General features: G+C 62.5%; 58 protein-coding genes (2 of these 58 running past the window's edge). 21 read left to right on the forward strand and 37 right to left on the reverse strand.

The genetic code is table 11. The features are described 5' to 3' along the window. Window positions 1-136, reverse strand: partial view of a DUF3885 domain-containing protein gene (locus tag MHM97_RS22970; protein ID WP_441316269.1) — the beginning only. Its footprint begins 506 nt before the window's first position; the window shows 136 of its 642 coding nt (coding positions 1-136); its start codon is at window positions 134-136; its stop codon lies off the left edge, out of view. A 114-nt stretch (window positions 137-250) separates the two neighbouring features. Further along, complete coding sequence (locus MHM97_RS03075; RefSeq protein WP_239319337.1) at window positions 251-1,882, reverse strand: AMP-binding protein; 1,632 nt, start codon at window positions 1,880-1,882, stop codon at window positions 251-253. Window positions 1,883-2,041: 159 nt separating this feature from the next. Here MHM97_RS03075 and MHM97_RS03080 point away from each other — a divergent pair, with 159 nt between their 5' ends. Next, on the forward strand, window positions 2,042-2,707 hold the full coding sequence (locus tag MHM97_RS03080) for a sulfotransferase family 2 domain-containing protein (protein ID WP_239319340.1): 666 nt from the start codon (window positions 2,042-2,044) through the stop codon (window positions 2,705-2,707). Window positions 2,708-2,834: 127 nt separating this feature from the next. After that, window positions 2,835-3,527: a Hint domain-containing protein gene (locus MHM97_RS03085; protein ID WP_239319343.1), complete on the forward strand. Its 693-nt coding sequence runs from the start codon at window positions 2,835-2,837 to the stop codon at window positions 3,525-3,527. 222 nt (window positions 3,528-3,749) lie between these two features. Here MHM97_RS03085 and MHM97_RS03090 read toward each other — a convergent pair whose 3' ends face one another. From MHM97_RS03090 to MHM97_RS03130, 9 genes are all read right to left on the reverse strand, one after another. After that, a complete protein-coding gene (locus MHM97_RS03090) occupies window positions 3,750-5,951 on the reverse strand; it encodes a 3-hydroxyacyl-CoA dehydrogenase NAD-binding domain-containing protein (RefSeq protein ID WP_239319346.1) in 2,202 nt (733 codons plus the stop codon). Continuing rightward, entirely contained in the window at window positions 5,948-6,433 is a 486-nt protein-coding gene (locus tag MHM97_RS03095; RefSeq protein ID WP_239319349.1) for a cupin domain-containing protein, read from the reverse strand. The genes MHM97_RS03090 and MHM97_RS03095 overlap by 4 nt, the downstream gene beginning before the upstream one ends. Then, window positions 6,433-7,644 carry an acetyl-CoA C-acetyltransferase gene (locus MHM97_RS03100; protein ID WP_239319351.1) on the reverse strand — a complete coding sequence of 404 codons (1,212 nt, stop codon included), beginning with the start codon at window positions 7,642-7,644 and terminating at the stop codon, window positions 6,433-6,435. The genes MHM97_RS03095 and MHM97_RS03100 overlap by 1 nt, the downstream gene beginning before the upstream one ends. 10 nt (window positions 7,645-7,654) lie before the next feature. Beyond that, on the reverse strand, window positions 7,655-8,287 hold the full coding sequence (locus tag MHM97_RS03105; RefSeq protein ID WP_239319353.1) for a glutathione S-transferase family protein: 633 nt from the start codon (window positions 8,285-8,287) through the stop codon (window positions 7,655-7,657). A 285-nt stretch (window positions 8,288-8,572) separates the two neighbouring features. Further along, entirely contained in the window at window positions 8,573-9,736 is a 1,164-nt protein-coding gene (locus MHM97_RS03110; RefSeq protein WP_239319355.1) for an acyl-CoA dehydrogenase family protein, read from the reverse strand. A 37-nt stretch (window positions 9,737-9,773) separates the two neighbouring features. Next, window positions 9,774-9,986 (reverse strand): hypothetical protein, encoded by a 213-nt coding sequence (locus tag MHM97_RS03115; protein WP_005629582.1) that lies wholly within the window; start codon window positions 9,984-9,986, stop codon window positions 9,774-9,776. A gap of 91 nt (window positions 9,987-10,077) precedes the next feature. Beyond that, window positions 10,078-11,859, reverse strand: coding sequence for an acyl-CoA dehydrogenase C-terminal domain-containing protein (locus tag MHM97_RS03120; RefSeq protein ID WP_239319357.1), 1,782 nt, complete (start codon window positions 11,857-11,859; stop codon window positions 10,078-10,080). A gap of 65 nt (window positions 11,860-11,924) precedes the next feature. Next, complete coding sequence (locus MHM97_RS03125; RefSeq protein WP_005629585.1) at window positions 11,925-12,326, reverse strand: MerR family transcriptional regulator; 402 nt, start codon at window positions 12,324-12,326, stop codon at window positions 11,925-11,927. Window positions 12,327-12,861: 535 nt separating this feature from the next. Then, window positions 12,862-13,230: a MerR family transcriptional regulator gene (locus MHM97_RS03130; protein WP_239319359.1), complete on the reverse strand. Its 369-nt coding sequence runs from the start codon at window positions 13,228-13,230 to the stop codon at window positions 12,862-12,864. A gap of 125 nt (window positions 13,231-13,355) precedes the next feature. Between MHM97_RS03130 and MHM97_RS03135 the strand changes: the two genes are divergently transcribed. Genes MHM97_RS03135 through MHM97_RS03145 form a run of 3 tightly spaced genes read left to right on the forward strand, consistent with a single transcriptional unit; the run spans window position 13,356 to window position 15,634 of the window. Beyond that, window positions 13,356-13,778 carry a PaaI family thioesterase gene (locus tag MHM97_RS03135; RefSeq protein ID WP_239319361.1) on the forward strand — a complete coding sequence of 141 codons (423 nt, stop codon included), beginning with the start codon at window positions 13,356-13,358 and terminating at the stop codon, window positions 13,776-13,778. Next, the gene (locus MHM97_RS03140; protein WP_239319362.1) at window positions 13,775-14,293 is read left to right on the forward strand and encodes a PaaI family thioesterase; all 519 of its coding nucleotides are present in this window, start codon (window positions 13,775-13,777) and stop codon (window positions 14,291-14,293) included. Before MHM97_RS03135 ends, MHM97_RS03140 begins: the two co-directional genes overlap by 4 nt. 18 nt (window positions 14,294-14,311) lie before the next feature. Beyond that, window positions 14,312-15,634: an MATE family efflux transporter gene (locus MHM97_RS03145; protein ID WP_239319363.1), complete on the forward strand. Its 1,323-nt coding sequence runs from the start codon at window positions 14,312-14,314 to the stop codon at window positions 15,632-15,634. 304 nt (window positions 15,635-15,938) lie between these two features. Here MHM97_RS03145 and MHM97_RS03150 read toward each other — a convergent pair whose 3' ends face one another. After that, window positions 15,939-17,519: a bifunctional metallophosphatase/5'-nucleotidase gene (locus tag MHM97_RS03150; protein ID WP_239319364.1), complete on the reverse strand. Its 1,581-nt coding sequence runs from the start codon at window positions 17,517-17,519 to the stop codon at window positions 15,939-15,941. Between the two features lie 189 nt (window positions 17,520-17,708). Between MHM97_RS03150 and MHM97_RS03155 the strand changes: the two genes are divergently transcribed. From MHM97_RS03155 to MHM97_RS03165, 3 genes are read left to right on the forward strand one after another with little or no spacing between them, the layout of a single operon-like run. Then, a complete protein-coding gene (locus tag MHM97_RS03155) occupies window positions 17,709-18,047 on the forward strand; it encodes a DUF952 domain-containing protein (RefSeq protein ID WP_239319366.1) in 339 nt (112 codons plus the stop codon). Between the two features lie 36 nt (window positions 18,048-18,083). Next, on the forward strand, window positions 18,084-19,142 hold the full coding sequence (locus MHM97_RS03160; RefSeq protein WP_239319367.1) for a quinone-dependent dihydroorotate dehydrogenase: 1,059 nt from the start codon (window positions 18,084-18,086) through the stop codon (window positions 19,140-19,142). Between the two features lie 6 nt (window positions 19,143-19,148). Then, window positions 19,149-19,451: a J-domain-containing protein gene (locus MHM97_RS03165; RefSeq protein ID WP_239319373.1), complete on the forward strand. Its 303-nt coding sequence runs from the start codon at window positions 19,149-19,151 to the stop codon at window positions 19,449-19,451. 84 nt (window positions 19,452-19,535) lie between these two features. On the opposite strand, the gene MHM97_RS03170 is transcribed toward MHM97_RS03165, so the two are convergent. After that, a complete protein-coding gene (locus MHM97_RS03170; protein WP_239319375.1) occupies window positions 19,536-20,015 on the reverse strand; it encodes a MarR family winged helix-turn-helix transcriptional regulator in 480 nt (159 codons plus the stop codon). 177 nt (window positions 20,016-20,192) lie between these two features. Here MHM97_RS03170 and mnmH point away from each other — a divergent pair, with 177 nt between their 5' ends. Beyond that, on the forward strand, window positions 20,193-21,245 hold the full coding sequence (gene mnmH / locus MHM97_RS03175) for a tRNA 2-selenouridine(34) synthase MnmH (RefSeq protein ID WP_239319376.1): 1,053 nt from the start codon (window positions 20,193-20,195) through the stop codon (window positions 21,243-21,245). 6 nt (window positions 21,246-21,251) lie between these two features. On the opposite strand, the gene selD is transcribed toward mnmH, so the two are convergent. From selD to MHM97_RS03210, 7 genes are read right to left on the reverse strand one after another with little or no spacing between them, the layout of a single operon-like run. Next, a complete protein-coding gene (selD, locus tag MHM97_RS03180; protein ID WP_239319379.1) occupies window positions 21,252-23,414 on the reverse strand; it encodes a selenide, water dikinase SelD in 2,163 nt (720 codons plus the stop codon). Window positions 23,415-23,446: 32 nt separating this feature from the next. Further along, window positions 23,447-23,824, reverse strand: a complete 378-nt coding sequence (locus MHM97_RS03185; RefSeq protein WP_239319382.1) for a Na+/H+ antiporter subunit G — start codon at window positions 23,822-23,824, stop codon at window positions 23,447-23,449. 10 nt (window positions 23,825-23,834) lie between these two features. After that, entirely contained in the window at window positions 23,835-24,104 is a 270-nt protein-coding gene (locus MHM97_RS03190) for a K+/H+ antiporter subunit F (protein WP_239319384.1), read from the reverse strand. After that, window positions 24,101-24,598: a Na+/H+ antiporter subunit E gene (locus tag MHM97_RS03195; protein ID WP_239319386.1), complete on the reverse strand. Its 498-nt coding sequence runs from the start codon at window positions 24,596-24,598 to the stop codon at window positions 24,101-24,103. The genes MHM97_RS03190 and MHM97_RS03195 overlap by 4 nt, the downstream gene beginning before the upstream one ends. Continuing rightward, window positions 24,598-26,241, reverse strand: coding sequence for a monovalent cation/H+ antiporter subunit D (locus MHM97_RS03200; protein WP_239319388.1), 1,644 nt, complete (start codon window positions 26,239-26,241; stop codon window positions 24,598-24,600). The genes MHM97_RS03195 and MHM97_RS03200 overlap by 1 nt, the downstream gene beginning before the upstream one ends. After that, on the reverse strand, window positions 26,238-26,591 hold the full coding sequence (locus tag MHM97_RS03205) for a Na+/H+ antiporter subunit C (RefSeq protein ID WP_239319389.1): 354 nt from the start codon (window positions 26,589-26,591) through the stop codon (window positions 26,238-26,240). Before MHM97_RS03205 ends, MHM97_RS03200 begins: the two co-directional genes overlap by 4 nt. 2 nt (window positions 26,592-26,593) lie before the next feature. Then, the gene (locus MHM97_RS03210; RefSeq protein WP_239319390.1) at window positions 26,594-29,455 is read right to left on the reverse strand and encodes a monovalent cation/H+ antiporter subunit A; all 2,862 of its coding nucleotides are present in this window, start codon (window positions 29,453-29,455) and stop codon (window positions 26,594-26,596) included. 305 nt (window positions 29,456-29,760) lie between these two features. Between MHM97_RS03210 and MHM97_RS03215 the strand changes: the two genes are divergently transcribed. Both MHM97_RS03215 and MHM97_RS03220 read left to right on the forward strand, forming a co-directional pair. Then, window positions 29,761-30,237, forward strand: coding sequence for a rhodanese-like domain-containing protein (locus MHM97_RS03215; protein WP_239319391.1), 477 nt, complete (start codon window positions 29,761-29,763; stop codon window positions 30,235-30,237). After that, window positions 30,225-31,082 carry an alpha/beta hydrolase family esterase gene (locus MHM97_RS03220; RefSeq protein ID WP_239319393.1) on the forward strand — a complete coding sequence of 286 codons (858 nt, stop codon included), beginning with the start codon at window positions 30,225-30,227 and terminating at the stop codon, window positions 31,080-31,082. The genes MHM97_RS03215 and MHM97_RS03220 overlap by 13 nt, the downstream gene beginning before the upstream one ends. A gap of 94 nt (window positions 31,083-31,176) precedes the next feature. Here the strand turns inward: MHM97_RS03220 and mdoH are convergent, their stop codons facing one another. The 8 genes from mdoH to MHM97_RS03260 all read right to left on the reverse strand — a co-directional run bounded on the left by mdoH (window position 31,177) and on the right by MHM97_RS03260 (window position 41,988). Further along, a complete protein-coding gene (mdoH, locus tag MHM97_RS03225) occupies window positions 31,177-33,069 on the reverse strand; it encodes a glucans biosynthesis glucosyltransferase MdoH (RefSeq protein ID WP_239319403.1) in 1,893 nt (630 codons plus the stop codon). Continuing rightward, a complete protein-coding gene (locus MHM97_RS03230; protein ID WP_239319406.1) occupies window positions 33,070-34,596 on the reverse strand; it encodes a glucan biosynthesis protein in 1,527 nt (508 codons plus the stop codon). Further along, on the reverse strand, window positions 34,593-35,870 hold the full coding sequence (locus MHM97_RS03235; RefSeq protein WP_239319409.1) for an OpgC family protein: 1,278 nt from the start codon (window positions 35,868-35,870) through the stop codon (window positions 34,593-34,595). Before MHM97_RS03235 ends, MHM97_RS03230 begins: the two co-directional genes overlap by 4 nt. Before the next feature lie 22 nt (window positions 35,871-35,892). Then, entirely contained in the window at window positions 35,893-37,257 is a 1,365-nt protein-coding gene (locus MHM97_RS03240; RefSeq protein ID WP_239319412.1) for a tetratricopeptide repeat protein, read from the reverse strand. Window positions 37,258-37,521: 264 nt separating this feature from the next. Beyond that, window positions 37,522-38,721, reverse strand: coding sequence for a CaiB/BaiF CoA transferase family protein (locus tag MHM97_RS03245; RefSeq protein WP_239319413.1), 1,200 nt, complete (start codon window positions 38,719-38,721; stop codon window positions 37,522-37,524). After that, complete coding sequence (locus tag MHM97_RS03250) at window positions 38,708-40,321, reverse strand: thiamine pyrophosphate-binding protein (protein WP_239319416.1); 1,614 nt, start codon at window positions 40,319-40,321, stop codon at window positions 38,708-38,710. The genes MHM97_RS03245 and MHM97_RS03250 overlap by 14 nt, the downstream gene beginning before the upstream one ends. 43 nt (window positions 40,322-40,364) lie before the next feature. Then, window positions 40,365-40,859 carry a DUF302 domain-containing protein gene (locus MHM97_RS03255; RefSeq protein WP_239319418.1) on the reverse strand — a complete coding sequence of 165 codons (495 nt, stop codon included), beginning with the start codon at window positions 40,857-40,859 and terminating at the stop codon, window positions 40,365-40,367. 121 nt (window positions 40,860-40,980) lie between these two features. Next, window positions 40,981-41,988 (reverse strand): GlxA family transcriptional regulator, encoded by a 1,008-nt coding sequence (locus MHM97_RS03260; RefSeq protein ID WP_239319421.1) that lies wholly within the window; start codon window positions 41,986-41,988, stop codon window positions 40,981-40,983. A 431-nt stretch (window positions 41,989-42,419) separates the two neighbouring features. On the opposite strand from MHM97_RS03260, the gene MHM97_RS03265 reads away from it, so the two are divergent. The 9 genes from MHM97_RS03265 (at window position 42,420) to MHM97_RS03305 (ending at window position 48,161) form a co-directional block, all read left to right on the forward strand. After that, complete coding sequence (locus MHM97_RS03265; RefSeq protein ID WP_239319424.1) at window positions 42,420-43,052, forward strand: ATP-dependent Clp protease proteolytic subunit; 633 nt, start codon at window positions 42,420-42,422, stop codon at window positions 43,050-43,052. A 154-nt stretch (window positions 43,053-43,206) separates the two neighbouring features. Further along, the gene (gene clpX / locus MHM97_RS03270) at window positions 43,207-44,472 is read left to right on the forward strand and encodes an ATP-dependent Clp protease ATP-binding subunit ClpX (protein WP_239319426.1); all 1,266 of its coding nucleotides are present in this window, start codon (window positions 43,207-43,209) and stop codon (window positions 44,470-44,472) included. Window positions 44,473-44,487: 15 nt separating this feature from the next. Then, window positions 44,488-45,012: a hypothetical protein gene (locus MHM97_RS03275; RefSeq protein WP_239319428.1), complete on the forward strand. Its 525-nt coding sequence runs from the start codon at window positions 44,488-44,490 to the stop codon at window positions 45,010-45,012. 63 nt (window positions 45,013-45,075) lie between these two features. Then, entirely contained in the window at window positions 45,076-45,783 is a 708-nt protein-coding gene (locus MHM97_RS03280) for a dienelactone hydrolase family protein (protein WP_239319430.1), read from the forward strand. A 104-nt stretch (window positions 45,784-45,887) separates the two neighbouring features. Next, entirely contained in the window at window positions 45,888-46,253 is a 366-nt protein-coding gene (locus tag MHM97_RS03285) for a RidA family protein (protein WP_239319431.1), read from the forward strand. A 9-nt stretch (window positions 46,254-46,262) separates the two neighbouring features. Beyond that, window positions 46,263-46,664: a glyoxalase superfamily protein gene (locus MHM97_RS03290; RefSeq protein ID WP_239319432.1), complete on the forward strand. Its 402-nt coding sequence runs from the start codon at window positions 46,263-46,265 to the stop codon at window positions 46,662-46,664. A 121-nt stretch (window positions 46,665-46,785) separates the two neighbouring features. Beyond that, entirely contained in the window at window positions 46,786-47,172 is a 387-nt protein-coding gene (locus MHM97_RS03295; RefSeq protein WP_239319433.1) for an NADH:ubiquinone oxidoreductase subunit NDUFA12, read from the forward strand. A 93-nt stretch (window positions 47,173-47,265) separates the two neighbouring features. Continuing rightward, window positions 47,266-47,724: an outer membrane lipid asymmetry maintenance protein MlaD gene (gene mlaD / locus MHM97_RS03300; RefSeq protein ID WP_239319434.1), complete on the forward strand. Its 459-nt coding sequence runs from the start codon at window positions 47,266-47,268 to the stop codon at window positions 47,722-47,724. Continuing rightward, complete coding sequence (locus tag MHM97_RS03305; RefSeq protein ID WP_239319437.1) at window positions 47,724-48,161, forward strand: DUF2155 domain-containing protein; 438 nt, start codon at window positions 47,724-47,726, stop codon at window positions 48,159-48,161. The genes mlaD and MHM97_RS03305 overlap by 1 nt, the downstream gene beginning before the upstream one ends. Here the strand turns inward: MHM97_RS03305 and aat are convergent. From aat to MHM97_RS03345, 8 genes are all read right to left on the reverse strand, one after another. After that, window positions 48,125-48,757 carry a leucyl/phenylalanyl-tRNA--protein transferase gene (gene aat, locus MHM97_RS03310; RefSeq protein WP_239319439.1) on the reverse strand — a complete coding sequence of 211 codons (633 nt, stop codon included), beginning with the start codon at window positions 48,755-48,757 and terminating at the stop codon, window positions 48,125-48,127. The two genes, MHM97_RS03305 and aat, sit on opposite strands and share 37 nt — an antisense overlap. A 68-nt stretch (window positions 48,758-48,825) precedes the next feature. After that, a complete protein-coding gene (gene accC / locus MHM97_RS03315; RefSeq protein ID WP_239319440.1) occupies window positions 48,826-50,169 on the reverse strand; it encodes an acetyl-CoA carboxylase biotin carboxylase subunit in 1,344 nt (447 codons plus the stop codon). Window positions 50,170-50,178: 9 nt separating this feature from the next. Beyond that, entirely contained in the window at window positions 50,179-50,676 is a 498-nt protein-coding gene (accB, locus tag MHM97_RS03320) for an acetyl-CoA carboxylase biotin carboxyl carrier protein (protein WP_239319443.1), read from the reverse strand. A gap of 173 nt (window positions 50,677-50,849) precedes the next feature. Next, complete coding sequence (locus tag MHM97_RS03325; protein WP_239319446.1) at window positions 50,850-51,389, reverse strand: PAS and helix-turn-helix domain-containing protein; 540 nt, start codon at window positions 51,387-51,389, stop codon at window positions 50,850-50,852. A 178-nt stretch (window positions 51,390-51,567) separates the two neighbouring features. Continuing rightward, window positions 51,568-52,323 carry an ABC transporter ATP-binding protein gene (locus MHM97_RS03330; protein ID WP_239319449.1) on the reverse strand — a complete coding sequence of 252 codons (756 nt, stop codon included), beginning with the start codon at window positions 52,321-52,323 and terminating at the stop codon, window positions 51,568-51,570. A gap of 15 nt (window positions 52,324-52,338) precedes the next feature. Next, a complete protein-coding gene (locus MHM97_RS03335) occupies window positions 52,339-53,094 on the reverse strand; it encodes an ABC transporter ATP-binding protein (protein ID WP_239319452.1) in 756 nt (251 codons plus the stop codon). 10 nt (window positions 53,095-53,104) lie between these two features. Beyond that, a complete protein-coding gene (locus MHM97_RS03340; protein ID WP_239319455.1) occupies window positions 53,105-54,304 on the reverse strand; it encodes a branched-chain amino acid ABC transporter permease in 1,200 nt (399 codons plus the stop codon). Window positions 54,305-54,308: 4 nt separating this feature from the next. Further along, window positions 54,309-55,331 carry a branched-chain amino acid ABC transporter permease gene (locus tag MHM97_RS03345; RefSeq protein ID WP_239319457.1) on the reverse strand — a complete coding sequence of 341 codons (1,023 nt, stop codon included), beginning with the start codon at window positions 55,329-55,331 and terminating at the stop codon, window positions 54,309-54,311. Here MHM97_RS03345 and MHM97_RS03350 point away from each other — a divergent pair. Continuing rightward, entirely contained in the window at window positions 55,330-55,476 is a 147-nt protein-coding gene (locus MHM97_RS03350; RefSeq protein ID WP_239319460.1) for a hypothetical protein, read from the forward strand. The genes MHM97_RS03345 and MHM97_RS03350 overlap by 2 nt on opposite strands. A 13-nt stretch (window positions 55,477-55,489) precedes the next feature. Here MHM97_RS03350 and MHM97_RS03355 read toward each other — a convergent pair whose 3' ends face one another. Then, window positions 55,490-55,586, reverse strand: partial view of a substrate-binding protein gene (locus MHM97_RS03355; protein WP_239319463.1) — the final stretch only. The gene runs 1,250 nt beyond the window's last position; the window shows 97 of its 1,347 coding nt (coding positions 1,251-1,347); the start codon falls outside the window, past its right edge; its stop codon occupies window positions 55,490-55,492.

Raw genomic sequence — 55,586 nt, forward strand, 5'->3', positions numbered from 1 at the left:
CGAGCGGCGGAGTCTCACTGAATAATCGCCGCCAAACTTGCGAGAATTCGGCTGGAGGGGGCGGTGTAGTAGAATTCGGCATGTCAGCTTGGTAGCCCATAGGTACCAACTGCAGCAATGTCCGCGTATCTTTCATCTATGAATGCCGTGGTGAATGCCAGCAATCGCAGCTTCACGCCCGGTCTGACAGATCTTCGCCATCCAGTCTCATTTCACAAAAGTGGCCCCAATTCGCGGCTGGAAGTTGCCCTCAACTCCCCCCGGCGAAGCGTTTCCTCAGTTCAAACTTCTGGATCTTTCCGGTCGAGGTCTTGGGCAATTCCCCAAAAACCACCGCTTTCGGGGTCTTGAAACCGGCAAGCGTCTGGCGGGCGAAGGCGATCAGGGCGGCTTCGTCGACCGCTGCGCCCTCTTTCAGCTCCACAAAGGCACAGGGCACTTCGCCCCATTTTTCGTCGGGTTTTGCCACCACCGCAGCAAGGTTCACATCCGGGTGGCCCATCAGCACACCTTCGACCTCTACGGAGGAGATATTCTCTCCGCCTGAAATGATGATGTCCTTGGCCCGGTCGGCGATCTGGATATAGCCATCGGGATGCTGCACCGCGATGTCGCCGGAGTGGAAATAGCCGCCGGCAAAGGCCTCAGCGGTGGCCTCCGGGTTCTTCAGATAGCCTTTCATGACCGAATTGCCGCGCATCACGATCTGTCCCTGCGTCTGACCGTCCTTGGCGACTTGCGTCAGGGTCTCGTCCAGAACGGTGACATCTTCCATCATCGGAAAGGCCACGCCCTGACGCGCCTTGATCGCGGCACGCCCGGCGGTGTCGAGCGTGTTCCAGCTGTCGCCTTTCCAGAGGCATTCGGTGACATGGCCGTAGGTTTCCGTCAGACCGTAAACCTGTGTGACGTGAAACCCCAGACGCTCGATCTTCTCCAGCGTCGCCGGGGCAGGGGGCGCGCCTGCGGTAAAGACCTCGACCGTGTGGTCAAAGGCGCGCCGCTCCGTGTCCTTGGCGTTGACGATCATATTGAGCACGATGGGCGCGCCACCAAAATGGGTCACGCCCTCATCGGCGATGGCATCATAGATCGCCTCGGCGGTTGTGTTGCGGCAGCAGACCACGGTGCCGCCCAGCACCGGCATCATCCACGTGTGATTCCAGCCGTTGCAGTGAAACAGCGGCACGATGGTCAGATAGACCGGGCGCATTTGCAGCCGCCACGAGATCACCGTTCCCATGGTCATCAGATAGGCGCCGCGATGGTGATAGACCACGCCCTTGGGCCGCCCGGTGGTGCCGGAGGTGTAGTTGAGCGCAAGGCTTTCCCATTCGTCCTCGGGCATGATCCAGTCGAAATCATGAGGGGCCGCAGCGAGGAGTTCATCATAGGTGGCATGGCGTCCGCTTGCGGGCACACTCGCCTCGGGATCGGGCACCTCGATGAGGATCGGGCCCTCGCCCTGCATCCGCGCCTTGGCGGCCTCGGCCAGTTCCAGAAACTCACTGTCAACCAGCGCCACCTTGGCCTCTCCGTGGTCAAAGATATAGGCGACGGTATCCACATCCAGCCGGATGTTGATTGTGTTGAGCACCGCACCACAGGCCGGCACGCCAAAATGCGCCTCGGCCTGTGCCGGGATATTCGGCAGCAAGGTTGCAACCACATCGCCGGGTGTCACCCCCATGCCGGCCAGCGCTGCCGCCAGCCGGGTACAGCGGTCGTAGTAATGCGCGTAGGTGCGCCGGGTTTGGCCGTAGACCAGGGCCGTGTCCTCGGCAAAGACATGCGCCGCGCGCTGCAAGTGTGAGAGCGGCGTCAGCGGCACATAGTTCGCCGCCGTCCGCTCCAGCCCGGTTTCATCTGCCAGCCACCCCATGATTCCTCCTCCCGGTCTTGCCGATTTGCGCCTGAGACCGAATATTGCGCTGGAGATTTGAAAATTGAAAGAGATTGCGTACCTGGGCGGTATTTCTACTGGCTTCGCCCCAAGCGCTCCGATGTTTCCCAATGCTCTGTAATGGGTTAGCCTCTGCGCATGATCCTTTCGCGCGGGCGCAACTACGTCTTTATCCATATCCCCAAGACCGGCGGCACCGCGCTTGCGCTGGCGCTGGAGGCGCGCGCCATGGCCGGGGATGAGATGCTGGGCGACACGCCGAAGGCCGTGAAACGCCGCCGCCGCCTGCATGGCACCCAGACGCGAGGGCGATTGTGGAAACACTCAACCCTGGCCGACATCGAAGGCCTCGCCAGCCGCGAGGAGCTGCGGCAGATGTTTGCCTTCACGTTGGTGCGCAATCCCTTTGATCGCGTGGTGAGCCTCTATCACTGGCTGCAAGGACAGACGTTTGACCATCCAATGGTGCCACTGGCCAGATCGCGGTCGTTTTCCGGCTTTGTCACCGACCCTTTGGTGATGCGCGCGCTCAGGGCCCAGCCTGCGCCCTCATATATGCAGCAGTCGGACGGGTATGAGCATTGCAGCCTTTATATACGGCTCGAATCCTTCGCCACAGATGCCGCACCCTTGTTCGATCACTTGGGATTCGCACTGGATCTGCCTCGTGTGAACGGGTCACAGCGTGATCCCGACTGGCGCGTTTACTATGATACACAGGCGATTACTGCCGTTCAGGATTGCTGCGCTACTGAATTGGAGCGATTTGAATACTCTTTTAACGATTCCCCCCTATCCCTTTGAGACAGAGCGGCTCCGTTAGAGACCGCGCCCAGGCCCGCCCGGTTTGCTACAACGTATTCACGGAACGGCGATTGGAGCTTCGAGCCCCCGAGGTCCGGAGCAACTCAAAGGTCGAAAGGACAGGAACATGCTGGATTGGTTTGCAAAACGGAATGCCTCCCCGATGGCAGAAGCGTTCACCACCGAATTCCCGATGGTGGCCACCGGTCAGGCCGGCTTTCTCGCCGGGACCATGGTTGCCACCGCGACCGGTTGGCGCCCCGTTCAGGCGCTGTCCATCGGCGACGAGGTGCTGACCTTCGACCACGGCATGCGCCCCATCAAATCGATCACCCGCCGCACTCTGGTTCTGGGCGACACCGCCTCCGCTCAGGAAATGGCACCGGTCTATATTCCCCGCGATGCGCTCGGCAACCGCAACCCGATGTGGGTCAAGCCGGAGCAGGGCGTTCTTCTGGAGCATGACCTGCTCGAAGATAACCTGGGCGATCCCTTTGCCGTCGTTCCCGCCTGCGCGCTCGAAGGCTACCGCGGCATCACCCGCGCACCGCAGCAGGTGACCATGGAAACCATCCTCCTGACCTTTGACGAGGACGAGGTGGTTTACATCGAGGCCGGCGTTCTCGCCTTCTGCCCCGCAGATCACGACCTGATGCACTACTGCGTGACCGCCCAGTCCGAGGAACTCTACACCATTCTCTCCGCCGGCGAAGCCCGCGAACTGGTGATCGACATGATCACCGAGGACAGCTTCTGGACCTCCGGCGCGATGGCGGGCACCGGCGGCACCGGCGAGCCGCAATACGCAACCTTCGCCTGATCACACGCTCTCTCTCACACCCCTCCAGAGCAGACGACCCGCCAGCCGATCCTTTCGGTGGCGGGTCTTCGTCATCTTGGCACATGCGCGAACTGTCAGGGCCTCAAGGAACCCCGGTTCTTCATCTTTTCACAAATATCTCGGAGCGCGAGGCAGAGCCTCGCACAACTAAAAAAGCCGCCCCGTGAGGGGCGACTGTTTTAGATCATATGTGCGCAGAGATCAGGCCGCCTGATCCTCTTCCGGCGCAAAACGGCCATAGAAGGTCTGGCCTTTCTCCGCCATCTCACGCAGCAGCGGCGGGCAGGCAAAACGGTTGCCATAAGCCTGTGCCAGCTGGTCGCAGCGTTCCGCCGCATAGGGGGTGCCGATGATGTCGAGCCACGAGAGCGGTCCACCGGACCACGGCGCAAAACCCCAGGCCAGAACCGCGCCCACATCCCCCTCGCGGATGTCCATCAACACGCCTTCTTCCAGCGCCCTCACGGCCTCCAGGACCTGCGCAAACATCAGCCGTTCCTGCACTTCGATCAGGTCAGGTTGCTCTGCCGCCTGCGGGTATTTCTCCGCAAGGCCTTTCCAGTACTCAACGCGTTTACCTTTGTCATCATAATCAAAGAAGCCCGCATTGGCCTTGCGCCCCAGACGACCCTGATCTTCCATCCAGAAGATCAGATCATCCGCCGGGCTTTCGGGATAGGCATCGCCCATCGCCGCCTTGGTGGCCCGTGCGATCTTTGCGCCCAGATCGATCGAGGTCTCATCGGTGAGCTGGATCGGCCCCACCGGGAAGCCCAGTTGACGCGCCGCATTGTCGATCAGCACCGGCGAGACACCTTCGGTGATCATCCGCGCGCCCTCGTTGATATAGGGGATGATGCAGCGGTTGCAGTAGAAGAACCGCGCATCATTCACCACGATCGGCGTCTTGCGGATCTGGCGGACATAGTCCAGCGCCTTGGCCACCGCGCGATCCCCGGTTTTCTCGCCTTTGATGATCTCCACCAGGAACATCTTCTCCACCGGCGAGAAGAAGTGAATGCCGATGAACTGCTCGGGCCGGACCGAGGCCTCGGCCAGGCTGGTGATCGGCAGGGTCGAGGTGTTGGAGGCAAAGATGCAGTCTTCGGGGATGATCGCCTCGACCTTCTTGGTCATCTCGGCCTTGACCTTCGGGTCCTCGAACACCGCCTCGATGATCAGATCGCAGCCTTTGAGGGCGTCCAGATCCGGTGTTGCCGTGATCTGCGCCAGCAGCGCCTCTTTCTTCTCCGGCGTGGCTTTGCCGCGCTTGATGCCCTTGTCCATATAGGCGGCGGAATAGGCCTTGCCCTTGTCGGCAGCGTCCTGGTCGCGGTCGATCAATACGACCTCCATCCCAGCCTGCGCCGAGACCAGCGCAATACCTGCGCCCATCATGCCTGCGCCGAGCACACCGATCTTCTTGACGGTCTGATCCTCGATGCCCTTGGGACGCACCGCGCCTTTTTCCAGCGCCTGTTTGTTGATGAACAGGGACCGGATCATGGCTGAGGACGACGGGTTCATCAGCACATGGGTAAACCAGCGCGCCTCAATGCGCAGCGCGGTGTCGAAATCCACCAACGCGCCCTCATAGACAGCCGACAACAGCGCCTTGGCCGCCGGGAACGCACCTTGGGTCTTGCCATGCACCATGGCAGAGGCGCCGACATAGTTCATGAACCCAGCCGGATGATAAGGCGCGCCGCCGGGCATTTTATAGCCCTTCTGGTCCCACGGCTTGACGATATCGGCGTCCTTGGCATTGAGCACCCACTGACGCGCCGCCTCCAGCGGGTCGGCGGCAACCTCATCCACAAGGCTTGCGGATTTCGCCTTCTTGGGGTCCAGCATCTTGCCTTCGAGAAGCACGGGGGCGGCGTTCACCGCGCCCACCATGCGCGAATAGCGGATGGTACCGCCGCCACCGGGGAATATGCCCAGCAGGATCTCCGGCAGGCCGATCTTGGCCTTCGGGTTGTCGGTCATGCTGCGGTAATGACAGGCCAGCGCAATTTCGGTGCCGATGCCCGCACAGGTGCCATTGATGGCGCAGGCAATCGGTTTGCCGCCCTTGTTGGTCTTGGCGTCCATCCCGGCGCGCTCCAGCTTGCGCAGGATGCGGTGGCCGTTCATGGTAAAATCAAACAGGCCCTGAGCCGGGTTTTCGCCAGACTCCTCGCGAATGGTGGCCAGCACGTTCAGATCCATGCCGCCGGCAAAGTCTTTCTTGCCGGAGGTGATCACCACGCCCTTGACCGCGTCATCGCCAAGCGCACGGTCGATATACTCCTCCACCAGGCCAAAGGCCTCGCGGGTCAGCACGTTCATGCTCTTGTCGACTGCATCCCAGGTGATGATGGCAATGCCGTCTGCGTCCACGTCATATGTGAAATCACTCATGTGTCGTCTCCGATCTGCTCAGCCGTCAGCGGGCTGCCGTCTTTACGGGTGAAGGTGAAAGCGCCATCGGCAACCTTCACCATCATGTCGAGGTCGCTGTAGAAGCCCGTCTCTGTCTCGGTCCGTGTGCCGATCACGAGGAAGGAGGCCAGCGCGTCGCTCTTGTTGATAAGGTGGTGGCCGTTTGCATCGCCCTTGGGGAAGGCGGCGCAATCGCCCGGGTTCATGTCATGTTCGCCTGCGTCATCCACCAGCACCAGCGTGCCGGCGGTGACCATGACGAACTCGTCCTGTTCCATGTGGTAATGGCGCAGGGAGGACAGCGCCCCGGGCTCCAGATGCACGAGGTTCACACCATATTGGCTGATCCCTGCGGCATCGCCCAGGCGCTGTGCCGTCCGTCCCGCAACGCTCTGGGCCAGCTTGCCGGGATAGGTCGAGCCGCCCTTTGCAGGGATTTGGGAAAGGTCCAGTTTCGGCATCAGACGCGCTCGATGATGGTGGCGGCCCCCATGCCCGAGGCGATGCAGAGCGTGGCAAGGCCACATTCCTTGTCCTGCCGCTCCAGCTCGTCCAGCAGCGTGCCGATGATGATCGCGCCGGTCGCGCCCAGCGGGTGTCCCATGGCGATCGAACCGCCGTTCGGGTTCACAAGCCCCGGGTCCACGTCAAACGCCTGCATGAAGCGCAGCACCACCGAGGCAAAGGCTTCGTTGACCTCAAAAAGATCCAGATCGGAAATCTTCATGCCGGTCTCGGCGAGGATCTTTTCGGTGACGGGGACTGGGCCGGTCAGCATGATGGTCGGGTCGGTGCCGATCTTGGCGGTGGCCTTGATACGGGCGCGCGGCTTCAGCCCATGGCGCTCGCCAAATTCCTTGTTGCCGATCAGAACTGCCGCGGATCCATCCACGATTCCGGAGGAGTTGCCCGCGTGGTGGATGTGGTTGATCTTCTCCAGATGCGGATACTTCAGCTTTGCCACCGCATCAAAGCCCGGCATCACCTCGCCCATCATCTGGAAGGAGGCATTGAGCGCACCAAGCGCCTGCATGTCGGTGCCGGGGCGGATGTATTCGTCGTGATCCAGGATCGAAAGCCCGTTCTGGTCGCGCACGGTGATGACGGATTTGGCAAAGCGGTTGTCATCCCAAGCGGCCTTGGCGCGGCGCTGGGATTCCACCGCCAGCGCATCGGCCTGCTCGCGGGTAAACCCATACTCGGTGGCGATGATGTCGGCCGAGATGCCTTGCGGCACGAAATAGCTGTCCATTGCCAGTGTCGGATCGACGGCAATCGCCGCCCCGTCCGAACCCATGGCGACACGGCCCATCATCTCGACGCCACCGGCGATATAGCCATCACCCGCACCGCCCCTGACCTGGTTTGCAGCAAGGTTCACCGCTTCCATGCCAGAGGCGCAGAAGCGATTGATTGCAAGGCCCGGAATGGATTGATCCAGATCGGAGGCCAGCACCGCAGAGCGCGCCAGACAGCCGCCCTGTTCCATCACCTGCGTGACGTTGCCCCAGATCACATCCTCGACCGCATGGCCTTCAAGGTTGTTGCGCTCTTTCAGCGCGTTCAGGGTCAGGGCAGAGAGGCGCACGGAGGTCACCTCATGGAGTGCGCCGTCCTTGCGGCCCTTGCCGCGCGGGGTGCGGACGGCATCATAGATGTAAGCTTCGGTCATAGTTGTCTCCTCAAGCTCGATCCGACGGGTTGCCGGGCATCAGGTCATAGGGGTGTTTCCAGCCGGGCAGGGCGCTGATGCGCGACAGCCAGGCGTCGATATTGGGGTAGTCCTTGCGGTCAAAGCCGAAAGGCTCCGGGTAGTAGAGGTAGCTACAGCAGGTAAGGTCGGCGTTGGTGAGGCTTTCGCCCACGATCCAGTCGTGGCCCTCCAGGTGTTTGTCCAGAACAGCGTAGGCCGCTTTGAGGCGCCCTTGCAGGAATGCGATTACGTCAGCCGGGCGTTTGTCTTCGGGCAGGAAATTCATCAAAAACCGGCACAGGCCCGCGTTTGAAGACAATTTGTGATTGTCCCAAAGCTGCCAGCGCAGGACTTCCCGGTTCTCTTCCGGGGTGGTTCCACCAAACTTGCCATAGGTCTCGGACAGATACTGCTGGATCACGCCCGACTGGCTGAGTGTGACGTCACCATCAATTAAAACCGGACATTCGCCCATTTCATTGACGTCACTTCGGAACGCATCGCCGCGTGTGGTGCCGTTGAAGAAATCGACAAAGACCGGCTCCCACGCAAGCCCTGCCAGCTCAAGCGCTAGCGCCGCCTTGTAGGAATGGCCGGATTCGCCAAAACAATAGAGTTTCATGTCAAATCGCCCCTCCCAGTGGCGATGTCGCGGCGGGGGTTTCACACCCCCGCACCCCCGTGGGATATTTTGAAGAAGATGAAGGATAGTCAGCGTTTGTTAACCAAGATGGCGATAACATGGCAGTGCGGTACAGGCTGGGAAGCCGATGACCGCAGAAGCTGAAGGCGCGCTTGCCCATTAGGCGGAGAGCTCGGGGGCAGGCGCGCCCCATACCTTCAACTTCTCTCAAATATCCCCGCCGGAGGCATCCGTCAGACGCGGCGAGGGAAAGCGCCAGATCAGTCACAGGGACCTCGCAATCAGCTCTTTCATGATCTCATTGGTGCCGCCGTAAATGCGCTGCACACGGGCATCGGTCCACATCTCCGCCACAGCGTATTCCTGCATGAACCCGTATCCTCCGTGCAGTTGCAAACACTCATCGAGCACAGCGCCTTGGGTGTCGGTGATCCAGTATTTGGCCATCGCCGCTTTTTCGACGCTCAGGTCCCCACGTAGGTGTTCGACCATGCATTCATCAAGAAAGGCGCGGGCGACTTTACTCTTGGTCAGGCATTCAGCGAGCTTGAAGCGGGTGTTCTGGAATTGGGTCAGAGGCCCGCCAAAGGCTTCGCGCTCTTTGCAATAGGCGATGGTGCGCTCGACCGCGCCTTGCATCGCGCCAACCGCGCCGCAGGCGATGATCAGCCGTTCCTGCGGCAGTTGTTGCATCATCTGGTAAAAGCCCTGACCCTCTGCTCCGCCAAGGATGTTTTCCGGCGGCACCGCGATATTGTCGAAAAACAGCTCCGATGTGTCCGCTGCGTGCAGGCCGACTTTTTCGAGATTGCGGCCACGGGTGAACCCGTCGGCGTCATCTGTTTCAAGCCCCACCAGCGAGATGCCTTTTGACCCAAGGGACGGGTCCGTTTTTGAGGCCACAAGGATCAGGTTGGCGTGCTGGCCATTGGTGATAAAGGTTTTCTGCCCGGACAACCGATAAACATTGCCGTCCCGGATGGCCTTGGTCTTGATGGCCTGCACGTCAGACCCGGTTGAGGGTTCTGTCATCGCTAGCGCGCCGACCAGCTCGCCGGACACCATTTTGGGCAGCCAACGCTGCTTTTGTTCTTCGGTGCCGTAGGACAGGATGTAATGGGCCACAATGCCGGAATGGATGCCGTGGCCCCAGCTGGCGAGATTGGCGCGGCTGGCCTCGATAAGGATTGCCGCTTCATGGCCAAAATCGCCGCCCGCGCCGCCGTATTCCTCGGGGATGGAGGGGCAGAGCAGGCCCAGTTCACCGGCCTCCGCCCAGGTGGAGCGGTCCATCTCGCCCTGCTTGCGCCAGCGCTCGAATTTTGGGGCCCACTCCTTGGTGATAAAGCTCTGCGTCATGTCGGCGAGCATCTTGTGCTCGTCGGTCATCCATGCAGATGATGTGCGAAAATCCAGCTCTGCGCTCATCTCTCCCCCTTAAGCGCGTGGCAGTGCTCGCCGTGCGCTAGCGTTTGCGATCCTCCAGCTCGGCATTGAACAGCCGCAACCGGTGGGTCAGGTTTTCATGGTTGGTCACGCTGTCAAAATTCTCGAACAGAAACGACAGCGCTTCTCCCTCATCCAGTCCGGCCTCCTGGGCAAAGCGTTTGAGCCTGCGAAAGCCATCCTCCGTCATGGCGACGGGAAAGCGGCGGGTCAGGCGAAAGCGTTTGGGCATATTCGGATCCTCTCAATTCCAAATGCGCCCCGGCGGCCAAGGGTGGATATGCCCCACAGGGGCACATCCCATGTCATGTCAAAGAGCGCGGTCAGAACTGTGCGGCGTCGAGAGCCATCACCGTGTCGGCACCGGTCTCGATGCGGGCAAGGTGCAGTTTGGTCGCGGGCAGCTGACGTGCCATGTAGTAGCGGCCGGTGGCGAGTTTTGTCTCGTAGAACGCCGCGTCAGAGGCCCCGTCGTCAAGCGCCTTTTGCGCGGCTTTGCCCATCATCGCCCACATCAGGCCAAGGCAGACATGGCCGAACATATGCATGAAATCGGTGGAGCCAGCGAGCGCGTTGTTGGGGTTCTTCATGCCGTTTTGCATGAAATACATCCCCGCCGCCTGCAGATCCTTGGAAGCTGCCTTCAGAGGCTCGATGAAGTCCTTGGCATAAGTGTCAGAGATTTCAGCGTTTTCCTTGCAGAACCCTTTGACCAGATCAAAGAACGCCATCACATGCTTGCCGCCATCCTGCGCCAGTTTGCGGCCCACCAGATCCAGCGCCTGCACACCGTTTGCGCCCTCGTAGATCATCGCGATACGGGCGTCGCGGGTATATTGCGACATGCCCCATTCTTCGATGTAGCCATGGCCGCCGTAAACCTGCTGGGCCTGCACGGTCATGTCATAGCCCTTGTCGGTCAGGAACCCTTTGATAACCGGCGTGAGCAGAGAGATCAGCCCATCGGCGTCCTTGTCCTCAGAGCGATGCGCCCTGTCGATCATGGTCGCTCCCCAGAGGATGAACGCCCGCGCGCCCTCGGCAAAGCTCTTTTGATCCATGAGGTTACGGCGAATATCGGGGTGGACGATCAGCGGATCTGCCGGACCATCGGGATTTTTCGCGCCGGTCACGTCACGGCCCTGAAGACGGTCCTTGGCGTATTCCACCGCGTTCTGATAGGCCGCTTCGGCCTGCGCCAGACCCTGCATGCCCACACCCAGACGAGCTTCGTTCATCATGGTGAACATGGCGCGCATGCCCTTGTGCATGTCCCCCAAGAGCCAGCCTTTGGCGTCATCGTAGTTCATCACGCAGGTGGAGTTGCCGTGAATGCCCATCTTCTCTTCGATCTTGCCGACCGAGACGCCGTTGCGCTCGCCCGGCGTGCCATCGTCGTTCACGATGAACTTCGGCACGATAAAGAGCGACACGCCCTTGATGCCCTCGGGGCCGCCGGGGATCTTGGCCAGCACCAGGTGGATCACGTTTTCGGACATGTCGTGATCGCCAGCGGAGATAAAGATCTTCTGACCGGTGATCTTATAAGATCCATCCTCCTGCGGTTCTGCTTTGGTGCGCATCAACCCCAGATCGGTGCCGCAATGGGGCTCCGTCAGGTTCATGGTGCCGGTCCACTCGCAAGAGACCATCTTGGGCAGATAGGTGTCTTTTTGTGCGTCGGTGCCATGCGCCAGAATGGCCGAGGCCGCGCCATGGGTCAGGCCCTGATACATGGTAAACGCCTGGTTCGCGCCGGAGAAGAACTCGCCCACGGCGGTGCCGATCACATAGGGCATGTTCTGGCCGCCGTATTGTTCCGGCATGTCGAGACCGGGCCAGCCGCCTTCTTTCACTTGTTCAAACGCGGCCTTAAAGCCGGTCGGGGTGTAGACCACACCGTTTTCCAGACGGCAGCCCTCGGTGTCGCCCACCACATTCAGCGGGTGCAGCACGTCGCGGGCGATCTTGCCGGCTTCTTCAAGAACGGCGCCGGTGAAATCGGGCTCCAGCTCGTCATAGCCGGGGATTCCTGCGTCCTTGATGTTCAGCACGTCATGCAGAACAAATTGGGTGTCCTTGGTGGGGGCGGTATAGCTCGGCATCGCGGTCCTCAAAGGTTGGATGTGGTGCGTTTAGCGGTTCAATCAATCGGGCAGGGCGGTGAGGTTTACTCGGCCGCCTTGGCGTTTGTTTTCATCGAGGCGATGACTTTCTCGCCCCATTTCAACTGATCCTTCAGGTCATCAATGGCCTCGGTCAGCTCGTCGCGCTGGCGCTCCATATCGGCCAGACGGTCCTGCGCGATCTCATAGGTGCGGCTGAGCTGCGTCAGCTGCTGGTCGCCCATATGATACAGGTCGAGCAGCTGGCGGATTTCCTCCAGGCTGAAGCCAAACCGCTTGCCGCGCAGGATCAGTTTCAGCCGCGCCCGGTCGCGCTTGGTAAAGAGCCGCTTTTGTCCGTCCCGGATCGGGAACAACAATTCCTTGGCTTCGTAAAATCGCAACGTGCGCGGCGTTACTCCGAATTCGTCGCACATCTCGCGAATGGATTTGGTGTCTTCACTCATGGGGCGTCACTCAGATGTTGCTTTACGTTGGCGTCGTCTGCGTAAACCTTGGCGGCTCTTGTCGAGAGTTACAACATGAACTTGACGTTTACGTAACTCCGACGCCGCGTCATTTTGAGGGGTGACGTGGTGGCAGGGCGATTTGACGTGACGTTTTGGGGAAAAGCCAAAAATTTTGGAGGTGAAATCAGCGTCATGTCTCCGCAAAGCATACGCAAACAGGCTGATTTAAGTTTGCCACTAGGCCCCTATGACCTGCATCTGTCGATGAGATACAGCCACCGCACGAGAGGGAGCGGCAACGTAAGCACTCGAAGCGCCCATTGCAGTTTGTTGCTGGATATCTCGAGACGACCGACCAAGACTGCGCACATGTGCGCGACAGTGAGGTCCTCCTTGAGCTCTTAAACTACCCGAGATCAGAACCCCAGTTCCGATCAGCAGCCGCGGATAGAAAGAGGTCTCGCCGATGCAGTCGTGTATGCTGATTGATCTACCCTGCGCAGCTATTCTCGGTGGGAGGCGGACAAGTGACCTACTTCAACAAATCCAGGGTCACCTTGCGCAGGTCGGTCAGCTCTTCCATCGCCTCGTTGATCTGCTGGCGCTGGAGTTCCAGTTCCTTCAGTTGCCGGTCGGCCATCTCGATAAAGGCGCGGTTTTGCGCTTCGTCGCCTTCCTTGTCGTAGATCAGCAACCATTGGCGGATCTCTTCGAGCTGAAAGCCGAACTTGCGCCCGCGCAGGATCAGCTTCATCCGCGCCACGTCGCGCGCGCCGTAGAACCGTGAACGCCCCTGACGTTCGGGCTGCAACAGCTCGATATATTCATAGTACCGAAGGGTGCGCGGCGTCACATCGAACTCGGCGCACATCTCCTTGAATGACAGTTTTGTTTCGGTCATCCATGTCCTCCCTTGCTCGGGCAACCTAAGCATCTGAACCGAGCGGTGCAACTGGGAGTTTTGCAAGCCTTGCGCTTTGCCCCCATGCACGGAATAAATGAGGCAAATCCGGCAAGGAGCAAGTCATGGCTGACAAAACCAAACTGGCGCGCCAGTTCATTGAGGCGATCCCGCACTCAAAGGCTTTGGGGATGGAGCTGACCGAGATCGGCAATGGACGCGCGGTGATCGTGATGCCCTATGACAAGAAACTGATCGGGGATCCGGATACTGGCGTGATCCATGGCGGTGCGGTTTCGGCCCTGATGGATACCTGCTGTGGCGCGGCCGTGATGAGCCACCCGAGCGAGCCGTCGAGCACCGCCACCATCGATCTGCGGATCGACTATATGCGCGGGGCGACGCCGGGGCAGACCATCACCACAACCGCAACCTGTCACCACGTGACCCGCAATGTCGCCTTTGTACGCGCGGTGGCAACGGATGAGGAAACCGAGGTGCCTGTCGCAACGGCCTCTGGCGCCTTCACGCTGGAGCCCAAGCAATGAGCCGCCACCGTCCTGAGCCCGTGCAAGTGATCAAGCAACGCCGCGATGCGGCCCTTGCGGCCTTGGTGGAATCGGTACCTTACATCGGGTTTCTCGGCATCACCTTCGAGCGGCGTGGCGATGAGCTGACCTCGACCATGCATTTCCACGACACTCTGATCGGCAACCCGATGCTGCCGGCGATCCACGGTGGGGCGACGGCGGCGTTTCTGGAGGTCACCTCGGTGATCACCCTGCAGTGGTTCCACCTCTGGCCGCAGTTCGAAAGCGGCGAGTTGGACGTGGACACCATGGCCGCGGGACAGATGCCGCGCTTGCCTAAAACCATTGATTTCACCGTGGATTATCTGCGGTCCGGCCTGCCGCGCGATTCTTACGCGCGGGCCACGGTCAATCGCTCTGGTCGGCGCTATGCCTCGGTGCATGTGGCCGCCTGGCAGGATCACAAGGACAAGCTCTTTGCGCAGGCGACAGGGCATTTCCTGATGCCGCAGGACCGGCGTTCCGGCACTTAATCACAAAGGTCGACATCCATGTCCGAGGCATCTGGCCCCATCACCCATGGTCGGGTGCTCAAAATCGCGCTGCCGATCGTCTTGTCCAATGCGACCGTGCCGATCCTCGGCGCGGTGGACACGGGTGTCGTGGGGCAACTGGGCGAGGCGGCCCCCATTGGCGCGGTGGGGGTAGGCGCCGTGATCCTGTCGACGCTCTACTGGGCCTTTGGGTTTCTGCGCATGGGCACCACCGGGCTTGCGGCGCAGGCGCGTGGGGCCGGGGATGTGGCCGAGACCGGTGCGCTGCTGATGCGGGGTCTGATGCTGGCCTTCGGGGCGGGGGTGTTTTTCATCGTTGCACAGGCTTTGGTATTCTGGGGGGCGTTTGCCCTCGCGCCTGCCAGCGCCGAGGTGGAAGGGCTGGCCCGGGCCTATCTGGAGATCCGCATCTGGGGCGCCCCCGCGACCATCGGGCTTTATGCGGTGACCGGTTGGCTGATTGCGGTGGAGCGTACACGCGCGGTGTTCCTGCTTCAGATCTGGATGAACGGGCTGAATATCCTGTTGGACCTGTGGTTTGTGCTCGGGCTCGGCTGGGGTGTCGAAGGCGTTGCGACAGCGACGCTGATTGCCGAGTGGTCGGGGCTGGTGCTGGGACTGTGGTTCTGCCGGTCGGCCTTTGCGGGCGATCAATGGCATGATTGGGCGCGGATTTTTGATCGGGCGCGCATCAAGCGGATGATGCAGGTCAATGGCGACATCATGGTGCGGTCGGTGCTGCTGACGCTGTCGTTTACGACCTTCCTGTTCATCGGCGCGGATATGGGGGATGTGAAGCTGGCGGCCAATCAGGTGCTGATCCAGTTTCTGGAGATCACTGCCTTTGCGCTGGACGGGTTTGCGTTCAGTGCCGAGGCGCTGGTGGGCGGCGCGGTGGGGGCGCGCGATCCGCAGCGCCTGCGCCGGGCGGCGCTGGTTTCCAGCCATTGGGGGATCGGCTTTGCCGCGCTGCTGGCGCTGGGGTTCTGGGGGCTGGGGCCGATGCTGATCGACCTGATGACCACCGCGCCGGAGGTGCGCGAGACCGGTCGCACCTATCTCATGTGGGTGGCGCTTGCCCCGCTTGTCAGCGTTGCCAGCTACATGTTTGACGGGATCTATATCGGCGCCACATGGACCCGCGACATGCGGATCGCGGCGCTGCAATCGGTCGCCGTCTATGTCGGGGCCTTGCTGGTTCTGGTTCCGGCTCTGGGCAACCACGGTTTGTGGCTGGCGCTGATGGTGCTGAATCTCACCCGGGCCGTGACGCTGGCGCTCCGCTATCGGAGGCTGGAGGCCGGCGTGGCGGCTGCCTGATACTGCTCTGGTTGGGCTGGACGGGCCGTTGCGCTGACTGCGGCAGTGGGTGCGCCACTTGATCTTGCGAGAGGGGTTGCGCTTTGCCAAGCAAATCGCCGGGGGGCAGGCCGCGCCTTCGGCGCGGCCTGCCGGCGCCCTGAGTTCACCGGATCGCACTGGCTCAGGCCAGGGCGATGCCGGGGTGGGGCAGTTTTCCCTGGGCGGTTTTCTGTTTCCGATTTCCCCTGCCGGATTGCTCTGACAGGGGACATGCAGGCTGGAGCAGCGGATCACAGGGAGCGACCGGTGCTCCGGGCGGGGCTTACTTCTGGCTGATGCGACCGTCTGTATAGGCGCTGTAGGGGCCGGCCTCGGCAAGGTATTCGGCCACCACATCGGCAAGATCGGGGCCGAAGTCATAGGCGTTCTTGTCGTCGCCGGCGAACATCTTGTAGCCGTCGCCGCCGTTGCGGACGTAGTTGTTGGACACCACGCCGTAGGTCTTGGCCGGATCGATCGCCACCCAGGCATCGCCCTCCATGACCATCACGTCAGAGACCCGTGCGCCCGGTTCCTTGGCCGGGTCGAAGGCGAACTTCATGCCGGCGACCTGCGGGAAACGGCCTGCGCCCTCCTCGATCTGACCCACGCCGTTTTCCAGCGCGTCGATCATGGTCTGGCCACTGACCTCGAAGGTCGAGAGCGTGTTCTGAAACGGCAGCACGGTCAGCACTTCGCCCATGGTCACCTCGCCCGCGTCAATGGAGGCGCGCAGCCCGCCGCCGTTCTGGATCGCGATCGAGACGCCCTGGTCCTTCACCCGCGCCAGCATCGCATCGGCCACCAGATTGCCCATCGAGCATTCGCCCGCACGGCACACATCGCGGGAGCCATCGACAGTATCGGCGGTTTCGGCCACCACGCGGGTTTTCATCTCTTCGATCGGGGCGCCCATCTCGGCCACGCGGGCGGCGATCTCCGCATCCGGCGTCACCGAGGCGTCGAGCAGGATCGGATCGCCCTCGGCCGCAGTTACATTGCCTGCGTCGTCAAAGGTCACCGTCAACTCGCCTAGGTATTTGGAGTAGGCATAGGCCTGCACCACCGGCACATCGCCGACCATGGTCGGGTAGGGGCCTGCGGCGCGGTCGGATGTGTTGGACAGGAGCGTGTGCGAATGGCCACCCACAACCACGTCGAGACCCGGAACCTGTTCCGCGATCTCAAGATCCTTGGCCAGGCCCACATGGGTCAGGGCGATGATCTTGTTGACGCCTTCGGCTTGCAGCGCCTCCACATCCGCGGCCAGGCTGTCGATCTCGTCCTGGAACACGACGTTGGGCCCCGGCGAGGAGGTCTCGACCGTGTCGGTCGCAAGCGCGGAGATGATGCCGATCTTTTCGCCGCCGACCTCAAGCACCACGTGGTTGCCGACCTTACCCTTCAGCAGCGGTTCGGAGCTGAGGTCGAGATTGCCGGAGATCACCGGGAACGACACGGTATCGACGAATTTCTCCAGCCCGGCCGGGCCGTCGTCGAATTCGTGGTTGCCGACGGCCATGACGTCATAGCCGATGGCCTCCATGAACTCGGCCTCGGCTGCGCCCTTGTAGGTGGTGTAGAACAGTGAACCCTGGAACGGGTCGCCCGCATCCAGAAGCAGGACGTTCTGTCCCTCAAGCGCCGCGCGCATTTCGTCGACCTTGGTCTTGATGCGGGCCACACCGCCGAAACATTTGCCTTCGGCCTCGTCCTCTGCGCCGCAGGTGGAGTCGTATTTGTTGATCGACTCGATGCGGCTGTGAATGTCGTTGGTGTGCAGGATGGTCAGCTTGTAGTCCGCCGCCGCAAGGCCGGCGGTCAGGCCAAGCGCGGCCACGGATGTCAGGAAACGTGCGATCATAGGATAAACCCTCACCTTTGTTATGCCACCTCTACCGGCGGTTGTTATTCGACCAATATTCGGGATCTTTGTCCAAACAGTCAAAACCAAATTATCATGACAGGGATATATCGACGCAGGGGAAACTTTGCGCTGCCCATTGCACAAGCGCCCTTGCGCAGCAGGGGTGTCTGAGGGCATGAGGTTCCCATGCTGATGTACAAGATTTTCCGTGACGACGAATGGCGCGCTTTTGAGGCCGCCGGTGAAACCGATGGCGCGCCCGTGGATTTGGCGGACGGCTATATCCACTTCTCGACAGCCCAGCAGGCGGCGGAAACCGCAGCCAAGCATTTTGCCGGGGCCGAGGGCCTGTGGCTCCTGGCGTTTGACGCCGAAGCGATGGGCGAGGCGCTGAAGTGGGAGCCATCGCGCGGCGGGGCGCTGTTCCCGCATCTCTATCGCCGCTTGCAGTTGACCGAGGTGCTCTGGGTCAAACCCTTGCCGCTGGTTGACGGCCAGCATCAATTTCCCGCCGAGATGGTCTGAGCCCCCGCGCTGCGCGCACCAAAGGAGACATGGCGAATGAAGCTGTCCGAAACACTGGCGTTGGCGGTGATGCATCGCCTGGACCCCGAAACCGCCCATGGACTGTCCATCAAGGCGCTGAAGTCCGGGCTCACACCGCGTCCGGGGCCTGTCACGTCGCCGCGGCTGAAGACCGAAATCGCGGGGCTGCGCCTGCCCAATCCGGTGGGGCTGGCCGCCGGGTTTGACAAGAACGCCGAGGCGCTCGGCGCGCTGACGCAGGCGGGCTTTGGTTTTATCGAGGTCGGCGCTGCGACACCGCGCCCGCAGCCCGGCAACCCGCAGCCCCGCCTGTTCCGGCTGAGCGAAGATCGCGCGGCGATCAATCGCTTTGGCTTCAACAACGAAGGCATGGACGTGATCGGCGCCCGGCTCGCCAACCGTCCAAAGGATGGCGTGATCGGCCTCAACCTCGGGGCCAACAAGGACAGCGACGACCGTGCACAGGATTTTGCCCGGGTGCTGCGCCACTGCGGCGCGCATCTGGATTTTGCCACCGTCAATGTGTCCTCACCCAATACCGAGAAACTGCGCGACCTTCAGGGCAAGGCCGCACTATCGGCGCTGCTGGCGGGGGTCATGAACGCCCGCAGCAGCCTCGACCGCCCGGTCCCGGTATTCCTGAAAATCGCGCCCGACCTGGATCAGGCCGGGCTGGATGACATCGCGGCAGTGGCGCGCGACAGCGGCATCGACGCGGTGATCGCCACCAATACCACGCTTGCGCGAGACGGTCTGAAAAGCCCGCATCGGGAGGAAGCCGGCGGCCTGTCCGGCGCACCGTTGTTTGACAAATCCACCCGCGTGCTGGCGCAGCTGTCCGCGCGTCTTGACGGCGAAGTGCCGATCATTGGCGTCGGGGGAATTTCCTCGGCAGAACAGGCCTATGCCAAGATCCGGGCCGGGGCCTCGGCGGTGCAGTTCTATACCGCGCTGGTCTATGGCGGCCTGTCCCTGGCCGCAGAGATCGCCACGGGGGTTGATAGGCTTCTTGCGCGCGACGGCTATGACACCGTGGCGCAGGCTGTCGGCACCGCGCGCAATGACTGGCTCTGACGGGCGATGGACCACCCGCTGATAGATCTCATCAACGCGCGTATTGCTGCCGCCGAAAAAGACGGAGCCTTTGACAATCTCGAAGGGGCAGGCCGTCCTTTGCCCCCATGCGATGATCCCGACAATGCGGTGATGAACAGACTCCTGCGGGACAATGGCGCGGTGCCCGAAGTGGTCGCGCTCAGCCGTGAACTGGCCCGCCTGCGTGCGGAGCTGAACGAGACCAGTGATCGCAGCAAGCGTCGCCAGATCATCTCCGATTTGTCCATGACCGAGGCGCGGATCGAACTCGCGCGTAAACGGGGCTGAGGTACGCAGGCGCACGCGGGGTTTCCGATCTGGCATACTCCGGCCTCTGACAACAGATGCTGCGCGCCTGTGCGGCAGAGCGCGTTATGCGCTCCGGACCATGGGTGGGGCGTCGTGATCGCCCGCTTCGGCGGCCTCGGTGGCCTTGCGCAACAGCTGCAGCATGTCTTGGCGTTCACTGCGGGACAGGCCAGCGAGGATATCGGTTTGCAGCGCTTCGACCAGCGGGCGGGCGGCGTCGTGCAGGGCCGCACCGGCAGGGGTCAGATGCAGGCTGCGCGCCCGGCGATCCTCGGGGCGCACCTCGCGCCGGACCAGATGTTTCAGATCGAGGCGTTCCACCACTTTGCCAAGTGTCGCGCGATCATACCCGATGAGTGCTGCCAGCGTTGCCTGATCAACCCCGGGACGGGCGGCGAGTGCGGCCAGCGCGGCATATTGCACCGGGGTCAGGTCAATGTTGGCGTTGGACATGGCGGTCGCAAACCGTGCGACGGAGATCTGGTTCAACCGGCGGATCAGCGTGGCGGGCAGGTGATCGAGTTCCAATTCGCGCTCGGGCATGGCGGGCCTTTGGGTCAATGATGCGGGGAGTATGTCCCCAAATGCGGCCAGGACGTGGCCAGAAGGCACCTCATGCGCGGGCGGATCGTTCGCGGGCCGGTTGCATTCGGCGCAGACATGCCCCGGCGCGAGTGGATAGGTATTTTGTTGTCGCACCGGTGAAGATAGAGATGGGGCATGGCTCTGACGTTTCAAACACTTTCCGATTTTCTTGCGCATGGACACGATACCGTGATCGACGTGCGCAGCCCGGCAGAATACGCCGAGGACCATGTGCCCGGCGCGATCAACCTGCCGGTGCTCGACAATGAGGAACGGGCCGAGGTGGGCACGATCTATGTGCAGGAAAGCCCCTTTCGTGCCCGCAAGATCGGCGCGGCGATGGTGTTTCGCAATGCCGCCACCCACATCGAGCAACGGCTGAGCCATCACGACGGCAGCTGGAAACCTCTGGTCTATTGCTGGCGCGGCGGGCAGCGTTCGGGCAGTTTCACGTGGATGTTGAGCCAGATCGGCTGGCGGGCCGAGGTGGTTCAGGGCGGCTATCAAAGCTATCGCCGTCTGGTACATGCCGCGCTCTATGAGGCGGGACTGTCGCATCGGCTGATCTTGCTGGACGGGTTGACCGGCACCGCCAAGACCGAGATTTTGCAGCAGATCGCCGCGATGGGCGGTCAGGTGCTGGATCTGGAGGGGCTTGCGGGGCATCGCGGTTCGCTCTTGGGCGAGATGCCGGGAGGGCAGCCAAGTCAGAAACGGTTCGAGAGCTATATCGCCTGCGCGCTGGCGCAGATGGACCCGGCGCGCCCGGTGCTGGTCGAGGCCGAAGCCAGCAAGATCGGGGCGCGTATCCTGCCGCCCAGCCTGTGGGAGGCGATGAAAGCCGCACCGAGGATTGATCTTGAGGTGCCGTTTGAGGCCCGCTGCGCCTATCTGGTTGAGGCTTACGATGACATTCTGTCAGACGCGGACCACCTGCGCGCAAAGCTCGGACCTCTTAAGGAACATCGCTCGGGCGCGGTGGTGGAGGACTGGTTCAAGCTGATCGCGGCGGGAGATAAACCAGCGCTGGTGGCGCGGTTGATGGCAGACCATTACGACCCCGCTTACCGCAAGGCCCGCAGCCGCTATGCGGTGAGCAACCAGCGTCAGATTGCGCTGCCGGGATTGAGCGCGTCGGATCGCACGCAGGCCGCAGCGCGCGTATTGGAGGTGATGGCAGCTCTTTGAGGTAGGTTATCGCAGCACGATACCCTCGTCAGAACCGCGCATTTCGCCAATCTTTGCAGCGCGGTAGCCGTGGTTTCTAAGCTGCTCCAACACCTGCGCAGAGTGTTCGGGGGCGACACAGGCCAAGAGCCCGCCAGAGGTCTGCGGATCAAACAACAGTGCCCGCGCGCCTGCGGTGCCAATGCCGGGTAAAAGAGCCGCATTGTCGTCAAAGATCGTGGACCGCACGCCCGCCTCGGCCAGTTCGCGTGCGCCCTCCATCAATGGGATCGCGTCACATGTGATCTCTGCGCCCAGATGCGAGGCCTCGCACAGCCCCTGCAAGTGGCCCAGCAGACCAAAGCCCGTGACATCGGTCATGGCGCGCGCCACGGGGCGCAGGACCTTGGCGGCGTTGCGTTGGCTCTGACACATCAGATCAAGCGCGCCCGCAACCCAAGCCCCGCGGGCCTGTCCCGTCATTTCTGCGGCTAAAATCGTGCCTGATCCTAAGGGTTTGGTCAGGATCAGGTGATCGCCCGCGCATGCGCCAGCAAGGGTGATTGGGGGCGCGTCACAAAGCCCGGTGACGGTGAAGCCGACGGTGAGTTCCTCGCCCAAAGAGGTATGGCCGCCCACGATGGCGGCACCTGCGGCTTTCATCTCTTGGTGGGCGGTTTCCATGATCTCGTACAGTAGCCGTTCCTGTAGTTCGGGCGACTGGCGGGGCAGGATCAGGGTGACGGTGGCGGCCTGTGGGCGCGCGCCCATCGCCCAGATGTCATTGAGCGCATGTTGCGCGGTGATCGCGGTCATCGCCACCGGGTCTTCGGTAAAGGCGCGCAAGTGGTCGGTGCTGATGACCTGCGTGGCCCCGCCGACTGTCAGCTGCGCGGCGTCGTCGCCCGGCAGCGGGGTCACATCCGGGCGCGACGCGCCGTGGTAGGTGCTCAGCCCGTGGCGTAGCGCCGTGCGCCCGACCTTTGAACCGCAGCCGCCGCACATGGGTTTTGAGCCAAGCGCCTCCTGGATGCCCTTGGCGTGGGTGCGGGGCAGGGCGGGCAGGGACATGACCGGCAGGGAGGTGAATTCCCCCATAAATTTAAGGTCGATGTGATCTTTCCAGCGCCACAACAGCCCACCCGAAAAGCTGCGCCCGTTGCGATCCGCAAGAGCGGACTTCCCACCCATGGAGATGAGTTTGAGGTAATCCTGCTGCGGTTGATAGCGCTTGAAAGCCCCGCCTGCCAGCATGGCTTTGAGGTTGTGAAAAAGCACCGGCGCTTGCCGCACCGCGTAGACGCCCGCCTTAGGGCGCGGGGCATGCGCCATATAGGCGCAATCGCCGGTGGCAAAGACGTGAGGATCAGAGGTCTGAAGACGCTCGGAGACCACAAGCGCGCCGTCATGGAGCGCAAGCCCGGAGGTCGCAAGCCAGCCATAGGCGCGCGCGCCCGCAGCGCCAACAATGAAATCGCTGGAGATGTCGCGCCCGTCCCTGAGGTGAATGCGGCCTTCACTCAGGCGCTCTATCGGCGCATGTTCCAGAACCGTAACACCATGCGCATCCAGCGCCTTGCGCAGGCGCGATCGGCTCTGGGAACTCAGCACGGAGAGCGCGGCGTCACTGTCGATCAAGGTCGCCTGCGCCAGACGGTTCTTTTTGCGCAGGGCATGCGACATGGCGAGGATCAGCTCCACCCCGGCAACGCCACCGCCGATGCAGGCGATCCGGGCGGGTTCGCTGCCTGCACGAAAGGCGTCCCAGCTTGCAGCAAACTCTCCCAAGGGTTTGGCGGGAATGGCAAAATCGGCAAAGCCCGGCAGCTCTGGCATGGCCGATGTGATGCCGATGTCGATCGAGGCCACATCATAGGAGATGGCCGGGCGGCCCGGCACGGTAATGCGCTTGGCCTCGGGGTCGATCTCTTCGGCGGCTCCCAGAATGAGCCGCGCCCCGGAAAACCGTGCGAGTTTCACAAGATCAATGTCGAGCGCATCGCGGTCGTAATGACCGGCGACAAATCCCGGCAGCATGCCGGAATAGGGCGCGGTGGGGCCGGGGTTGATCAGGGTGAGACGCACGCCCGGCAGAGGGTTCATCCCCCACATCCGCAGCAATAGCGCGTGCGTATGGCCGCCCCCAACAAGAACCAGATCGCGGGTCAGGGGAAGACGGGGTGCGTGCATCGGGGCCTCCGGGTGGTGGCCGGTCCCAAACGCTAGGCTTCGGGCGTGTCGGCCGAACGATGTTCAGGTTTGTTATGCGTCGCCCAGAGTTCGCAGTCGCCGGGGACGGGCAGGTCTTTGGGCTTTGTCTGCTGGTTGATGAACACCTTGGCAAGGAAATTTGCCGTGACCGGAGCGGAGACCAGCAGGAACAGGGTGATCAGCAGCTCATGAGCAGAGAGGCGGCCCTCGTAGACCACCGCATGCAGCATGGAGCCCAAAAGCACGCCACCGACGCCGAGCGTCGTCGCCTTGGTGGGCGCATGCATGCGCGACATCGGGTCGTTGAGCTTGAGCAGGCCAAAGGAGCCGACAAAGCCAAAAAAGCCACCCAATACGATGAACCCGGTGATGAGAAGGTCGAGAATCATGTCTGTCTCCTCACTCGATGATGTTGCCGCGCAGCAGGAAGCGCGCATAGGCCACGGTGGAGATGAAGCCGAGCATGGCCATGATCAGCGAGGCCTCAAAGAAGATTTCCGAGCTCAGGAACACCCCGAACAACACCACCAGGGCGATGGAGTTGATGAACAGGGTATCAAGCGCAAGGATGCGGTCGGTGACCTCCGTACCGGTCACCACTTTCCACAGGTTCATCAGCATCGCCAGGGCGAAACAGCCGAAGGCGAAGATATAGGCGTATTCGATCATTCGAAAATCTCCTTCAGGCGGCGTTCATAGCGGGTCTTGATCTCATCGCGGACAGAGGCGGTGTCGGGCGCGTGCAGGCAGTGAACCAGCAGGTGACGCCCATCAGCCGAGATATCCGCAGTCAGGGTCCCCGGTGTCATGGTGATGGTTCCGCCAAGCATCGCGATGGCCTCGGGCGTGCGGATGTCCAGCGGGATTTCGACCCATGTGGGCTGACGTTTGCTGTTGGGCATGAACAGGATGATCCGCGCCACGGTGATATTGGCGATCACGATATCCCAGAACACCAACAGCACATAGGTCGCCAGCCGCAGCGGGCTTTTGAGCTTGGGGCGATTGGGCCAATAGGGCTGGGTCACCACAGGGATCAACAGGCCGAGGAAAAAGCCGAACACCAGCGAGTTGAGCGAGAAACGATTGACCAGCAGCAGCCAGATCACCGTCAGCATCAGCGTCAGCAACGGGTGCGGCAGAAGGCGGTTCAGGAGCTTCATCAATGGCCCTCCTCTTGGATCTGCGCCGCATCGTCGTGGCTGTCGTCGCTGCCATACCCATCGGCCTTGGCCGGGTCGACAACGGGACGGTCACGGTTGGCCAGAACCGTCTCGATATAAGCCTCGGGCGCAAAGAGATCCTGCGCGGTGGCGGTGGTGTAGCGGGTCATCGGACCGGCAAAGACGGTGAGCGCCACCAATCCCGCAAGCAGACCGAATGTGGCGACAAAGGGCAGCGCGGGCGCGCGCGGTGCGGCGGGTGCGTCGTCCTGATCGACCTGTTCCAGTTCGATTTCCGGTTCTGCGATGGTGTCGTCATGCTGCAACCCGTGGCTCTTCCAGAAGATCAGCGTGCCGGCGCGTGCAAACCCCATGATGGTGATCAGTGAGCTGACCAGGATCACGGCCCAGACCCAGATCACAAGCGTATCCCCGCGCGCGGCGTCGAGGATCAGCAGTTTTCCCAGAAAACCGGACAGGGGCGGCATGCCTGCGGTGGCGATCGCGGCAACAAAGAACAGCACCGATATGAGACCGCTTTGCGCCATCACCGGTTGCGGCGTGATCTCGCCGCCCTGGCGTTGCCGCACCATGTCGGCGACCAGGAACAGCGCTGCTGCGGCGAGGGTCGAATGCACGGCGTAATAGAGCGCCGCGGCAGCGGCCTCCGGCGTGAACAGGGCGATAGCGGTCAAAAGCGTGCCAACGGAGGTGATCGCACCAAAGGACATCAGGCGACCGATCTCCTTGGCCCCCAGAACCCCGATCGCGCCAATGGCCACGGTCAGGAGTGCTGCTGGCAGCAACCAGTCGCCCACCAGCCCCTCGACCACCGCCACATCGGGGCCGAAGATCAGCGTGTAAACACGCAGGATCGCATAGGCGCCGACCTTGGTCATGATCGCAAACAGCGCCGCTACCGGCGCAGGCGCGTTGGCGTAAGAGGCCGGTAGCCAGAAGTGCAGCGGCAGCAACGAGGCCTTGATCGCAAAGACCAGGAGCAGCATCGCCGCACCCACGCGGATCAGGGCGCTGTCTTCTGCCGGCAGCTCTGCCACGCGGACGGCAAGATCGGCCATGTTCAGCGTGCCGGTCACCGCATAGATGGTGCCAAGCGCAAACAGGAACAGGGTGGAGCCCAGAAGGTTGAAGACCACATATTGCACGCCCGCCTGAAAGCGCCGGGCGCCGCCGCCGTGGATCATCAGACCGTAGGAGGCGATCAGCAGCACCTCGAAGAACACAAACAGGTTGAAGGCGTCACCGGTCAGGAAAGCGCCGATGATGCCCATCAGCTGGAACTGGTAGAGCGCGTGGAAGTTGGCCCCGCGTTCGTCCCATTTGCTGCCGATGGCATAGAGGTTGACGGCCAGCGCCAGCAGCGTGGTCAACAGCACCATCATCGCCGACAGCCGATCCAGCACCAGCACGATGCCGAAGGGCGCTTGCCAGTCCCCCAGTTCATAGACCTGCACCGTGCCGTCGGCGGCCTGAACCGCCAGGGTCAGCGCGATGGCAACCAGAAGCACATTCGACGCCAGCGAGAATATGCGCTGCAAATCGATGTGATAGCGCAGCGTCATGATGATGAAGGGCGCCACCAGCGCGGGCAGCACGATGGGCGCAATCAGAAGGTGGTTCATGCGTCCTCTCCCTGCGCGGGCGCAGTGTCGTCCATGTTGATATTGTCATTGCGGGCGCTGAGGAACGCCCCGAGCGCCACCATCACCACCACGGCAGTCATGCCGAAGGAGATCACGATCGCCGTCAGCACCAGCGCCTGTGGCAGCGGGTCGGAATAGGCGATGTCTTCATATTTGTTGAGGATCGGCGGCGCGTTTGTCACCAGTCGCCCGGAGGCGAACAGGAAGACGTTCACGGCATAGGACAGCAACGACGTGCCCAGGATCACCGGAAACGTCCGGCGGCGCAGGACCAGATAGATCCCCGCAGCGGTCAATAGGCCGACGGCAGAAGCCAGAAGGAGTTCCATGCTCAGACCTCTTTGGTGTCATGCGCCGCGTCATCGCGGGCGGGGTTGATGTCCATGGCGTGCTCGGTCGAGGTGCCCGGTTGCCAGGCAAAGCGGCTGAGGCTCTCCAACGCCAGCATCACCGCGCCGACAACCGCGAGGAACACGCCGAGATCGAACAGCGCGGCGGTGGCCAGTTCGAACTCCTCCAGCGGCGGCAGGTGCACATAGCCGAAGGCAGAGGTCAGGAACGGTTGGCCATTGAACCAGGCACCAAGCCCGGTGGCCGCGGCGATCAGCACGCCAGAGCCGATGATGCCGTGATAGGGCATGCGCTGGCGCTCTGTCGCCCAGCCGAACCCGGAGGCCATATACTGCATGATCACCGCGATCGCCGCGATCAGACCGGCGATAAAGCCGCCGCCGGGCAGGTTGTGACCGCGGAAGAAGATATAGGCCGCAACCATAAGGGCCACCGGCATCATCATCCGCGTCACCACCACCATCATGCCGGGATGGCTGTCGCCGGCCTGTTCGATGTCGGGCTTGCGGTTGAGCAGATAGGCGCGCACGCGCGTCGACAGCACCGCTTCGGTCAGGGCAAAGATCACCAGCGCCGCGATCCCCAGAACGATGATCTCGCCAAAGGTGTCAAAGCCTCGGAAATCCACCAGGATCACGTTCACCATATTGGTGCCGCCGCCGCCCTTGTAGGAGTTCTCGATGTGAAAGCCCGAGATCGACGGGAAGGCAAAGTCGCGCATCAACAGCGCATAGATCAGCCCCCCGACGCCAACACCGCCGACGATGGCGATGGCGCCGTCGCGCAGGCGGGACAGGGCGGGCGTTTCCACCGGAGTTTCCTTGGGCAGGAAGTTGAGCGCCAGCAGCATCAGGATGATTGTCACCACCTCGACCGAGATCTGGGTCAGCGCCAGATCCGGTGCGGAGAGGTAGTTGAACGACAGCGACACCACCAGACCGACGATGCCGATCAGGATCAGCGCCACAAAGCGCTGGCGGTGGAAGATCACGATGCAGCAGGTGGCCACGATCAGACACAGCCAACCGACTACCGGCAGCACGCCGAACTCTTGCGCTTCTCGCGTGGGCAGGCCAAGCGTCCCGGTGCCATAGGCAAAGATGCAGATGGCGACGGTGAAGCTCACCATGATCGCCGCATAGCGGGTGAGCGATCCATCATGCAGCCTTGCTGTCACACCCTGCGTCAGAGCGGTCAGGCGGAGCACGATGGCGTCAAAGATCACCTTGGCCTCGGGGCGGGGCAAGGCGTTCCAAGCCCGCTCCAGCGGGCGATGCAGGGCCAGCAGGACCAGACCACCGACCACCGCGGTGATCGACATGTAGAGCGCGGGCGTAAACCCGTGCCAGAGCTTCAGCGAATAATAGGGCAGTTTCTCGCCCCCAATCACCGCGCTTGCGGAGGCCGCAACAAGCGGGCCCACCAGCTTGGCCGAGAACAGACCGATCAGCACCACCAGTACCACCAGCAGTGCAGGCGAGGCCCACATGCCAAAGCCGGGGTCATGCGGCTTGGCCGGATAATCCTCGCGCTTGGGGCCGAGGAAGACATGCGCAATATAGCGGAAGGAATAGGCCGCCGAGAACATCGCCGCAAAGGTCGCAAGCCCGGCCACCATGTAGGCGGAGTTGAGCCATGTGGTCTTCTCTGCCGCATCCAGCATCATTTCCTTGGACAGGAAACCATTCAACGGCGGGATACCGGCCATCGACAGCGAGGCGACAGCGGCGATCACAAAGGTTACCGGCATCAGGTGACGCAGGCCACCCAGACGTTTGATGTCGCGGGTATGGGCCTCGTGGTCGACAATCCCTGCCGACATGAACAGCGCCGCCTTGAACGTGGCGTGGTTGATGATGTGAAACACCGCCGCGACGGCTGCATATTTGGTGCCAAAGCCCAGGAGCATGGTGATCAGCCCCAGATGCGACACGGTGGAGAACGCCAGCAGCGCTTTGAGGTCGTCCTTGAACAGCGCGATCACCGCGCCGATCACCATGGTCACGAGACCCGTGGTCGCGACGATATAAAACCATTCCGGCGTGCCAGCGAGCACCGGCCACAGTCGCGCCATCAGGAACAGGCCCGCCTTTACCATGGTTGCGGAGTGCAGATAGGCCGAAACCGGCGTCGGCGCCGCCATCGCATGCGGCAGCCAGAAGTGGAACGGGAACTGTGCGGATTTGGTGAAGGCCCCGATCAGGATCAGGATCAGCGCCGGCAGATAAAGGTCGGAGGACTGGATCGCCTCCTTGTTTTGCAGGATGGTGCTGATGTCATAGGAGCCTGCGATCTGGCCGAGGATCAGCATGCCACCGATCATGGCAAGCCCGCCCATGCCGGTCACCGTCAGCGCCATGCGCGCGCCCTGGCGGCCTTCGGGCAGGTGCTTCCAGTACCCGATCAGCAGGAAGGACGACAGCGATGTCAGCTCCCAGAACACCAGCAGCAGCAGGATGTTGTCGGACAGCACGATACCGACCATCGCGCCCTGAAACAGCAGCAGATAGGTATAGAACTGCCCCATCGGGTCCTGCCGCGACAGGTAGAACCGCGCATAGAGGATGATCAGCAGCCCGATCCCGAGGATCAGCGTGGCGAACAGGAACCCCAGCCCGTCCAGAAAGAAATTGGCCGACAATCCCAGCGCGGGAAGCCAGTCGATACCGACCTGCACAACCTCGCCGCGCAGAATGGCGGGGGCGTGTAGCATCAGTCCAATGAAGGCAAGCCCCGTGGCCAGTCCGGCAGAGGCGGCCGAGGCATTGCGACCGGCGCGGATCAACAGTGCGGGAAACAGCGCGCCAAGAAATGGCAAGGCCGCTATCAAGAAAAGAGACACGTCATACTCTCCAGGTCGGGCATATTGTTTTTATGTCGGGCAACAGGCTCCAAGCTGTAGGCTGAGTAAGGAATTTTCCAGTGCTGATCCAGAAAATCCGCACGGAATCTGGCCTGTTTCGCATCGGAAACGCCAAAATGTGACACTGGGCCGCATGTTTTGGGCCGCAACCTGCGATTGCCGCGATGCGGCATGGCGATGACGGGAACTTGATGGCGCGGTGAGGAGGACAGCCGCGCAGGGACGGGCGACCTGTGCTAGGACCTCGGGGCAGGGACCATGGGGCCGTCACGCAGGAGGTGCAGATGGAAATGCCAGAACCCAGGACGGCGATGTCGCGCCGTCGTCTCCTGTGCGCGGGGGGCGTGATCGGCGTCGCGACCGCTGCCGGTTGGTGGCGGCTCGCGCGCTATCGCCCGTCGCATGAGGGCGGCATGCTCGGCGTTCAGGCGGCGCATGCGCAGGCCCGGGCAGGAGAGATCCTGCTGGTGGATATTCGCACCCCGGGCGAATGGCGCCGGACCGGCGTGCCGGAGGGGGCGGTGCCACTGGACATGCGCCGTGACGATTTCATCGACAGGCTCGACGCCTTCGTGGCTCAGGACCCGAACCGCCCGGTGGCGCTGATCTGTGCAGGGGGCGTGCGCTCGGCCCGTCTCAGCCGCCAACTCCTTGCGGCAGGCTACCAGCAGGTGATCGACGTGCCGGAGGGGCTTCACGGGTCCTCGGCCGGACCCGGCTGGCTGGCGTCCGACCTTCCGGTGCGCCCATGGAACGGCTGATCCCGCTGTGTGTCGCTATGGCGCTGACCGCAGCCGGCAGCGCCCGGGCAGGGTGTGGACCGGTCGAGCCGCAGTGTGAGATTCCGGGCGGCAGCTACGAGATCGCCTTGCCACCGGCGGCAACAGAAACCGCGGGCGATCCGTCACCGATCCCGGCGGTCCTGTTCCTGCACGGTCACGGCGGATCGGCCAAAGGGGTTCTGCGCATGCGCGGCATGGTGGAGGCGGTCACCGCCCGCGGCTATGCGGTGATTGCACCAAATGGTGCGCGCCGTCCCAACGGGCCGCGCAGCTGGTCTTTCCTGCCGGAATTTCAGGGTCGCGATGATTTCGCGTTCCTGCCCGAAGTGGTGTCGGATGCGGCGGCGCGCTTTGACATCGATCCGCAGAACACTGTTCTTGCTGGGTTTTCTTCGGGAGCCTTCATGGTGAACTACCTCGCCTGTGACCAGCCCGAAACCTTTGCGGCCTATCTGCCCGTGTCCGGCGGGTTCTGGCGTCCGCAGCCCGAGAGCTGCACCGGACCGGCGCGGATCTACCACAGCCACGGCTGGCGCGACGGGGTGGTGCCTCTGGAAGGGCGGATTCTCGGCGGCGGGCGGTTCACGCAGGGGGACATCTGGGCGGGGCTGGAATTGTGGCGCGACACGATGGGCTGCGACACCCATGCGCCCGACAGGATCTGGCAGGACGGCGAGCTGAGCCTGCGTCGCTGGCAGTGCGGTGCGGACGCAGAGCTGGTGTTCGAGTTGTTTCCCGGAGGGCACATGGTGCCGCCGGGATGGGCGGATCGGGTCATCGACTGGATCGAGGCAGGTGCTGGCCCGCAGACAGAGACCGACTGATCCCCCTGTCAAACGGCCAAACGGCCAAAGGGTCAAACGGCGGGCCGGATCTGAGGCGCACCATCGCGGGAGGCCGCGATGGTGCGGTCTTGACCTATTCGGCTGCGGGCATCGGGGTGTCCGGCCCCTGCAGGTTCTGGCGCAGCAGACTGCGGTAGTGCCGGGCGGCCTTGTTGATGCGGGGTTCCTTCAGGACCTCGGCGGTGCCCATCCACCCCCGCGGCAGGCGCAGGCTGGACAGGGCCGACAGCGGCACGGCCAGCACCAGCGACAGCGCGATCGGCGCAAGCCAGAGCGACACCAGCCCCGCCGCGATCCCGGTCCAGAGCGCCACACCGCTGACCGTTTCCAGCGCGTGGCATTTGAACAGGGTGGCAAGGCTGTAGTGCCCACCTGCGCGTGCCTGCGGCGACCAGCCCTTTTGCAGCCCGAACAGCGTGCGCAAGACCGCGATCATCTGCTGCACCATCAGGATCGGTGCATAGAGGATGGCCAGCAGGATTTCGGTCGACATCGACAGCAGGAACCGGCCCGCGCCGCCATAGTCGCCGATCCGCCGCCCGGTGAGGGGCAGCGCCGCCACGGACAGCACCTTTGGCAACAACAGCATGGCATAGATCAGAATGATCACTGCCACATGCCGGGGTTCGCTCATGTCGGGCCAGTTGGGACGCAGCGGGTTCTTCTCGGAGAAATAGGTGATGACCGAGCCACCCTCGTCATGGCCGATCAGCGCCCAGATCACCAGGAGTGCAAACCACACCGGCGCCATCAGATAGCCGATCGCGCCATGGGCGAGGTGAAAGCGGGACATGGCGTGAAATCCCGTGGCCGACAGGATGCGCAGGTGCTGGAGATTGCCCTGGCACCAGCGCCGGTCGCGCTGGATGTGGTCCACCAGCGTCGCGGGCGTTTCTTCGTAGGAACCGCGAATGCGCGGCAGGAAGCGCACCCGCCAGCCGGCGCGGCGCAACAGGCCCGCCTCGACAAAATCATGGCTCATGATGATCGAGGTGCCGCCCGCAAGCGTGGGCAGTTCCGGCAGGCCCGCACAGGTGGCAAAGGCGCGGGTGCGGATGATCGCATTGTGCCCCCAGTAGTTGCCCTCATGCCCGGTCCAGCGTGCCAGCCCTTCGGCCAAGGCGAGACCGTAGACGCCATTGGCAAACTGCTGCATGCGGCCAAAAACGGATTGCGCGCCAATGAGTTGCGGGAAGCTTTGGATGAGGCCTGCGGCCGGATCCCGCGACAGCGCATCGGTGAGGCGCACGATGGCGCGGCCCGTCATCAGGCTGTCGGCATCCAGCACCAGCATCGCCTCGTAGTCGCCGCCCCAGCGGGTCACCCAATCGTGGATATTGCCGACCTTGCGGGCGGTGTTCTTCTCGCGGCGGCGATAATAGAGCGTGATGCCATCGGGCAGTTCTGCCCGGAGCGCCTGCACGCTCTGTTCCTCTTGGGTGGCGATCTCGGGGTCGCGGGTGTCGGAGAGGATGAACATCTCGTATTGATGTGGCCCGCCGATGGCGCGCAGCTCTTCCAGCATGGAGCGGGCATTGCCCAGCACATACCAGGGGACCTCGTTATAGACCGGCACCAGAAGGGCAACGCGCATCGGCCGTCGCGGTCCCCGTGCGGGCGTCGGGCGGGTGCGCGCCAGGCTGTAGAGACCCAGGAGCACCGTGGAGACGGTGAAGGTGATCCAGAAGAAATTAAAGGCGATCAGCGTCAGCAGCACCCATTCCAGCGGCGTCACGCCATCGGCGGCAAACCAGCCCTGCATGACCCAGGCCAGCGCCACCGTTGCCGCCATGGCGGGAGAGAAGGCGAGGATGCGCCACAGCGCAACACCGGGGGGGCGATCCGATCCGCCTGCCGCACCGGAGGCCGGCGCGCTGGCGTCGTGGAACCGGCGCCCGAAGTCCTGCGCCGGCATCGCCAGCGGAGTCTCGGGAGGCACCAGGGGCGGGGGTAAATCGTCACGCATTTAAACAGTCCACCGATAAAGCCAGACCTCGGAGGCGGCAGCGCCGTCCTTGCGCAGTTGCGCCCGCAGCTCGACGTGAGTCTGCTCACCCGGGTCAAAGGAAAACGCCAGCCGCATGCCGCCGGTTTCCGGGTTGCGTTCGAGAATGCCGTCGCTGGTCTCCAGATGCGGAGAGGAGACGTGGATCGAGAACTCCTCCGGCGCGGCCTCGAAGATCGGATGCGCCTCGAAGTCGATCACCATCAGCCGGCCGGGATCGCCAAAGATCTTGGCCCCCGAGGCGGTATTGATGACACGCGGCAGGTCCAGCACAGGTTCATCGCCCCAGGTCAGGCGATACTCAAGATCGACACGCGTGCCAGCGGCATAAGGCACCTGTGGACGCCAGTAGGCGACGATGTTGTCGTAGATTTCCTTGTCTGCCGGGATCTCGACCAGCGTCACGGCGCCGGTCCCCCAGTCGCCCTTGGGTTCGACCCAGAGCGAGGGGCGGCGGTGATAATGCGCCTCCAGATCGGCGAAATCCGAGAGCTTGCGCGCGCGTTGCATCAGGCCAAAGCCCATCGGGTTCTCGTCCACGAAGCTGGACACTTGCAGGCGTGTCGGATTGGCCAGCGGCCGCCACAGCACCTCGCCCTGGCCGTTCTTGACCAGCAGGCCGTCACTGTCATGCACCGCGGGGCGGAAATCGTCAAAGCGCTGATGATTGGTGCCGTCAAACAGGAACATCGAGGTGAGAGGCGCAAGGCCCGCATGGCTGAGGTCCTTGCGCGGGAACAGGGTGGCGGTGACATCCATCACGCAAGGATTGCCCGGCGTGATGTCGAACCGATAGGCGCCCGTTACCGACGGGCTGTCCATCAGCGCATGCACCACCATGTTTTCCTGCAATGGCCCCGGGGCCTCCAGCCAGAAGCTGACGAATTCGGGGAATTCCTCGCCCTCGGGATCGGCGGTCTTCAGCGCCAGCCCGCGCGCCGACAGGCCGTAGTTGTTGCCGTTTGCAATGGCGCGGAAATAGCTTGCGCCCTGAAACACGCAGAACTCGGTCTTCTTGCCCGGATGATCGGGATCGTCGAGATCGGTCCGCAGGCGGAAACCGGAATATCCCAGCGCTCCGTCGCGCGACAGGGTCGGCGAAATCTCGGGGTGGGTCTTGAACCGCGCCATGTCGAAGGCCACGCCTGAGGAGACGCCCTCGGTAACCGCATGGATCTGGACCGGGCGTTCGAAATAGAGACCGGGCAGGAAGAAATCCACGTTGTAGCTGCGGTCGGTATCGGCCCAGAGCGCCTTTGTCACATCGAACTGGATCGACCGGTACTGATCGTAGCTCATGGCGAGCCAGTCATCCGGCACCGAGCTGCGTTCCTTGAATGGGCGTTCGGCGAGCGCCTTGGCGCGGGCGATCACATCAGCGCGAGAGAAGGTTTCGCCTCCCGCAGTGGCACGCGCGGCAGGAGCGACCGCGATCAGGGACAGGGCGGATGCGGTTTGCAGGAAGGCACGACGGCTGAATGTGCTCATCGTTTGCGTCTCCAGGGTTGGGATTTGAACCAGGCTGCGCCAAACGCGCAGCCGATGATGAGGGCGAAGCCTGCAAGGTTTGCAGCGGCGGTCACGAGGATGCCGCGATCCGTCTGATCCAGCGCGGCGCCGATGAACCGGGCCAGCGCCATGGAAAATACAAAAACCGCAAGGCTTTGTTGGCCGACCTTGGTAATCAGCGCGATGATCTGTCCCCAGAGACGCGACAGCGCGGAGGTGCCGCGCGCCACCAGGTTCTGACCGTTTTCACCGGCCACAAGCCACGCCAGATACGCCAGCGACAGAAAGTGCATGTAGCGCAGCAGGCCAAAGTCGGTCTTTTCCCGCCACTCGTCGGTGATGCGCCAGGCGGGGCGGATGGCCTCGCCCAGATCCGGGGCGGAGGCGTTGAGCCAGCTGAACACTTTCCACGATCCAAAGGGCATCGACAGGATCAGGAAGGCGGCAGCACTCACGGCGAGGGCGCGGCTGACCGGCGGCTTCGGCAGCCAGCCGGCCATGAAGGCAAAGCCGGTGAAGAACAAAAGCTGCCAGCCAAAGGGGTTGAAGAACCATTCGCGGTCCGACCAGGGTTCTGCCGGGAGGGACAGACCGTCGGGGCCAAGACCGAGCACATAGGGGTTTGCCAGCAGCCAGAGCGCAATGCACAATCCGGCAACCGCCCAAAGCCCGGCCTTTCGGACCCCCATCACCGCCGGCATCAGGGCCAGGACCACCAGATACATCGGCAGGATGTCAAAGTAGTTCGGCACATAGGTGAGGGTGAAAATCCCCACGATCTGCTGTGTGGTGTTGGAAAAGAACCGGTGCAGGTTCAGCGAGCCGATATAGCTCTTGTCGAAGCCGCCATAGAGATCAAGCGCGGCCATCGACATGGCGAGGAAGAAGAACAGGCCGATATGGGCCCAGAACACCTGCCAGCAGCGATAGGCCACACGGGCGGTGCCCAGCCACCAGCCATGACGGGCGAATGACCCGCCAAAGGCGATGGCCGAGGCCATGCCCGAGCAGAACACGAAGATCTCCGTCGCGTCGGAAAATCCAAACCGGGCCGGAATCCAGCCAGTCCAGCGGTTGCCGGGAATATGCGCGCACAGGATGATGAACATCGCAATGCCACGGTAGAAATCCAGGCGCGGGTCCCGGGGGCGCGGTGCGCCCGCCGCCGCATCGGGCGGGGCACTCATCGCATTGGCGGCCGCGCGGGGAGCACTCCCCTTGTCAGGCGCCGGAAAGGGCGCGATTTCTGCCATCTGTTTTCAATCTCCTAAAGGATCACTCCGCCGGAACGCTCTGGGCCCCGCCGTTGTTCCGCGCGGATGCAATCAGGGCGCGACGGGTGGTCGCGTAATTGTCTTCGCCGCCCCCGCGTTTGGCTTTTCGATCGTCCAGGATGGCCTCCACTTGCGTCCAGTTGCCTGCCCGCAGGCCCGCGTCGATGGTCATCCGTTCAAAGACGTCCCGCTGGGCGTGGCTGCCACCTGCAAGTTGCAACGAATCCCGTGACTTAGCGAGGTAACCGAAAGCTGTGCCGTAGTCGCCTTCCCCAAAAGCCTCAAGCCCCTTTGCAACACTGCAGCCCGGGTCGGCCATTCTTTGCGCGGCTTCAGTGGAGGCTTGCGCACCATCGGCGTGTATCCGCCGGATCAGGCGGTTCGTCGCCGATGCGCGATCGCCACCGACCAGCGCCAGCAGGTAGTGCAGATCCGCAAAGATCAGACTGCCATCCTCGGTTCGGTTGGCGCAGAGGTCTGCCAATTCGTCCCAGCGATCCCCGACGTTGACACCGTCCAGTTCCAGCCGCATCAGCAGCGACGTGGCGTTGGAAATATCGCGGTAGTCGTCGGTCTTGTCCTTGCGCACTTCGTCGTCATACAGCCGCATCACCTCGTCGATCTGGCCAAGGTCCAGATGCATCAGGGCCTTGTGCCACCAGACGTGGTAGCGGAAGTTGTTGCAATGCGCCCAGGCGTCTTCGCGCCCGCTGAGCCAGCCAAGGCCGGTTTTGGCATTGCCGGTCATGTCATGCACATGCGCCACCGCATGCAGGCCCCAGGCGTCATCCGGCGCGGTCCAGAGCGCCTGGCGCCCGGTGATCTCGGCGCGGTCATATTCGCCTGTTTCCTCCAGTGCGAAGGCGTGGCAGCCCAGTAGGTAGCCATGACCTGCGTGTTCGGTGGAATAGGCGGGCAGCACGCGTTCGACCGAGGCCCGCATACCGCGCGCATCCCCGAGGATAAACCGGATGCCGTGGCTCAGTTTCATCGCCAGTGTGTCGCAGGGGTGGTGGGTCAGCACCTCTTCCATGCAGGTGATCGCGCGTGAGGGATGCCCGGCAAGCCATGCCTCCAGCGCATCCACATATTTGCGTTCACGCGGCAATGCGCCTTCATAGGCGGTCTTTGCAGTTGCAAGGGCCTCGTGCGCGGTGGGCACCAGTTCCGCACGTCCCAGCATTAGGAGCGACAGCCCCTTGATGGCATGACCCAGCGCAAAATCGGGGGCGGCCTCCAGCACGGCCCCAAGGTGGTTTGCGGTGCGCGCTGCGTGGGCGAGCACGCCCAGTTGCGCCCCGTTCCATTCGCTGAGCGCGCGGGGATCGGTGAGGCTGCACTCCTGTCCGAAGATATCCTGGGTCATGGGCGGGTCACTTTCACAAGCTGAATACTGAAGATGTCAAAAGTGATGCTAGCGAAGCGGTTTACACCGCGCGCCCCCCGCTCGCGCTTTGGTGAAGCCGCGTGTGGGTTTCGGCAGGAAACTGACATGAAAACGGGGTGAGATGAGCAAAAATCGGCACAAATACCCGGGCTTGCGCTGTTTGAGGCAGCACGCGGGTGCCGTGGCACCGGGTTTTGTAACATTGCGAAACGGCCCCGCGGGCCCGCAGCAATCCTGTCTATTTCAGTCGTCCTTGAAAGGCGTATCAGTGGCGAGAATCTCGTCACTGTCTGCGCCGCATATAGGGGGCGATTTGCGGTATGTCACCGGGGTGCGTGAGAATTTGAGCGGATTGCCCAAAAGGCGCAGTGGGGTGTCACCCGATTGCATGGTCACCACCATATCGCGTGCCGCAACCTGATCGGTTTCAAACACCTGATCGAGGGTTTTCACAGGGCCGACCGGGACCTTTGCCGTCTCCATCGCCGTGATCACCTCATCGGTGCTGTAGCGCCGGAGTGCAGGGATCAGGATGTCATTCAGCGCGCCGCGATTTTCAAGGCGGGCGGGATTGGAGGCAAAGCGGGGATCCTCCGCCAGCCCCTCAAGCGCGAGGAACGCCATGAAACGGCGGAACTGGCTGTCATTGCCCACCGCGAGGATCACATGGCCATCGCGGGTTTCATAGGTGCCATAGGGCATGATCGAGGGGTGTTCATTGCCCCGGCGCAGCGGTTTTTGGCCGGTGTTGAGGTAGCTCACCCCCTCATTGATGAGCCAAGCGATTTGCGCGTCGACCAGCGCCAGCTCCACCTGCTGGCCTTCGCCGGTGAGGTCGCGGTGGCGCAGCGCTGAGAGGATGCCGATGGTCGCGTACATGCCGCACATCACATCCGCGATGCCGACGCCGACCTTGACCGGCGCGCCTTCGGGCTCGCCGGTCAGGGACATGATGCCACCATAGCCCTGCGCCATCAGGTCATAGCCGGGCTTTTCACGGTTCGGGCCGGTCTGGCCGTAGCCCGATATGGACGCATAGACCAGACGGGGGCAACTCTCGCGGAGGGACGCGTAATCCAGCCCGTATTTGGCCAGCCCGCCGGGTTTGAAGTTCTCCACCAGCACATCGGCCTGCGCCGCAAGGCGGCGGATGATGTCCTGGCCCTCGGGTTTGGATATATCAAGCGCGAGTGAGCGTTTGTTGCGATTGGCGGCCATGAAATAGGGCGTAAGATCAGCGTCTTCTGCGACGCTCTTGCCCCATTGGCGGGTGTCGTCGCCGCCGGTGGAGGGGTTTTCGACCTTGATCACATCCGCGCCGAGATCGCCCAAGAGCTGTGTCGCGGTAGGGCCTGCGAGGATGCGCGACAGATCGAGCACCTTCACACCCTTGAGCGCGCCATGTGGCAGAGCGGCGGCGGGCGAGGTTTCAGATGCGGCCATCGTAAGCTTCCTTGTCAATTTCAGCGGCGATCACCGTGAATGTCTCTGCTTTGACGGCGAGGTCAAGGGCAGCCTTCAGCTCCTTGCGGTTGCGGACCGTATGGCCCTCACCGCCAAAGGCGCGGCCGATGGCGGCGAAGTCGTGGCGGCCAAAATCTACCCCCGCATTGGGGAGCTGGCGCTGGCGTTGCTTGAGATCAATCAGGGCAAGCGAGGCATCGACAAAGACGATGAAAATCGGCGCAAGACCCATTTCTGCAGCGGTTGCCAACTCACCCGCCACCATCAGGAACCCCGCATCGCCGGAGAAGCTGACAACGGTGCGGTCAGGATCTGCAAGCTTGCGCCCCATGGCGAGCGGCAGGGCGCAGCCCATGGTGCACAGGCCTGAGGATTGCACCAGTTGGCGCGGTTCCGTGCAGGGCCACATCTGGCTGAGCAAAATACGGTGCGCGCCGCTGTCGGCGGTCAGCAGCGTATCGGCGGGCAGGCTCTCGATGCATTGCGCGATCACGCCCGCCGGGCCCCAGTCGTCAGAGCGTGGGAAGGCCTCGGCGAGGGCCGTTTGCGTGTTGGGGATTTCGCCGCCGGACCAGAGGGTTGCGGGCTGGGGTGCAACCGCGAGGGCCGCCAGTGTGGCGGGGATGTCGGCCACCAGCGGCAGGCTGGATTGATGCATGTAATGGGTGTTGGATTCTGGTGTAATGTCGATCACGCGGGTGCGGGCTGCGTCCCAGGCATTGCGCCAGCCGGTGCGCATCTCGATCGGGTCATACCCGATGCAGAGGATGAGATCCGAGGCCTCCACGATCGGCAGCAGATGTCGGTCCGCAAGCGGCGAGAGGCCAGCACCACCGAGGCACAGGGGATGATCCTCAGACAGGATGCCCTTGGCCTTGTAGGTGGTGACAAAGGGGATCTGGCGGGCCTCGACAAAGGCCGCGACCGCCTCCGGGCCACCGGACAGCAGCGCATCCAGGCCAATGACCGCAAGCGGGCGCGCGGCCTCCCTCAGCCAATCATGCGCCTGCGCCAGTGTTGCACCGGCAGGCGCGGTTGCTCCGGCAGGCGCGCGGCGGATGTTGCGTTCTGTGGCGGGGGCGTTGGCCACGGTGATCGGCACATCGATATGAACCGGCCCCTGACGGGCCTCGGTGGCGATGGCGACAGCCTTGTCGGCGATCACATCGGCAGCGGCTGCATCAAGGCGAAAGCTGGCCTTGGTGATCGGTGCAAAAACCGCCTGCTGGTCGAGCACCTGATGGGTGTAGGTCTGCGCCTCGTCTGCATCGACGCAGCCGGTCAGCACCAGCATCGGCACCCGGTCCTGATGGGCGTTGGCGACCACATTGACCCCGTTCAGCGCGCCGGGGCCAAGTGTTGCCACCAGAATGACGGGAGCGCCATCGCTATGATGCACGCCTTCGCCCATGAACCCGGCGCAGTTTTCGTGTTTGGCGAGGTGGAAACGGATCCCGGCGCGGGTGAGTGCGTCCACAAGGGTCAGAACTTCGCCGCCGGGCATGCCAAAGGCGTGGCGGCAGCCTGCGTCATAAAGACGGCGGGCCAGAACATCGGCGGCGCGAAGAGATTGGGTCATCAGAAGTCCGTATCAGTTTGTCGTCAAATTGTAGTCAAAAGGATCATTCGCGCAGGGCGGCCGTGGCGATCGCGCCGAACACCGCGTCGAGCCGCGTGGCCACGGCAGAGAGTTTCTCTCCTGCTTCGGGCACATAGGGGGCAAAGACATGGCTTGGGGTTTTATAGGAGAGCGTCGCGGTGCCGTCCGCCTCTTCGGTGACGTAAAAGCGGATGGGGGCCTCGATCATGGCAGCGGTGGAGAGTTCAAGGATCTGCACTGCGTAGTCATTGGCAAAGACCCCGACGATGCGGTTGCCGGGAATAGTGATGCCGCGGGCGGCGGCAGCGCCCGTTGGCCCGGCCTCGGTCACCACGCCCATGTTCTGCGCTTTGACCGCCGCCTTGAGATCAGCGAGCAGGGTCTTGTAATCCTTTGTGCTGGCATGGATGGCCCAGCCGTCGCGTGCGGGGATGTCCGCCGCAACCGGCGCGGCGAGTGCCGCAGCCAAAAGGAGACCTGCGCCGCGGCGTTTGAGGTGGGCGAGGGGGCAGACCATGAGGGGCTCCTTCAATGAGGGTTGTCCCCGGGTGTACGCGCAGATGCGTTGAAATACTCGTCACATTTCGGTGCGGTCGGCGTCAGATCCCACGTGAATCCGGGGCAGGCCCAAAACCGGGTCAGGCCCAGCCCTTGCGAAAGAAATGCGGGCTGGCGCCGAACTTGCGTTTGAACTGCCGGGAGAAATGCGTCGCGGAATTGAACCCGGAGGCCAGCGCGATCTGGGTCACGGACATGGAGGTTTCATTCATCAACGCAAAGGCGTGGCTGAGGCGCATGTCGGAGTAGACATGCATCGGGCTCTGATCGAGGTAGCGTGAAAACAGCCGTTCAAGCTGACGCCGGGAAATGTCCAGCTGGGTGCAGAGTTCCCCGATGGACAGGGGCTCCTCGATCGACTCCTGCATCAGTTGCAGGGCGCTCAGCAGGCGCTGGTTGCGGCTGCCGATGGCCACCGCGTAGTTCGACTTCTGCGGCGCCGCGCCGGAGGTGGAGCGCACGTGCAGGCACATGTCGGCGACAATGATGGCAAGCTGCTTGCCGTGACGTTCCTCGATCAGCGTCAGCATCATGTCGGTGGCCGCGCTGCCGCCGCCGCAGGTCATCAGGGTGCTGGTGACTTCGTAGATATTGGGCGAGGGCTTCAGGTGCTCGAACCGCTCGACAAACCCGGGCTGGTTCTCCCAGTGCAGGGTAAAGGGCTGATCCTTGATGAGCCCGGCCTGGGCAAGCGCAAAGGCGCCGGTGCAGATCCCGCCCAGCTTGCGGCCGAAGCGATGTTCGCGCCGCAACCAGTTGAGCGTGACCTCTCCGGCGGCCTCCTGTGGTTCCACACCGGCGCAGACAAAGCCCATGCCATCAGAGGGCAGCGCGCCAAGAGGCAGATCGGGCGTCACCACCATGCCGTTGGAACAGCGCAGCGGCGCCCCGTCCTCGGTCATGATGTACCAGCGGTAGAGTTTTGTGTTGGTGACCTGATTGGCGATCCGCAACGGTTCGATCGCGGCGGCCACCGGCAGCATCGTGGCTTTGGGCAGCAGCAGGAAATAGAAATCCTGCGGCTCTCCGATGTGCGGGATCGAGAGCGTGGCGGCAGCGCCTTTCTGAACAAAACTGTCTTCGGACACGAGCGTTTCCATGCTGGTCAGGGGGCTGGGGCGGGCAGTGCGATCTGCCTCTTGCCCTATCTGCTACTCCCGCTGCACACAAATGTGCCGGGATTTAACGACCTCGATCCGGCGAATTGCGACACGCGTCTGACCGGCACAAAGCCGCCCGGCAGCTGCGCCTTGAAATGAACGCCGGGGCCGCGGCACCCCGGTGGGCGGGGCGACACATGCGCCGGCGACACGGCATGGACGATGCACATGATGTGGTGATCGCGGTTCCAGCAGCATGTAACCGGGACACCACACCGCGGGCTCCTATGCCTTTGTATGGACGTGCTGCACCTAAAATGCGGGTGGACCTCTTGCAGCCCATTTTTCGCAGCACTAAGACTCGGGTAATCCTCTGTCGGGTATGGTGCCCGTCATGATCCGAAAGACAGGCAGGTCCAATGATTGATCCAACAGAAACCTACATGAACACACTTGTGCCGATGGTCGTTGAGCAGACCAGCCGGGGCGAGCGGGCATATGACATTTTCTCGCGCCTGTTGAAGGAGCGTATCATCTTCCTCAATGGTCCTGTGCATGACGGCATGTCTTCGCTGATCGTGGCGCAGCTGCTGCACCTTGAGGCGGAAAACCCGTCGAAAGAGATTTCGATGTATATCAACAGCCCCGGTGGCGTCGTGACCTCCGGTCTGTCGATCTACGACACCATGCAGTACATCAAGCCGAAGGTCTCGACCCTGGTGATCGGCCAGGCGGCCTCCATGGGCTCCCTGCTGCTGACCGCTGGCGAGCCGGGCATGCGCTTCAGCTTGCCGAATTCGCGGGTGATGGTGCACCAACCCTCCGGTGGCTATCAGGGGCAGGCGACCGACATCATGATCCACGCCGAAGAGACGCTGAAACTGAAGCGCCGCCTGAACGAGATCTATGTGAAACACACCGGTCAGGATTACGACACCATTGAAAAGGCGCTGGAGCGTGACAACTTCATGTCGCCGGAGCAGGCTAAGGAATTCGGTCTCATCGACGAGATCGTGGAAAACCGCGCCAAGGCTGGCGACGAAGAGAGCTGACCGCGCTTTTTGCACGGGCTTTGTGCTCCCTACACCAATGTGTGTGCAAGGGAGCACAATTTGACATTGTGGCCGCTTGGGAGCTGTCCTAAGCTGGCCGGACATCGGGGCGAATTGACACGCGCTGGCCCCGAGGCGGATGGAAAGGTAGACCATGGCGACGAACTCGAGCGGCGACAGCAAGAACACGCTTTACTGCAGCTTCTGCGGCAAGAGCCAGCATGAGGTGCGCAAGCTGATTGCCGGCCCGACCGTTTTCATCTGTGATGAATGCGTCGAGCTGTGCATGGACATCATCCGCGAGGAGACCAAGGCCTCCGGCATGAAGGCGACCGACGGCGTGCCCACGCCCAAGGACATCTGCCAGGTGCTGGACGACTATGTGATTGGTCAGGCGACAGCCAAACGGGTGCTGTCGGTGGCGGTGCACAACCACTACAAGCGCCTGAACCACGCCCAGAAGGCGGGCAACGACATCGAGCTGGCGAAATCCAACATCCTGCTGATCGGCCCCACGGGTTGCGGTAAAACTCTGCTGGCGCAAACCCTTGCGCGCATTCTGGATGTGCCCTTCACCATGGCGGATGCCACCACGCTCACCGAGGCGGGCTATGTGGGTGAGGATGTCGAGAACATCATCCTTAAGCTGTTGCAGGCGTCTGAATACAACGTCGAGCGCGCGCAGCGCGGCATCGTCTATATCGACGAGGTCGACAAGATCACCCGCAAGTCCGAAAACCCCTCGATCACCCGCGACGTGTCGGGCGAGGGCGTGCAGCAGGCCCTGCTGAAGCTGATGGAGGGCACCGTGGCCTCGGTGCCGCCTCAGGGTGGGCGCAAGCATCCGCAGCAGGAATTCCTGCAAGTGGATACCACCAACATCCTGTTCATCTGCGGCGGGGCCTTTGCCGGTCTCGACAAGATCATCAAGCAGCGCGGCAAGGGCTCTGCCATGGGCTTTGGCGCGGATGTCCGCGAGGAAAGCGATGCCGGTGTGGGCGAGACCTTCCGCGATCTCGAACCTGAGGATCTGCTGAAATTCGGCCTGATCCCGGAATTCGTCGGCCGTCTGCCGGTTCTGGCGACGCTCGAAGATCTGGACGAAGATGCGCTGATCACCATCCTGACCAAGCCCAAGAACGCGCTGGTCAAACAGTATCAGCGGCTCTTCGAGCTTGAGGAAACCGAGCTGGACTTCACCGACGAGGCGCTCTCTGCGATTGCCAAGAAGGCGATCGAGCGCAAGACCGGCGCCCGGGGTCTGCGCTCCATTCTGGAGGACATCCTGCTCGACACGATGTTTGACCTGCCGGGCATGGAAAGCGTCACCAAGGTGGTGGTCAATGAAGAGGCCGTGAGCGCCGAAGCACAGCCGCTGATGATCCACGCCGATGAGAAGGAATCGGCCACCGCCGGGTAATCCCGTGCGATGCCGGTGAACAAATTTCTGATCAAGGGAATGGCCAATGTCGTGCTGACGTTGGCCTTTTTCTATGGGTGCGGGTGGTGGCTTCTGGTTGGGCAGCCCGAACGTCTGCGCGCCCGCGAAGATCCCGTTTACGCGGAGGAGTTGTTCTCGGGACTGTTGCCGGTGGAGCAGGTTCTGCAATCGCGCAAGTGGCACAGGCGCGGCGCAGAGCCCTGGGACTGCACTTATGCCATCGTGCGATTGCAAGCCCCGGTGCCCGATCAGCCACCCACGCGAGAGTGGCAAAATGACCTCGGCTGGCAGTATCAGTTTGGCGGCGATTGGTCACCGACGCCAGCGGCTCCTCTCAAAGCGACGACACGAGATGCCCTTGAGTTTTGTGGAAAATACTGGCCGACTGAACTCTATACAGCGTTGAAATACGCGCGCGACAGCGCTGGCAGCTGGTTTGATCGGGATCGCATTGGAGAAACACTCTATCTCTATGCGCCACGCCAGAGGTTGGCCGCACGCATTCGATTTGGGGATTGACGCCACCGTCAAATGCGAACCTCATTCCGTTGGCGCGTGTAATGTCGAGATCGAGAGGTTCTGATGAAAAGCGAAGCATTCCGGTACAGCGATGGAGTCGACAGGTTCATCGGCCATCTGGTCTGGGATGACGGCATCGCGACACCTGCGCCCTGTGTCCTGATCGCGCCAGCCTTTGGCGGGCTCAGCGATTTTGAGCGGGCACGGGCGGAGGAACTGGCGGCACTTGGCTATGTTGCATTCGCTGTTGATTACTACGGAAATGGAACTCGGGTGGAAACGCCGGAAGAGGCGCAGGCGCTGATGGCGACCGTGACCTCGGACCGCAAGGTGTTGGCGCGTCGCATGGTGGCCGCGCTTGAGGCCGCAAAAGAGCTGCCTCAGGTGGACGCCGGACGCATCGGGGCGATGGGCTATTGTCTCGGCGGCAAGGCGGTGCTGGATCTGGCGCGCTGCGGTGCGGACATCCGGGCCTGTGTGCCGCTGCATGGCGTCTATGATCGGCCGAATTTCCGCACTGAGGAGATCCGCCCTGCGGTGCTTGTACTGCATGGCTGGGATGACCCGCTGGCACCGCCCGAGGCCCTGAGCCAGTTGGCGGAGGAGCTGAACGCCCATTGCCGCGATTGGCAGGTGCTGGGCTTTGGTCACACCGGGCATGCGTTTACCAATCCCAACGCCCGGAACCCCAAGGGCGGCATGCAGTATAGCGAACGCGCCAGCGCGCGGGCCTGGCGTGCTCTGACGCAGTTCTTCGCCGAGATGCTGTGATCGCAATCGCAGAGTCGCATGCATACCGGGGTTGAGCAGAACGCAATTCCGGCTGTCCTGCACTTGGCTTAGCATTTCGGGACACGAAGTGGGAGCGCACAGAAATGAGCATCAAACGCATCTCTTCCGGCGGAGAGTACGAAGCAAAAATCGGCTATTGCCGTGCCGTTGTGGCGGGCGGTTTTGTTCATGTCGCAGGCACCGTGGGGCAGGGCGATGACGTGGTGGAGCAATGCCGTTCGGCGCTTGCCACCATCGAGACCGCCCTGACCAAGGCCGGCGCCAGCTTTGCCGATGTCGTGCGGGTGAACTACTACCTGCCGGAGGCGCGTGAGTTCGAACCCTGCTGGCCGCTCTTGTCCGAGGCGTTCGGCGCGAACCCGCCCGCGGCCACCATGATTGAATGCAACCTGATCGACCCGAAGTTCCGGATCGAGATCGAGGTCACCGCGCTGGCGCCTTCGGCTTAGGAGGGGCGCATGACACTGACAGATGTTTCGGCGCGCATTCGCCCGGCCATTCCGGTCTTGCGCATTTTTGATCTCGAACAGGCGCGGGCCTTTTATCTCGATTATCTGGGGTTTGTCGCGGATTGGGAATATCGTGCCGAGGAAGATCACCCGGTCTACATGCAGATTTCCCGTGCCGATTGCCTGCTGCATCTGACGGAACATCACGGGGATGCCACGCCGGGGTCTACCTGCTTTGTGCCGATGAGCGGCGCGATGAGTTTGCATCAGGAACTGGGCGACAAGCGGTTTCGAGGCGTGAAGCCGGCGCTGGACGCGATGCCCTGGGGGCTGCAAATCACCGTCCTCGATCCGTTTGGCAACCGGTTGCGGTTCTGTGAGCAGCGGAGCGAGACCCAGAAATCCGGCTAATCGGGCCGGATCCTGGTGCCGAAATTGCCATTTCCTGCCGTGTATTCACCACCGCGGGCTGAACCACTGGACCTCGGGTCCAGAATGCGCCATATCGGAGGCGAGATCTTCGGAGGAACCCATGGGAATCCTGAATTCGCTATTGCAGGCCGTGACCTGGTGGAACGGCGCCACCCTGAACACTCTGATCTATACCCGCCGCAAGGGGGAAAAGGTCGGGGAGGACGATCAGGGCAATGTGTTTTACCGCAACGCCGATGACAGCCGCCGCTGGGTGATTTTCAATGGTGAGGCGGAAGCCTCGCGCGTCAGCGCCGATTGGCACGGCTGGCTGCACCGCACCTATGATGAGGTGCCGAGCGAAAAGCCGCTGAAGCACAAGCCCTGGGAAAAGCCGCATCAGGAAAACCTGACCGGGACCGTCATGGCCTATGCCCCGGCGGGGTCTCTGCGGGCCGGGGGCGCTCCGAAGGAACGCAGCGATTACGAGGCCTGGAGCCCCGAATAACCGCAGGGTTCGCCCGGTGCAGCATTTCTCTGATCGTTCGTCCGTTTGGCGGCGAGGGATTTTTTCCGATCTGGCCAAAAGGCAGGATTTTTCATGACCCATTCCACCACCGAAGTTATGACCGGCGGGCTCGTGCTTGTTGTCGCGGCCGGTTTTGCCTTCTACGCGGCACAGGCGGCGGGACTGTCCCGTGGCGGTGACAGCTATCCGCTGACCGCCTCCTTTCGCTCTCTGGAAGGGGTGAGCGTCGGCACCGACGTGCGTCTGGCGGGCGTGAAGATCGGCACCGTCACGAATGTGGCGCTGAACGCAGAGACCTTTCGCGCCGACACCACGTTTTCGGTCGATCAGAACATCATGATCCCCGACGACAGCGCGATCGTGATTGCCTCCGAAGGCTTGCTGGGCGGCAATTTTGTCGAGGTGATGCCAGGCGGATCGCCGTTCAACCTGGAGCCCGGTGACGAGATCGTCGACACCCAGGGCGCCGTGAGCCTGATTTCGCTTCTGGTCAAGTTCGTCTCCGGCAGCGGGGGCGACGAAGGATCCTGATGCTGAGAGCTGTTCTATGTGCCCTGAGCCTGTGCGCGGCAACTGGTGTTGCGGCGCAGTCGATTTCTGTTGAGGAACTGGCCCCGGCGCCGGTCGCGCCGCTGGTGCCCGAAAACCGCGAGCGTGTCGAGCGTGTCGAGGCAGAAACGGGCAATCTCGTCAGCCTGCGCGGTCTCGACAAGGTCAATGGCAAGAGCATTGACGTCGAGGTACGCAGTGGTGGATCGGTCGAGATCTTTGGCCTGCTGGTCACACTGCGTGAATGCCGCTACCCGGCGGAAAACCCCACGGGCGATGCCTATGCGTTTCTCAGCATTCGCGATCCGCAGGATGGACGGGTGTTCTTTGATGGCTGGATGATCGCCTCCAGTCCGGCGCTCAATGCGCTGGATCACCGCCGCTACGACGTTTGGGTCCTGCGCTGCAAAAGCGTCTGAGGCGACGGAATTTCGGGCGTCAGAAAATCCGCAGAGAGCTGCAGCGCCTCAGCCAGCATCCGGCGATAGCGTCCACGTGCGATTTCCTGGCCTCCAAGCGACGCCAGATGCGGCGTGATGAACTGGGTGTCGCACAGGCGGTAGCCACCGGCGTTGAGACGATCCACCAGATAGGCCAGCGCGATTTTCGAGGCATCGCGCCGGCGCGAGAACATGCTTTCGCCAAAGAATGCCGCGCCCAGCGAAACACCGTAGACCCCGCCCGCAAGATCGCCCTCGATCCAGACTTCGACGGAATGGGCAAAGCCCATCACATGCAGTTCCAGGTAGCGGTCAAAGATCTCCTCGTTGATCCAGGTCTCCTCGCGATCCGAGCAGCCGCGCACCACACCTGCAAAATCCCGGTTGACGGAGATCTCGTAATCATCGCGGCGCAGGCGTTTGCCCAGCGAGCGTGAGATCCGGAACCCGTCAAGCGGCAGGATGCCACGGCGCTTGGGATCGACCCAGAACACCTCCGGGTCGTCGCGGCTCTCCGCCATGGGAAAGACGCCGCTGGCATAGGCATGCAGTAGAAGATCAGCGCTGAGCGTCATGAGAAAGAGCCTAGCACAATAGGACAGGGGCGGCAGAAGAACCTGCCGCCCCTGTCGTCAGGTCAGTATCACAGATTGGCGTCGAGCCATTTTTCCAGCCAGTGAATATTGTAGTCACCGGTCTGGACGTCTTTTTCCTGCAGGAGCGCGTGGAACAGCGGCACCGTGGTGTCGATCCCGTCCACGATCAACTCGCCCAGCGAACGGCTGAGACGCGCCAGCGCCTCGTCCCGGTCACGGCCATGCACGATCAGCTTGCCGATCAGGCTGTCATAGTAGGGTGGGATCGAATAGCCGTCATAAAGCGCCGAATCCATCCGTACACCCAGGCCGCCGGGGGCGTGGTATGCGGTGATCTTGCCCGGGCAGGGCGAGAAGTTCGGCAGTTTCTCGGCGTTGATGCGCACCTCGATGGCGTGACCGTTGATGGTCAGATCGTCCTGGCTGAACGACAGCGGCAGGCCGGAGGCCACGCGGATCTGTTCACGCACCAGATCGACACCAAAGATGGCCTCGGTCACCGGGTGTTCCACCTGCAGGCGGGTGTTCATCTCGATGAAGTAGAACTCGCCGTCCTCATAGAGGAACTCGACAGTGCCCGCGCCGGAGTAGCCCATCTTGCCGATGGCGTCGGCGCAGATCTTGCCGATCTTGGCGCGCTCTTCCTCAGAGATGCAGGGGCCGGGGGCCTCTTCGAACACTTTCTGGTGGCGGCGCTGCAAGGAGCAGTCGCGCTCGCCCAGATGGACGCCGCCACCCTGGCCGTCGCCAAAGACCTGTATCTCGATATGGCGCGGACGCTGGAGATATTTCTCCATGTAGACTTCGTCGTTGCCAAAGGCGGCCTTGGCCTCGGAGCGGGCGGTCTGGAACGCATGGACCAGTTCGGACTCGGTCTGCGCCACTTTCATGCCGCGACCACCACCACCGGCGGTGGCCTTGATGATGACCGGATAACCCATGTCGGCGGCGACGGTCTTGGCGGTCTCCACGTCGGGCACGCCCCCGTCGGAGCCGGGCACACAGGGAATGCCAAGCGCCTTTGCGGTATCCTTTGCGGTGATCTTGTCACCCATCTGGCGGATATGCTCGGCGGAGGGGCCGATAAAGGTGATGCCGTGATCCTCGACGATCTGAACGAAGTTCGCGTTCTCCGACAGGAAGCCATAGCCCGGGTGGATCGCCTGGGCGCCGGAAATCTCGCAGGCGGAGATGATGGCGGGGATCGACAGGTAGCTTTGGGTGCCGGAGGGCGGGCCGATACAGATGGATTCATCCGCCATGCGCACATGCATCGCGTCGGCATCGGCGGTGGAGTGCACCGCGACGGACTGGATGCCCATCTCGCGGCAGGCACGGATCACGCGCAGCGCGATCTCACCCCGGTTGGCAATCAGGATTTTATCAAACATGGGACCGCCTTACTCGACGATGACAAGCGGAGAGCCGAACTCGACCGCAGCACCGTCCTCGACCAGGATGCGTTTTACGGTGCCGGATTTGGGCGCCGGGATGTGATTCATGGTCTTCATCGCCTCGACGATCAACAGCGTATCGCCTTCGCTGACCTGCTGACCAACGGAGGTAAAGGCGGCAGCCCCCGGTTCCGGCGCCAGATAGGCGGTGCCCACCATCGGCGAGGTCACGGCGCCAGGGTGGCTGGCGGGATCTTCCGCAACCTCTGCGGCGGCGGCAGGGGCCGCGGCTGCGGGGGCAGCGGCGGCTGCCGGTGCGGGGGCCGCTGCGGCGACCTGTACCGGTGCGGGGACGGCGGGGATATGACGGGAGACGCGCACGTTCAGGCTGTCATCCTCGGCATAGTCACGCTTGACCTGAAGTTCGGTCAGGTCGTTCTCGCGCAAAAGCTCAGCCAGAGCCTTGATGAACGCCACATCTGCTTCGTGAGATTTATTTGTCATTTTGTTCCTCGGCAGGGTCCTGTCTGGCCCCGAAGGCTTCCGGGGCGGAAATTTTCGGCCTTATATGCCATAGCTGACCATAAGGAAAGCGTACTTGATCGCGGCCCAAGATGAGGGCGAACGTATCCGGTTTCAATGGTTTTTGCAGGGGAATATTCCGGTTCCGGGGGCGCTCAGAGCGGCATGCCGCTGAGTTTGGCCACCAGTTCGGGCAGCTTGCGCGCGCCGAACTTGTCCAGCAGTCGCGCCCGGTGAGTCTCTACCGTGCGGTAGGACAGGCCCAGCTTCAGCCCGATCTCCTTGGCGGACAATCCCCGGCAAGTCAGGATCGCGACGTCACGCTCGCGCGGGGTCAGGCTGACAACAGGGCGTTCTTCCGAAAGATCGGCAAACGACCAGACGCCAGTTTGAAAGGGCTGATCGCTGCGGCTGGTGGAGCGGCCCCGCACCCGGCACCAGAACAGCGCACCACAGCAGCGCCGCATGATGCGTTCATCATTGTAAACCCCGCTCTGGGCTTCGGGCATCTGCAGGAGTTCACCGATGCGATGATAATCCTCCGGACTGGGGTAGAGCGCGGCGATCGGCAGGTCGCACAGCTCGGCGGGATCACCGCCAAAGGTTTCGGCGAATTGCAGGTTGCAGCGCTTGATGACGCGATGCTCCAGCACGGCAAGACCAACGGGAGCGAATTCGAAGGCGGGATCAGACATGTGCCGGTTTTACGCCGGACGCGGCGCAAAGGGAACGCCCCTCTGCATCGCCGCACCACGCGGGGCGGGCAGGGCGCAGCCGCGAAACAGCAAAAAACGGCCGGGCGCGTGGTGCGGCCCGACCGATGAGGTGCGCGCGGCTGTCCATGGCCGTGCGACGGGGAGGTTTCTTCAGGGATCAGATCGCGAGGTATTCCGAGCGCAGTTCCTCGTTTTCCAGCACTTCGGCGGCGGTGCCGTCAAAGACGATGCCGCCGGTATCCAGGATTACGGCGCGATCCGCCAGTTGCAGCGCCCGCACCGCATTCTGTTCCACCAGAATCGTCGTCATGCCCTGTTCCTTGATGTGGATGAGGGTCTTTTCGATCTCGTCCACGATCACCGGCGCGAGGCCCTCGTAGGGTTCGTCGAGCAGGAGCACCTTGATATCGCGGGCCAGCGCGCGGGCGATCGCCAGCATCTGCTGTTCGCCACCGGAGAGGGTCACGCCCTCCTGCTTGCGGCGTTCGCCCAGACGCGGGAACAACTCGTAAAGGCGCTCGATCGACCAGCCGATGGGCGGTGCGATCTGTGCCAGCTCGAGGTTTTCCTCGACGGTGAGGCCGGGGATGATGCGGCGATCCTCGGGCACCAGACCCAGGCCGGCGGCGGCGGCTTCGTGGCTCTCCATCAGATGCAGCGGCTGGTGGTCGAGCCAGATCTCGCCGCGCGTGACCATGGGCGAGCCGGTGCGGGCGATCGACCGCAGGGTCGAGGTCTTGCCAGCACCGTTGCGGCCCAGAAGCGCCAGGATCTCGCCCTCATGGACGTTGAAATTGATGCCCTGCACGATATAGCTCTCGCCATAATAGGCATGGACGTCCCAGACCGATAGAAAGGCCGGAGCCGTGGCCGCCTGGTTCACACCCTTGGAGAAATCAGGTTTGACGTTCATATCTCTGTCCCCTTGTTACGCGGTTTCGCCGAGGTAGGCTTCGCGGACCTTTGGATTGCCGCGAATGTTCTCGGGGTCGTCTTCCACCAGAGGTGTCCCCTGCGCGAGCACGGTGATCCGGTTGGCGAGCGAGAACACCACATGCATGTCGTGCTCGATGATGGCGATGGTGATGTTGCGCTCTTCCGAGATCTGTTTCAGCAGGTCGATGGTATTGTTGGTATCGGCGCGTGCCATGCCCGCGGTGGGTTCGTCCAGCAGCAGCAGGCGCGGCTCCTGGCTGAGGCACATGCCGATTTCCAGCCGTCGCTTGTCACCGCGCGACAGCGAGGCCGCATGCATGTGCCGCTTGTCGGCCATGTTCATCTCTTCCAGCATGTGCTCGGCCTTGTCCATGATGTCCTTCTGCGACAGCACCGAGGCGATGGCGTTCAGCTCGAACGCCCCGTCACGCTTGGCCAGGCAGGGGATCATCATGTTTTCCAGCACCGTCAGATCGCCAAAGATCTCAGGCGTCTGGAACACGCGGGAAATGCCCATCTGGTTGATCTCGTAGGGCGCGCGGCCCAGCACCGACTGACCGTCGAACATCACCGATCCGGTGTCTGGGATCAGCTTGCCCACAAGGCAGTTCAGCAGGGTCGACTTGCCCGCGCCGTTCGGGCCGATGATGGCGTGAACCGAGTTCTCCTTGACCGAGAGGTTCACATCCGACAGCGCTTGCAGGCCGCCAAAGCGTTTGCCCACGTTTTTGACTTCGAGAATACCCATGTCTCTCTCCTTATTCCGCGGGGTTGGTTTCGCTTTGGCGGGCGTCAGATTTCTTGCGCCCCTTGAACCAGCCACCGATGCGCTGTCCACCTTCGACCAGACCACCGGGCAGGTAGATCACCACCAGCATGAACAGGATGCCGAGGGTCAGGTGCCAGCCCTTGCCGATGAACGGGTAGATGATGAAGACGATGAAATCCTCAAGTCCGTCCGGCAGGAAGCTGAACCAGCTGTGCAGCACGTTGCTGTTGATCTTGGAGAAGATGTTCTCGAAGTACTTGATGAAGCCCGCGCCCAGCACTGGCCCGATCAGGGTGCCTGCACCGCCAAGGATGGTCATCAGAACCACTTCGCCAGAGGCCGTCCACTGCATCCGCTCCGCGCCCGCAAGCGGGTCCATCGACGCCATCAGGCCACCGGCAAGCCCTGCATACATGCCGGAGATCACAAAGGCCGCCAGGGTGTAGGGTTTGGAGTTGAGGCCAGTGTAGTTCATCCGCTGCTGGTTGGATTTCACCGCCCGCAGCATCATGCCAAAGGGCGAGCGGAAGATGCGGATCGACAGGTAGAAGGCCGCGATCAGCACCAGCGCGCAGAGGTAGTAGCCCATGTTGAACTGGAACGCCCAGGGGCCCATCGCCATCTCGTAGGTGCCGCGCATCTCGAGGCCAAAGAGGTTGGTCACCGGGATCGACCCATCCGCCGTTGCCGTCTGCCCCAGAACCCGCGGGTCATCCAGCGTCAGTTGCAGGCCGGTCTCGCCATTGGTGATCGGTGTCAGCACCGAATAGGCGAGGCTGAAGGACATCTGCGCGAAGGCCAGCGTCAGGATCGAGAAGTAGATGCCCGAGCGCCGCAGGCTGACGTAGCCGATCACCAGGGCAAACAGGCCCGCGATGATGACGCTGAGGATAATGGCGGGCAGCACATTCATGCTGAGCAGTTTGAACATCCAGACCGCCGAGTAGGAGCCCACCCCGAGAAAGGCCGCATGGCCAAAGGAGAGGTATCCGGTCAGGCCAAAGAGGATGTTGAACCCGATGGCAAAGATCCCGAAAATCACGAAGCGCTGCATCAGGTCCGGATAGCCGGCGTTGAACTGCGCCAGGCCGCTGTCGGTCGGGAAGGGGTTCAGGATGAAGGGGGCAAAGATCGTAAGTCCAGCCACGATCAGAAGCAGTGTAGTGTCTCTTTTGTCTAGTCCGAACATGGTCTTAGTCCTCCATCACGCCTTTGCGCCCCATCAGGCCGCGCGGGCGGACCAGAAGGATGACGATTGCGACGAGGTAGATGATGATCTGGTTGATGCCGGGAATGAGGCTGATCGCCCATTCCATCGAGGCAAAGCTCTCAAGCACGCCGAGCACAAAGCCCGCAAGAACCGCGCCGGGCAGGGAGCCCATGCCGCCAACAACCACCACCACGAAGGACAGCACCAGAAAGTCCATGCCCATGTGGTAGTTGGGTGAATTGATCGGCGTGTACATGACGCCCGCAAGTCCCGCGACGGCGGCCGCGATGCCAAACATGATGGTAAAGCGGCGGTCGATGTTGATGCCGAGGAGGCCGACGGTCTCGCGGTCCGCCATGCCGGCCCGGACCACCATGCCGAAGGTGGTGAATTGCAGGAAGGCAAAGACCGCGCCGATGATGAGGCATGCGAAGCAGAAGTAGACGATGCGCCAGACCGGATAGATGATGTCCATGCCGATCACCGCGCCGAGGTTGGCCACGCCATTGAGCGCATCCGGTGCGGGCGTCGGGATCGGGTTGGCGCCGTAGAAATACTTGATGACCTCTTGCAGCACGATGGCAAGGCCAAAGGTCACCAGGATCTGGTCCGCATGGGGGCGCTTGTAGAAATGCTTGATCAGCCCGCGCTCCATGATGAAGCCGACGGCGATCATGATCGGGATCGCAAACAGGATCGCCAATGGCACCGACCAGTCGATGATGGCACCGCCCAGATCCGGTCCGAACCAGCTCTCGACATAGGGGGTTTTGACCTTCAGCGGATTGCCGAGAAAGTCGGTCTTGTCGGGGTCGACCGTCTCAAAGCTGAGGCTGAAGATCTTCTGCAGCGTCACCGCGCAGAAGGCACCGATCATGAACAGCGCCCCATGGGCGAAGTTCACGACGCCGAGCGTGCCAAAAATGAGTGTAAGCCCGAGCGCAATCAGCGCATAGGCAGAGCCCTTGTCGAGCCCGTTTAGGATTTGCAGAAGGAATGCGTCCATGATCCCCACCTTCCGGTTCGTCTGGGTGGCTGGTTTCGGGTTGCAACAGCTGGTCACGCCCGATCGCCGTCGGGGCGCGTGTCAGGTGGACCAAAGCTGTGCGGGAGAGGGGTGGTCAGGCGCGTCTGGCGCGCCCGACCTCTGATGTGGCTCTCGCGTTAGGCGCCCGGGTTACAGGAGCCCAGGTTGCCGCCCGCAAACATCGGGTGGTCGGCTGCGTATTCCACCTGCTCGCGCGGGGTGACCTCGACGACC

The sequence above is a fragment of the Epibacterium sp. Ofav1-8 genome (assembly GCF_022348185.1).
In the GTDB taxonomy this organism is placed as follows: domain Bacteria; phylum Pseudomonadota; class Alphaproteobacteria; order Rhodobacterales; family Rhodobacteraceae; genus Epibacterium.

Bases quoted from the DNA above. Each gene is read 5' to 3' on its own strand.
- MHM97_RS03075 (WP_239319337.1), bottom strand. From the start codon at position 1,882: ATGGGGTGGCTGGCAGATGAAACCGGGCTGGAGCGGACGGCGGCGAAC.
- MHM97_RS03080 (WP_239319340.1), top strand. From the start codon at position 2,042: ATGATCCTTTCGCGCGGGCGCAACTACGTCTTTATCCATATCCCCAAG.
- MHM97_RS03085 (WP_239319343.1), top strand. From the start codon at position 2,835: ATGCTGGATTGGTTTGCAAAACGGAATGCCTCCCCGATGGCAGAAGCG.
- MHM97_RS03090 (WP_239319346.1), bottom strand. From the start codon at position 5,951: ATGAGTGATTTCACATATGACGTGGACGCAGACGGCATTGCCATCATC.
- MHM97_RS03095 (WP_239319349.1), bottom strand. From the start codon at position 6,433: ATGCCGAAACTGGACCTTTCCCAAATCCCTGCAAAGGGCGGCTCGACC.
- MHM97_RS03100 (WP_239319351.1), bottom strand. From the start codon at position 7,644: ATGACCGAAGCTTACATCTATGATGCCGTCCGCACCCCGCGCGGCAAG.
- MHM97_RS03105 (WP_239319353.1), bottom strand. From the start codon at position 8,287: ATGAAACTCTATTGTTTTGGCGAATCCGGCCATTCCTACAAGGCGGCG.
- MHM97_RS03110 (WP_239319355.1), bottom strand. From the start codon at position 9,736: ATGAGCGCAGAGCTGGATTTTCGCACATCATCTGCATGGATGACCGAC.
- MHM97_RS03115 (WP_005629582.1), bottom strand. From the start codon at position 9,986: ATGCCCAAACGCTTTCGCCTGACCCGCCGCTTTCCCGTCGCCATGACG.
- MHM97_RS03120 (WP_239319357.1), bottom strand. From the start codon at position 11,859: ATGCCGAGCTATACCGCCCCCACCAAGGACACCCAATTTGTTCTGCAT.
- MHM97_RS03125 (WP_005629585.1), bottom strand. From the start codon at position 12,326: ATGAGTGAAGACACCAAATCCATTCGCGAGATGTGCGACGAATTCGGA.
- MHM97_RS03130 (WP_239319359.1), bottom strand. From the start codon at position 13,230: ATGACCGAAACAAAACTGTCATTCAAGGAGATGTGCGCCGAGTTCGAT.
- MHM97_RS03135 (WP_239319361.1), top strand. From the start codon at position 13,356: ATGGCTGACAAAACCAAACTGGCGCGCCAGTTCATTGAGGCGATCCCG.
- MHM97_RS03140 (WP_239319362.1), top strand. From the start codon at position 13,775: ATGAGCCGCCACCGTCCTGAGCCCGTGCAAGTGATCAAGCAACGCCGC.
- MHM97_RS03145 (WP_239319363.1), top strand. From the start codon at position 14,312: ATGTCCGAGGCATCTGGCCCCATCACCCATGGTCGGGTGCTCAAAATC.
- MHM97_RS03150 (WP_239319364.1), bottom strand. From the start codon at position 17,519: ATGATCGCACGTTTCCTGACATCCGTGGCCGCGCTTGGCCTGACCGCC.
- MHM97_RS03155 (WP_239319366.1), top strand. From the start codon at position 17,709: ATGCTGATGTACAAGATTTTCCGTGACGACGAATGGCGCGCTTTTGAG.
- MHM97_RS03160 (WP_239319367.1), top strand. From the start codon at position 18,084: ATGAAGCTGTCCGAAACACTGGCGTTGGCGGTGATGCATCGCCTGGAC.
- MHM97_RS03165 (WP_239319373.1), top strand. From the start codon at position 19,149: ATGGACCACCCGCTGATAGATCTCATCAACGCGCGTATTGCTGCCGCC.
- MHM97_RS03170 (WP_239319375.1), bottom strand. From the start codon at position 20,015: ATGCCCGAGCGCGAATTGGAACTCGATCACCTGCCCGCCACGCTGATC.
- mnmH (WP_239319376.1), top strand. From the start codon at position 20,193: ATGGCTCTGACGTTTCAAACACTTTCCGATTTTCTTGCGCATGGACAC.
- selD (WP_239319379.1), bottom strand. From the start codon at position 23,414: ATGCACGCACCCCGTCTTCCCCTGACCCGCGATCTGGTTCTTGTTGGG.
- MHM97_RS03185 (WP_239319382.1), bottom strand. From the start codon at position 23,824: ATGATTCTCGACCTTCTCATCACCGGGTTCATCGTATTGGGTGGCTTT.
- MHM97_RS03190 (WP_239319384.1), bottom strand. From the start codon at position 24,104: ATGATCGAATACGCCTATATCTTCGCCTTCGGCTGTTTCGCCCTGGCG.
- MHM97_RS03195 (WP_239319386.1), bottom strand. From the start codon at position 24,598: ATGAAGCTCCTGAACCGCCTTCTGCCGCACCCGTTGCTGACGCTGATG.
- MHM97_RS03200 (WP_239319388.1), bottom strand. From the start codon at position 26,241: ATGAACCACCTTCTGATTGCGCCCATCGTGCTGCCCGCGCTGGTGGCG.
- MHM97_RS03205 (WP_239319389.1), bottom strand. From the start codon at position 26,591: ATGGAACTCCTTCTGGCTTCTGCCGTCGGCCTATTGACCGCTGCGGGG.
- MHM97_RS03215 (WP_239319391.1), top strand. From the start codon at position 29,761: ATGGAAATGCCAGAACCCAGGACGGCGATGTCGCGCCGTCGTCTCCTG.
- MHM97_RS03220 (WP_239319393.1), top strand. From the start codon at position 30,225: ATGGAACGGCTGATCCCGCTGTGTGTCGCTATGGCGCTGACCGCAGCC.
- mdoH (WP_239319403.1), bottom strand. From the start codon at position 33,069: ATGCGTGACGATTTACCCCCGCCCCTGGTGCCTCCCGAGACTCCGCTG.
- MHM97_RS03230 (WP_239319406.1), bottom strand. From the start codon at position 34,596: ATGAGCACATTCAGCCGTCGTGCCTTCCTGCAAACCGCATCCGCCCTG.
- MHM97_RS03235 (WP_239319409.1), bottom strand. From the start codon at position 35,870: ATGGCAGAAATCGCGCCCTTTCCGGCGCCTGACAAGGGGAGTGCTCCC.
- MHM97_RS03240 (WP_239319412.1), bottom strand. From the start codon at position 37,257: ATGACCCAGGATATCTTCGGACAGGAGTGCAGCCTCACCGATCCCCGC.
- MHM97_RS03245 (WP_239319413.1), bottom strand. From the start codon at position 38,721: ATGGCCGCATCTGAAACCTCGCCCGCCGCCGCTCTGCCACATGGCGCG.
- MHM97_RS03250 (WP_239319416.1), bottom strand. From the start codon at position 40,321: ATGACCCAATCTCTTCGCGCCGCCGATGTTCTGGCCCGCCGTCTTTAT.
- MHM97_RS03255 (WP_239319418.1), bottom strand. From the start codon at position 40,859: ATGGTCTGCCCCCTCGCCCACCTCAAACGCCGCGGCGCAGGTCTCCTT.
- MHM97_RS03265 (WP_239319424.1), top strand. From the start codon at position 42,420: ATGATTGATCCAACAGAAACCTACATGAACACACTTGTGCCGATGGTC.
- clpX (WP_239319426.1), top strand. From the start codon at position 43,207: ATGGCGACGAACTCGAGCGGCGACAGCAAGAACACGCTTTACTGCAGC.
- MHM97_RS03280 (WP_239319430.1), top strand. From the start codon at position 45,076: ATGAAAAGCGAAGCATTCCGGTACAGCGATGGAGTCGACAGGTTCATC.
- MHM97_RS03285 (WP_239319431.1), top strand. From the start codon at position 45,888: ATGAGCATCAAACGCATCTCTTCCGGCGGAGAGTACGAAGCAAAAATC.
- MHM97_RS03290 (WP_239319432.1), top strand. From the start codon at position 46,263: ATGACACTGACAGATGTTTCGGCGCGCATTCGCCCGGCCATTCCGGTC.
- MHM97_RS03295 (WP_239319433.1), top strand. From the start codon at position 46,786: ATGGGAATCCTGAATTCGCTATTGCAGGCCGTGACCTGGTGGAACGGC.
- mlaD (WP_239319434.1), top strand. From the start codon at position 47,266: ATGACCCATTCCACCACCGAAGTTATGACCGGCGGGCTCGTGCTTGTT.
- MHM97_RS03305 (WP_239319437.1), top strand. From the start codon at position 47,724: ATGCTGAGAGCTGTTCTATGTGCCCTGAGCCTGTGCGCGGCAACTGGT.
- aat (WP_239319439.1), bottom strand. From the start codon at position 48,757: ATGACGCTCAGCGCTGATCTTCTACTGCATGCCTATGCCAGCGGCGTC.
- accC (WP_239319440.1), bottom strand. From the start codon at position 50,169: ATGTTTGATAAAATCCTGATTGCCAACCGGGGTGAGATCGCGCTGCGC.
- accB (WP_239319443.1), bottom strand. From the start codon at position 50,676: ATGACAAATAAATCTCACGAAGCAGATGTGGCGTTCATCAAGGCTCTG.
- MHM97_RS03325 (WP_239319446.1), bottom strand. From the start codon at position 51,389: ATGTCTGATCCCGCCTTCGAATTCGCTCCCGTTGGTCTTGCCGTGCTG.
- MHM97_RS03330 (WP_239319449.1), bottom strand. From the start codon at position 52,323: ATGAACGTCAAACCTGATTTCTCCAAGGGTGTGAACCAGGCGGCCACG.
- MHM97_RS03335 (WP_239319452.1), bottom strand. From the start codon at position 53,094: ATGGGTATTCTCGAAGTCAAAAACGTGGGCAAACGCTTTGGCGGCCTG.
- MHM97_RS03340 (WP_239319455.1), bottom strand. From the start codon at position 54,304: ATGTTCGGACTAGACAAAAGAGACACTACACTGCTTCTGATCGTGGCT.
- MHM97_RS03350 (WP_239319460.1), top strand. From the start codon at position 55,330: ATGATCCCCACCTTCCGGTTCGTCTGGGTGGCTGGTTTCGGGTTGCAA.
- MHM97_RS03345 (WP_239319457.1), bottom strand. From the start codon at position 55,331: ATGGACGCATTCCTTCTGCAAATCCTAAACGGGCTCGACAAGGGCTCT.